Genomic DNA, 53,836 nt, shown 5'->3' with positions numbered 1-53,836 from the left:
TCTATCCGGTATTAGCCCCGGTTTCCCGGAGTTATCCCAGTCTTACAGGTAGGTTGCCCACGTGTTACTCACCCGTCCGCCGCTCGTTCCACAAATCTCATCCCGAAGGAATCGATTTGCTTCCCGCGCTCGACTTGCATGTATTAGGCACGCCGCCAGCGTTCGTCCTGAGCCAAGATCAAACTCTCAATAAAAGATTTGCACATAATGTGCGGATGCCGATGTTTCGACATCTGACCTTGCTCGCTTAAAAGCTAGCATATTGCTTATATTTCTTACTCGTTGTTTGATTCAGTTTTCAATGATCAAGTTGTTTTGCCTTTTTTTAAGACAGCTTTATTATATTATCATACTATCAACTTCTCTGTCAACATTAATTTTCAAATTGTTTCGTTTTGAAAAATGTTGTTGTCTTGAAGCGACGTTTAATAATATATCATGATTCTTTATCTTGCGTCAACAAGAATTAAGAAATAATTTATATCCTATTTTTACCTATCTACTGAAATGCTCACACTATCTATTACTATACCCTAATTTGATAGAATAGAAACGCCATCTCTTGAACATATTTGCTCAAGAGATAGCCTCTATTACTTCCTTATTTGTTTCTCATTTGAGGGAAAAGCAATACATCTCTTATCGATGGTGAATTGGTTAATAGCATCACTAGACGATCTATTCCAATTCCAAGACCTCCTGTAGGTGGCATTCCATATTCTAATGCTTCTAGGAAATCTTCATCCATTTCATGGGCTTCATCGTTCCCTTGCTCACGTTCCTTTACTTGCGCTTCGAAACGCTGACGTTGATCAATAGGATCATTTAGTTCAGAGAACGCATTGGCATGCTCACGTCCTACAATAAACAATTCAAATCGATCCGTAAAACGCTCATCATCTTTATTCTTCTTAGCTAAAGGTGAAATTTCTACTGGGTGTCCGTATACAAATGTTGGCTGAATGAGTTTTTCTTCCACTCTTTGCTCAAAGAATTCATTCATAATATGCCCAAATGACATAGTATCATTTATTTCAATTCCGTGCTCTTTGGCTAGTGCTTTGGCCTCTTCATCTGTGAGGTCCGCCCAAAAATCAACACCTGTATATTCTTTAATAGCATCCGCCATGTGTAGTCTCTTCCACTTAGGTGCTAAATTTATTTCTTCTTCACCGTACTTAATAGTAGTAGATCCATTCACGTCTTCAGCAATATGCGCAACCATATTTTCTACCAATTCCATAATATCATGATAATCAGCATATGCTTCATAAAGCTCAATCATTGTAAACTCTGGATTATGTCGGGTCGAAACACCTTCATTACGAAACACACGTCCGATTTCGTAAACTTTTTCTAATCCACCTACAATTAATCTCTTTAAATGTAACTCAATAGCAATTCTCATATATAATTCAATATCTAATGCGTTATGATGTGTAACAAACGGACGTGCCGCTGCACCACCTGGAATAGAGTGCATCATCGGTGTTTCTACTTCTAGGAATCCACGCTCATTTAGATAACTACGCATCGATTGAATGATTTTACTTCTCATTATAAATGTTTCTTTACTCTCTTGATTAGTGATTAAGTCTAAGTATCTTTGACGATAACGTTGCTCTATATCTTGAAGACCATGGTATTTCTCTGGTAAAGGACGTAGAGATTTAGTTAATAGGATAAACTCATCCGCTTTAACGGATAATTCCCCTACGTTTGTTTTAAAGACTATTCCTTTTACACCTACTATATCTCCTAAATCGGCAGTTTTAAAAACTTCATACGCTTCTTCGCCAACTTCATCTTTTCTTACATATAATTGTATCTGTCCACTTACGTCCTGTATATGAGAGAATCCTGCTTTTCCTTTCCCTCTCTTTGTCATAATACGACCAGCTACAACTGTCTCTATTTCTTTTTCCTCTAATTCCTCTTTTGATAATTCACCATATTGATTAATAAGTTCATTGGCTAAGTGAGTGCGAGGAAATTTATCTCCAAATGGGTCCAAGCCTTTTTGACGATGTGACTCCATTTTGTCTATCCGCACACGTACTTGCTCATTCAATTCTTCGCTCATTTTTTCACCTCTAGTATTTTTACTTGATAACGAACATGATAAGTTAAGAAAAGCGTAGGCGCCTTATTCCTCTTTTGCCAAAGAATAGCGTTACTCAAGACCTTGAGGGTGCAGGCGCCGGAGCTAGACAAATTTTCACTTTTAAATTTTATATTTCCTTATCCCTCAAAAAACCGCCAGCAACATTACTGGCAGCTGCCTTTATTCATTCATAGTATAGAAAACGTAAACCGGACTGTCAATGTTCACTATCTATCTCCTAGCTATTAAAATCAGTAACTTTCTGAATACCTTTTTTCTCAGCAGTAGGAATAAGAGAAAGTAACTCTTTGATAGTCTTACAAGCAATCGGATGGACAAACGATTCTGCAATTTCAGCTAGTGGTACGAGCACGAAGCCACGTTCATGCATTCTTGGATGAGGGACGGTCAGTTGTTTCGTCTCCACTATTTCATCATTATATAATAGTATGTCCAAATCAACAGTGCGTGGCCCCCATCTTATTTCCCGTTCTCTTCCCAAGGATCTTTCAATGCTTTGACAAACCTCTAGTAATTGAGATGGATTTAGTTCCGTATCGACCTCTACTACCATATTTAAAAATTGCGATTGATCTGTATAACCTACTGGATCTGTTTCATAAATGGATGATTCACGAACTAGTCTCACTGTATCTGCCGCTAATTGTCGAACCGCTTCTTTCAAATAGAAGTGACGTGGCTCTATATTGGATCCTAATGCAATATACGCTTTATTCATTGCTTCTCTCACGGTATATCTCCACAGCAACAGATTGATAATTCCCCGGAATAGGTGGATCTGGTTTAATGACCTTTACCCTACATGCTGTCAGTAAAGAAAAATTTTGAAATAGCTCCATCGCTATTTGATGTGCAACTGCCTCAATCAAATTCTTGGATGGGCCTTCTACAACATTCTTAACAAGTTGAAAAGCATGTCCATAGTCAATTGAATATTCCATTTGATCCGTTTCGCCCGCTTTTTTTAAGGAAGTATGTAAGTCTACGTCCACTAAAAATCTTTGCCCTAGTTTCTTTTCTTCGGGGAATAAACCATGATAACCGTAAAACTCCATCGTTTGTAGTGTGATTTTATCCACTTGTACTCAATCCTTTTCCTAACAACTTGTCCATCATCTTTACTGCCTGTGTATGCATTTCTACATTATGTACTCGAATAATTTCGGTTCCTTTTGTCATTCCGTAGCATACTGTTGCAACCGTCCCTACATCTCGTTGGTCAACAGGCAATTGGAGTGTGTTCGCGATGATAGATTTACGAGATGTACCTAATAACACTGGATAATCCAACTCTCTTAATCGTTCCATTTCTCTCATTACTTGTACATTCTCTTCATATGTCTTTGCAAAACCAATACCCGGATCGATAATAATATTTTCAGGTAATACTCCACTATCCAAGGCAATTTGGATACTCTCTGACAAGTCTTTGATGACGTCATCCATTAATGACGAATATACAGGTGTTTCTCGATTGTGCGTCAATATGATTGGAGCACTATATTGTGCTGCGACCTTAGCAATAGCCGGTTCTTTTTTAGCTCCCCAAATATCATTAATAATAGAAGCGCCGTTTTGCAACGATAATTCCGCGACGTTCGCCTTATATGTATCAACAGATATAGGTACATCTATTTGCTCAGAAACTGCCTTTACTATTGGTACCACACGATTGATTTCCTCTTCTTCGGATACAGGAGTATGACCTGGTCTTGTTGATTCACCACCAATATCAATGATGTCTGCTCCCTGTTGAACGAGTTGTTTGGCATGTTCAATAGCTCGGCCTACTTCGTTATAGTTGCCTCCATCCGAGAAAGAATCAGGTGTTACATTAAGGATACCCATTATTAACGTTTTATCTGCATATTTATATGTCTTTTTATTCGTCTTTAACATCGGGTACATGACATATACCTTCTTCCTTTGTATATTACCTACATATATAACAAAATATTATAGCATAAGTATTCTTATAGTTAAAATAAGAAAGAACGAGTCCGTACGTGTCGTCTCACCCTCATTTGCCACCATAAATAAAAAGGCCTCTTCATGAAAGAGACCTTTTCGCTATTTAATCTTCAAATTGAAAAAGTGGTGTGGATAGATAACGCTCTCCGTTACTTGGGATAACCACCAAGACCTTTTTACCTTTTCCAAGTTCTTTTGCAACTTGTTGAGCTGCATAAATAGCTGCACCAGAGGATATACCGCCTAATACACCGTCTTTTTTAGCTGCTTCACGAGCTGTTTCAAATGCCTGCTCATTTTCAACAGTGATCACTCCATCATACACGTCTGTATCTAGTACATCCGGTACAAAACCTGCACCAATTCCTTGAATTTTATGTGGACCAGGCTTTTCGCCAGATAAGATTGCTGAATCTTTTGGCTCTACCGCATAAAGTTTTATATTAGGATAGTTTTCCTTTAATACTTTACCTGCACCGGTGATTGTACCACCAGTTCCAATTCCAGATACGAATGCATCTAGCTGGTCACCCATTTGTTCTACGATTTCCTTACCTGTTGTTCTAGCGTGTACTTCTGGGTTCGCTTCATTTTTAAATTGTTGAGGCATAAAGTAACCATTTTGCTCCGCAAGTTCCCCTGCTTTAGCAATAGCCCCTTTCATTCCTTCGGCACCTGGCGTAAGAACTAATTCAGCACCATATGCACGAAGAAGATTACGTCGTTCCACACTCATTGTGTCAGGCATTACTAAAATAGCTCTGTATCCTTTAATTGCAGCTACTAAAGCAAGTCCAATTCCTGTATTACCACTTGTTGGCTCAATAATTGTCTCGCCTTCTTTTAGTTTACCTTCTTTTTCCGCAGCCTCTACCATTGCTAAAGCAATACGGTCTTTAACTGAGCTTCCAGGGTTCATAAACTCTAGTTTAAGGTAAATTTCTGCACCTTCTGGGTCTGCCGTACGGTTTAACTTCACAATCGGTGTGTTACCAATTAACTCTGCCATGTTATTTGCTACTTTCATCCTATATCCTCCTCTAATTCCCACTATCATAATGGGTATTGTATGGTTTTAGCTTACGCAAATCGTGGTTATCTGTCAACAATGCGAACTGAACGGTTACTCCTTTTCATAAATCATTTCGACATCTGATTCATTCCATAGATCTTTTGCATTCAAATCAGAAGGATACTCATCCAAGATTACATCTTGACGTACTTCCCGGTAAGCCTCTTCATACGTAAATTCTATAGCTGGTAATATTCTATGCAATTTAACAATCACATATCCTCCATTTAGCAAATACGGATCGCTATATTCTCCTTCATCCAACTCTTCTGCTATATCAAAATAAATTGCAGGTAAAAAATTAGTTGTATCCGAATAATAACCTAAGTAGCCATCGTTTTCATTGGTATCTTCGTCTATGCTGTATTGATTTGCAAGACTTCCGAATTTTTCCCCATCATCTAGTAACTCTTTAACTCGATTTGCTTCTTCTTGCGTAGCCACCGTAATATGGGAAAACTGTAGCATTTCAGAGAATTGATATTGATTTTTATACGTATCAAAATACTCTTCTAATTTCGAGTCCTCCACGGCAGAGTCTTCTATCAACAATTCTTGCAGGAAGAATCGATACTCAATTTGCTCCTGCCATTTCTCACGCAATTGTTCTTCTTTCTCCTTTGATAGTACCCCATGCATCATATACATGCGCGCTAGTTCTCTCTCCATAAACTTCTCAGGTACTTCTAAATTCTTTTCCTCTGCTAATTGTAATACAACCTCTTTGTTCACCATATCTGTTAATACTTTCTTTCCATATTCATCAAATAATTGTTGTTGCCAATCGTCATAGTGAATGTCATGATTCCCGATTTTAGCGACATGTTTTACAGACTGGTCTATTTCTTTATCCTCGATGATAATCTGATGCTCTGTTCCTTCTCTGTTGGTTGCTATCTGAAAAATGAGCAAAATTAATAAGATTAATATGATAATCCAAAGTACGACTCTCGGTATCCTCACCCTGTCTTCCCCCTAGTTTGTCTTCAGAGCTTCCAATTCCTCCACATTAAAACGGTAAATTTCGTTACAGAAGTTACATGTTGCTTCTGCGCCTTTATCTTCTTTAATCATTGAATCAATTTCATCGTTACCTAAACTAATAATCGCATTTGAAATCCTTTCTCTTGAACAAGGGCAATGGAACGTAACTGGCATTTTTTCGTGAATCGTTAAGTCATTGCCTAATACAACCTCCAACACTTCTTCGGGTGATTTCCCTTCTTGGATAAGTTTAGATATAGGAGGCATATTTTCGATGCTCTTTTCAATTTTCGATATCGTAAATTCACTTGCACCCGGAAGCAATTGAACAATGAAGCCGCCCGCAGCCAGTATCGTATAATCTGTATCCACTAGAACCCCTGCGCCAACTGCAGAAGGAACTTGTTCAGAATTAGCTAAATAATACGTAAAATCCTCGCTAATTTCGCCAGACACAATGGGAACTTGCCCTGTAAAATGCGTCTTTAATCCAAGATCTTTTACAATACTCAACGTTCCTTCCGTTCCAACTGCTCTTCTTACATCCAGCTTTCCTTGTGCATTCGATTCAAAATCAACGTGAGGGTTCGTACAATAACCTCGTACTTCACCTTTTGCATTAGCATCTGCAACAATCGCACCCATTGGACCATTTGCTTCAATTTTTACGGTTAATTTGTCTTCTCCCTTAAGCATAGCTCCAAGCATAGTAGAAATGGTAATCGTTCTTCCTAATGCAGCAGAAGCTGTCGCCCATGTATCTTGTCTTCTCCTAGCTTCTTCTACGGTTTCTGTTGAGCGAATCGCATATGCTCGTACTTCTCCATTAAAGGCGGTTGCTTTTAACAAATAATCTGTCATAGACCATAATCTTCCTTTCCTTCTTGCATCTACTTATTTTTTTTATAAATATAATATAGACCTTTCAGCGTCAGATAAGGATCAACCTTATCAATACTCTTCGCATCCTTCGCTATCAAATTTGCTAGACCTCCTGTGGCGATAACCGTTGGGTTTCCATTAACATTTGCCTTCATTCGTCTAACAATTTCCTCCACTTGACCGACATATCCATAATATACCCCTGACTGCATAGCTTCTACTGTAGATTGACCAATAATATTTTCTGTCCTTTTCAGTTCTATCTTTGGCAACTTTGCTGCATTTCGATATAGAGCATCTAACGATATATTAACTCCTGGAGTAATCAATCCACCTACATATGCTTCTTCTTCATTAATATAACAGTAGGTTGTAGCTGTACCAAAATCAACGATAACCAATGGAGCACCATATTCTTCGATTGCTCCGACTGCGTTCACAATTCGATCAGCACCTAATTCGTTTGGATTCGGATATGTTAGTTTTAGAAAATCCTTCACGTTGTCAGCACCAATTATCATTGGATTACAGCGAAAGTATTTCTTACTCATTCGCTCTAGAGCGAATAAAATAGGTGGTACAACGGAAGAGATTATTATATCTTTAATATCTCCAAGAGATAGACCCTCATGTTCTAATAATGATTTAATAAACATACCAAATTCATCTTCTGTTTTATACTTGTCTGTTTTCATTCGCCATTCGTATTTTAACTCACCTTGATCAAACACACCTAAAACGGTATTCGTATTTCCCACATCTAATACAAAAATCATAATTTTCCTCCGATTATGGAATCTTTGTTCATATTGTATAGTTTAAAGATACGGCTATTCAAGCATTAAGTCATTTAATTTATCTTCCCAGCACTATAAAAATTTATCCTCTTTTCTTTTAGATGTGGTTTGATTATCTATCTGTCTGTTCCCGGAGCAAAAAGTTCGAAACTAGAAAGAGGATGGACCTTGATAGATTGATTATCTATAATAAGTCAAAACAAGGCTAAATCCAGGGCACAATTCGCGACTGAGCAGAAAAAAACGACCCAAAATGCCTTTAAAAGCATTCTGAGTCGTTTCCTATTTGCGATCTACTATAAAAATAGATTAATCGTTTTTCTTTTCTTCTTCGTTCTCTGGCTCTTTCTCTGCCTCACTAGGATTTGGCTCTTCGGAAGAATCCGGCGCATTCGTCTGTACATCTTCCTGTTTTGACTGAATATTGACACGAACTTCATCATTCTCTCGTTCCACTTTAGCACTTTCAGCTTCTGCACGTGCTTTAGCTTCTTGTCTTTCTTTCTCAGCCTTTTCCTTTTCCAAACGTGCTTCTTCCTCTAATTCTTCAGGAGTAGGAAGTCTACCTTTTTCGAAAAGAGACTTAATTTGTTTCGCATCTAGCGTCTCAATCTCTAATAAGGTTTTAGCAATTAATTCTAACTTATCTCTATTTTCATTTAAGATATCTTTCGCTCGTTTATAACAATACTCAATGAAATTTTGCATTTCCTGGTCAATTTCATAAGCAATCGCATCACTATAGTTTTGCTCTGATTGCATATCTCTACCAAGGAACACTTGACCACCACTACTACCAAATTGGAGTGGTCCGATTTTATCACTCATACCGTATTCCATAATCATCTTTCTCGCAATACCAGTTGCTCGTTGGAAATCGTTATGAGCTCCTGTACTTACTTCTCCAAAGATAATTTCTTCTGCTACTCGACCACCGAGCAAGCCTGTAATCTTATCAAATAATTCTGGCTTTGTCATAAAATAACGATCTTCACGAGGAAGCATTACAGCATATCCACCCGCTTGGCCACGAGGAACAATTGTTACCTTATGTACCATATCCGCGTCATCCAGTACCATACCGATTACTGTATGACCACTTTCATGGTAAGCCACAATATTACGTTCTTTCTCGGAGATAACACGACTCTTCTTAGCTGGTCCAGCAATAACACGGTCTATTGCCTCATCTACATCAATCATCTCAATTTGCTTCTTATCTGCACGAGCAGCTACTAACGCCGCTTCGTTAAGAAGGTTTTCTAAATCTGCTCCTGAGAATCCTGGTGTACGCATTGCAATTGTTTTTAAAGACACATCGTTTGCTAATGGTTTGTTTCGAGCATGTACTTTTAATACATCCTCACGACCTCTAAGGTCTGGTCTATCTACTGTAATTTGACGGTCAAATCGACCTGGTCTTAATAGGGCTGGATCTAAGATGTCAGGACGGTTTGTCGCAGCGATAATAATGATTCCTTCATTTTCACCGAATCCATCCATTTCTACAAGTAACTGGTTTAATGTTTGCTCACGCTCATCATGTCCACCACCAACACCAGCTCCACGCTGACGTCCTACTGCATCAATCTCATCGATAAAGATGATACAAGGTGCATTTTTCTTTGCATTCTCGAATAAATCACGGACACGAGAAGCACCTACACCGACAAACATTTCCACAAAGTCAGAACCACTGATACTGAAGAAAGGTACACCTGCTTCACCTGCTACTGCACGAGCAAGCAATGTCTTACCTGTACCAGGAGGTCCTACTAATAGAACACCTTTTGGTATGGTAGCACCGATTGCTGCAAACTTACGAGGGTCTTTTAAGAAGTCAACAACCTCTACTAATTCCTGTTTCTCTTCATCTGCACCGGCTACATCTCTAAAACGAACCTTTTTCTTATCTTCACTGTACATTTTCGCTTTACTTTTACCGAAGTTCATAACACGGCTTCCGCCACCCTGAGCTTGGTTGAGTAAAAAGAAAAACAAAATAAATATTATAACAAATGGAATCATCGTCGTTAAGAACGTAACCCATCCATTTGGTCGCTCTTCTTCTAGTGTAGTTAGAATATCTTGTTCCATACCTTTATTCGTTACATCTTCTACAATTGCTGGACTGTTAGGAATATGTGTGATAAATGTTTTATCCTCTTCCTTCAGTTCACCAACAATACGCATTACACCATTTGATGGTCGCATCTCCATTGATTCAATTTGTTTATTGTCCAATGCGTGTACAAAGTCACTTACTTTATACTCTTCCGCTTGATTGTTTTGGTTACTAAAAACGGATATGATCCCAATTAACACAATAAATATGAACAAATAGAGGACCACGTTGCGTATTATCCGATTCATTGACTACCTCCTCCCGATAACGAAAAAACTATAGTAAATAGTAACATATTGGAAGCCAACATTACAACTAAAGACAATCGACTTCCTTATATTATATATCCAATGAGTTTGCTAATTATCCCCACCATAAACTTCAGGTTTTAATACACCTATATATGGTAAGTTTCGGAACTTTTCTTGGTAATCTAACCCATATCCGACAACAAACTCATTTGGAACAGAAAAACCTGTAATGTCCGCTTTAATATCAACTGTTCTACCTTCAGGCTTATCTAATAATGTAACAATTTTAATGGAATTAGCTTTACGATATTTAAATAGATCTACCAAATAACTTAGTGTAAGACCACTGTCAATAATGTCCTCAATAATGATGACGTCTCTTCCTTCTACCTTCGTGTCTAAGTCTTTCACTATTTTCACTTCTCCTGAAGAGCGCATTTCGTTTCCGTAACTTGACACATCCATAAAGTCCATTTCTACATGGATGTCCATTTTACGAAGAACGTCAGACATAAAAGGGAGTGCACCTTTAAGCACACCAACAGCAAGTGGGAATTTCCCCTCATATTCCTTACTCAATTGCTCTCCAATTTCTTGACATTTTTGTTGAATATCCTCTTCTGTAATTAATGTCTTCTCTATTTCGTTATGCATCATGATGCCTCCTGTTTCCCTATTCCTGATATGTAAGTAAGATATATTGCTCTGTTTGTTGCCCTGTACTGATATCCGCTTTCCTTAAGCCGATAACCCATAAGATTTGATCATTTTCATCAACCAATAATGGCCAATTGTCACGCTTGAAAGTGGGTATCTTCTCATTTATAAACAAATCTTTTAGCTTTTGGTGACCATTTAATCCTCTTATCGCCATACGATCTCCAGCTTTTCTTCCTCTAATCGAGAGCTCTCCTTCTATAAAAGGGATGAGCATTTGATGAGAAGCTTCGTCTATACAATCTGTCACAATCTCTGTTTTTATTTTTGCCCCATTATCTAACTCTGTAACCCCTGGTACCTGTATCTTCTTACTAGATAAAGCAAGTTTATCATCGTCTCTAAACGCAAAAGTAACACTTTCATAATGTTTTCTTACTTCTAAACCACTTGGGAAATGGAGCTTAGCATTACTCTTTGTTTGGTGGAGAAGTGAAAAGAAGTCGTCCTCATGCTGAACGGTAATAACATTAGGAGCTGTTGTGTATAGATAGTTTAATATTAGATGAAAGGCTCTCCTTTGTAAAGCAATCGCATACTCCTGAAAGGATGGGATATGTAATGTTACCGAACGAGGCTTTGTACTTTTATGTACACTGGCCTCTACTAGTTTATACGCTTCATTCTGTAAAAATTCCTCATCTTCCTGTAGTCTCTCTGTTAAGGATTGCACAAGATGGTGGGCAACCTGATTCCTCTCCTTAATAGATGGGAGTATTTGATGACGGAAAAAGTTCCTTTCATAATCGATCGAAAGATTAGAAGGATCCTCTCTCGGCACTATCTCTAATTCATGGCAAAATTGATATATTTCGTCTTTACTTAAACAAAGTAATGGCCGAATAATGGAACCGGATGAGAAGGGACGCTTTACTGGAATACCTTGAAAGGAGGATGGTCTACCGAAATGCGTTAATCGCATGAGCATCGTCTCCAACTGATCATCACCATGATGACCAAGCGCTAAATAATGATAGCCATCTTTTTGCATCATCTCCTGCCAAATTTCGTAACGAAGTTTCCTTGCTGCTATTTGTGTGCTTTCTTGTTCCTGTCGCATTCGATCCTTCACGTTTACTCGTTTAATTGTACATGGGATTTGAAGCTTTGCACAAAGGCTTTGCACAAAAAGAGCATCCCTTCTCGATTCTTCACCTCGCAACTGATGATCTACTGTTACAACATGGAGTTTAAGAGCTAACTTCTCTGACAAAAAAGCCATATAATGAAGTAAGAGAAGAGAATCGGCCCCGCCAGAGACAGCTACTAGTACTTTAGAATGGCTGCGTATTAACTGATGCCTCTCTATAAATGGCCAAACCTTTTCATTTAGACGGTGTACTATCATTCGCTGCACCTCAAGCTTTTTATTTACTTTTATTTTACCATATCTCCGCACACTTTCCTTCGATAAAGAATAGCTATAAACTTTGTTTTTATCTGTTATGAAATGAATGAAAAACGGTTGTCTAAATTATAATAGGAAAAGCCATACAAAGAACAATCCACTAGAAAAAAAGATAATACTAGCTTCCGTAATGGGATAAATTTCTCCTTGTTGAGAATTTTGACGTTGCCTCGATACTTGGCCAGTATGAGCTACCCCGCCTGAGTCATGACTTTTTTGATAAGCGTCTAGTAAATAAGTTCGGACTTCAGAAGCTGTGCTCATTTTTCCTTGGATGAGATACAAAACGAGCTTTCGTAATGCGTCGTTTTTTATCGCTGTATTTGCTTTTTGGTGTAACAATCGTGCAGGTGAACTAGTCTTTTCAAACCCTGAAGGATAAAAAATGCGTAACACAACCATCGCTAATGCAAATAAATCATAGCGCGGCTCCGCTTTCCGATCCCCACATTCCCAATAAGCACGGTCATAAAATTCCGTATATTCCTTAATCGCTCTTCCTTGAAGTGTAGTACCTCCCACGTCTACCCATCTTAGACGAATAGGGTTGCGTGTAACAAGTAGATTCTCCATCTTTAAATCGCCAAACACATACCCTTTTTGGTGTAACTCCTCCAAGTCTCTCGTTAACCCGACTAGTAGGGAAAACAACCACTCTTTACCGTTTCTTTGAATAAATTCATGTAGCGATACACCTTCCACATATTCCATAACATAAAAAGGATATGCATGCCCATCTTTTGAAACGAAGTCATCTACATCTATTAAAGAAGGTCCAAGGCGTTTACCTTGAACCGACTGAAATGATTTTAATACATTTACCTCAGAGGAAATGGAGCTCATTTGGCTGCTTACCTTTAGCGCTACCTTTCTACCATCTGACACACATAAATATACCGTCCCAACCGCTCCGCTACCTAATTCTCGGATTATTTGATAGGATTTTTTATGCCATTTCCCTTGAATTATTTGCCCCCTACGAAACTTAATTTCCAGCTTCTTCGATGCTTGGGTCATCATTCCGCCATAATCTCCTTTTTAGTGTTTTCTTTCCGAATTGATACATTGCTTCTTTTAGCGCTGGACCTGTCGGTGTCACTCCTCCAGTCGCAATTTTTGAGAAAACAGAGGAAATCGATGAAAGCTGTTCGGTCCAATCTACTAATAGATGAATCGGCTTCCGTTTCCCTGGAAATTGATAAATGCTGAACCGATTTCTACCGATACGTGCATTCATACTAATAGATAAATCTATTAATGCTTCCTGGACAGTTGGTAACTTATTGGTCATACTAGCACTTGTATCTACCAAAACTAGAACCTCTAAGTCACACGTTTCCCCTAACTCATCTACTACCTCCATTACTTCACCACGTTGATCTGGTGGCAATTCCTCAATGGATTGGGAATTACCAAGAATTTGCTTCAATTCCTTGTTGACTACTCCTTGAAGTGTTTGTGTCATTGCTTGCTTTGTTACGGTTTGTACCGTTTGAGAGAGTGCCTGCTGATAAACAATTTGACTCACGCCTTGCCCAGAACTTGCTATCTCTTCCACTTCCATTAAGCCTTCTGGTTGTTCACTCTGCGTATCTTCTAAAATACCAATAACATTTACAGTAATTCCTTGTTCTGCTAACATCGTGGCGACATGTGCAGGATGTTCTCCCTGATTGGAACACCCGTCTGTAATGAGTAAAACTTGCTTCAACGTTCCCGTTCTCATATTGATTCCTCCCATAAGACCTGAATTTGGTACCATTGTCGCCATAGGGAGGAAAAATTATACTTCTCTAATAAAAATACTAGTATTCAAACATCTCCTGAACGAAATAGAATCATAAAAAAACATCCTTCCATACTAGTAATTAACTGATCTCAGATTCTCCATAGGTTCGATAAGCAGGTATAGGCGCCCAATCCGGTTTATTCTCCTTTACTTGTGCGACGAGTACCGTCATATCATCTTCAATCTCTCCCGATTGGGAACGAATAACCTCCTCTAATAATAAATCCGCTATTTCTTGAGGATTCGTAGATTGTATCTCTACCATCTTACGTTTCAGCCACATATCGATATTGCCTATATGCTTTGGTCCTTCAAAGATTCCGTCACTCATCATTACAAGGATATCTCCTTCCTGTAGCTGCGCATTAACGACCTCCACATCGAATTCCTGAATGATCCCAATAGGTAAATTACTAGCTTCTACTTTTTCAACAAAGTTATTTCGCATAATAAAACTTGGAGTAGAGCCGACTTTCAAAAATTTAACGGATGCCTCATGTAAATCAATCATTGCCAAATCTAATGTTGCATAAATCTCTTCTTTCGTCCGTAAGGATAAAATAGAGTTAATGGATTTTATGGCAACGTGTTCATTTAAACCCGATTCAAGAATTTGTTGAAGCAAACGTAACGTTTCATTGCTTTCTTGGTAGGCACGTTTTCCATTCCCCATCCCATCGCTAATCGCAAGCGCAAATTTCCCTGCACCTAGCTCCATTGCTTTATAACTGTCACCAGATACAAGACCTCCGCCTTTTGCAGCATGAGCAACCCCTAAAGAAACGGTATATTTTCTAGCAGAACCAAAAGCAAAGTAACTACTACCTCTAGCAACTGGTGATATTTCTGTTGTTACCACTTCAATCGATTCACTTAATATATCTGATAAAATAGGAGCAATTAATTTTTCAGCTTCCCCATGATATTGAACAAAAGGAATGACCATTTCAATATCGATGTTGCCTTGCTCTAAACTATAAATATCAAGCTTTTCTAGCTCGATTCCGACATGCCTTAGCGCCGCAATTATTTCAATTTCCTGTTGCTCGTGGTTTTCCTTCTCCTTCACAATTTCTTTAGCAAAATTATTCATGACATCCGATACACCTTTTAATTGATCTGCAACAAATAACCTACTTTCCAACACTTGCTTCTTTAGTTGTTGATTAGCTTGGAAAAAGGATAGTTCTTGCTTCATCACATCGATAACCTTGCTCGATTGGATACAATGATTCTCAAATTTCCTTTGCAATATATGATTTAGTTTTCCATTCGCTTCTAACTCATCCTTCACTTCACCCATCAATTCATACGTAGTATCAAATTGCTTTACCCAGCAAGCTTCTTTAAGAAAGCATGTCTGACATGATTTCTCTGTCACATTGCTTAAATAATAATCCCTTTCTATATCTTGCTCATCTATAGCATTTGAGTCGATTTGAAAACTTTTAGATAGCGCCTGGAATACATTTGAGAAACGCTCTACCTGGTGAGCGGTTACATCACGCACCTTCTTTAAATACTGCTCCTGTTCACGCGAGTGCTCTACTGTACCAGGAATATATCTTGCTACATTCCGAATCCATTTATCTGGAGTTACCAAAAATAATAATATGGCAAGACCACTTTCGATTAATGCATGTGTCATTTGCATAATATCACTTGCATATAAACTAATAAGTAATGTCCCTATTACAAGACCAAGGCTAACGGTAAGCTTTTTTCCTTCCTTCAATAGGCCACCTAGCAAACCTGAAAATGCAAGTAAACTCATTTGATAAATATTGGTTAGATTCGCTAGACTCAAAATAAGACCTGCGACAACACCTACTGTTGAACCAATAGCTGCTCCACCGATATAAGACAGGATTAATACGAAGTATCTAGCAAAAACTTGTTCGGTTTGGGCATCGTAAAATTGTATTCCAACGAGCCCTGTTAAAATAGAGGCAATTAAAATGATGAAACAAATAATCTCTTCGTTTTTTAATGCGGGTTTGTATCTTTTTGGTGATAATAATGGAATGCTTTGCATAAAAATAAGAAACAAGATACTTGCTAGAATTCCTTCTACTCCCGCAATCAACCATTCTATGTACGTTATTTGTACCGTCATAGCGAATACAGCTAACTTTGCTACTGATGCTGAGATAGCAACTATAAATGGAAGTATTTTTTCTAACTGTGGCAATTGATGAACGAACATACAGATACATAGAAATAGCAATAACGCTAACATGATAGAACCACTGTGGCTGATAGGGAATGTTAAGGCGCCAGCAATAGAACTTATAATCACACCTAGTGTCTTGTCCTTACGGAGGAACCATATAGAAGCAACAAATGCCATAACAAATGGCGACAAGGTATCCATAATCACTGCGCGACCTAGCAAAAAGCCAATGACCCATAAAAGGACACCTTTCTCGATTAAATAGTAAGATATCTTTTGTTGAAGCTTCTTTTTCCATTCCTGCAACCAGCTGTTCTCCTGTGCTAGGATTGTCTTCGCTTTATTTTCCGTCATTGTATTCATCTCTACCATCTCCTCTTGCAACCTATTAAAACATAATAGAGTTTCATTTTTTGTCAAAACAAGAGGACAAGCGTTCCAAAAAGTTCGACTAATTCTGGCTAGGTTAGGATAAAATTTAAACCTAATCGTTTTGCTGGATAAAAAAGCGGTACAATTACCGATGTTTATTAGGAGAACTTGGCATAAATTGTTGGGAAATATTCGTATATAAAGATTTATCGCCAATTCACGCATGATAATAGAAATGTATTGACAGAATAGACGAGCTATTGTATGATATTCCTTGTGTCGTTTAAGTCACATAATAGTTTGGCGGTGTAGCTCAGCTGGCTAGAGCGTACGGTTCATACCCGTAAGGTCGTGGGTTCGATTCCCTCCGCCGCTATATAAAAAGCGTAAGCACCTTTTGCCACAGAGTAAGACCTCGAGTGGGTAGGCTGCTTGCGCCAGACAATGAGAAAAGGATTACCGTGTTCTAATGCGGTAATCCTTTTTTACATTTAGCTATTCTTATGTTATAGAAAAAAAGCTACCCAACTATTCAGTAAGTTACTGAAATTGGATAGCTCTTCAACCATGATCTATAAATAAATCCAAAAGCGAACATTTACTTTGCTTTCTTAATAGACAGCAAGTTAATTAGCCTCTTCTCGCTCCTCTTCCGCCGCGTTTAGACTCTGTATGCTTCTTTAATGAAGCCAAACGGTCTTCAGAATCTTTCAAGAAACGGTTCATTTTTTGTTCAAATGATTCCGGTCTTGGTGCGCGGTTATTTCTTTGTCCTTTTCGTGGAGAAGATGAAGATGAAGATGAAGCTGGTTGATCTTTGGCCTTCTTAATCGATAGACCTATCTTTCCATCATTCTCGACATTAAGAACTTTAACTGTTACCTCATCACCAACAGATAAATGATTATTAATGTCCTTTACATAATTATCGGCAACTTCACTAATATGAACCAAACCTGTTTTGCCACCTGGTAACTCGACAAACGCTCCAAAATTAGTGATTCCTGTTACCTTACCCTGCAACTTGCTGCCTACTTCAATTGACATAAAAAAAATGCTCCTCCTTAAAATTATAGAAAAAATATACTTCCTTATATATTATAGCCAAGCAGCTAAAATGGTGTCAATAAGATGCCTCTTCTTCTGCAGTCTTAAACACAATCTCGCCTTCTTCTGTGAAGAAGTAATCTGTTTTGGCAATTTGTAATAAATATTCCTCATCTTGAAGAAGTTCAATCTCATTTTCTAATAATTTTTCTTCTTTCTCCAATTTCGCTAACTCTGTTGTCTTTTGCTCATACTCTTGCTGCATATCCGTAAGTCTAGTACGTTGGTCCACATGAAAAGCAACCAACAAAAAGAGGGCAGTAAACGCAATGATGCCAAACAGAGTAAGTCTTCTATATAATTTTTTACGTCGTCGTTTTTGTCTCTTTACTTGTGCATCGTGTTGTTCGATATAAGCTTCATTAATTCGTGCTACATTGCGTCGCTTGGCCATCTCTACTGCCTCCTTAATATCCTTAAGTTTCGTCCTTCTTCCATATTCTTTGTATAAAGTGATAAAAGGACTGTACAAAATGCTTTACTTGCTTAGGTAATAACCGATAAAACAATGTAATAATCATCATGATCGGCCATAATAGTATTCTAATGACCAACATAATGAGTTGAACGATTTTTCGTACACAAAACCATACGAACAAGACTATCCCTATGATTGGCTTAATTACGATTAGTTGCACGGTCTTTAACAACAGACGAATAACTCGTGAACCAATATCAATGACTCTATCTAATACTCGTTTATACCACCATGCAAATAAGCTTTGGTACATAGCATAGCCTAAAAGTAGGGCTAACAATACATAAATACGAATAACACCTTCATTTACTAAGAATAACACAAGATAGGCTATAATAGCTTGTGTTAACCAAAATAAAATTTCGACCGTGTATCGAAAGAGACCAACAGATAACCATAGTCGCTCAAATCGACGTAATGTTTCATGGCTTGTCCCTAAAAACACTCCAGTGCCGACCATGGATAGGATGGTAAGAAATTGGGTCGATAATGTCATTTAAACAGCTTGCTAAATAAGCCTTTAGCCTTCTCCCCATGCTGTTCATCCAAATAGGAAAACTCATAAATCTTTCCCTTAATCGACACATGGCCGGCTTCCACATCCAAATTCTTCATCTGTAAATTTTCTCCGCGTATGACAAGGTATCCCATGACGGTTTGTAGCAAAAATTCCTCGCTATCAAAACTATCCACTTCTTTTACCCCATCAATCTCTAAAAGGCGCCTATTCGTCATTTTTACATGGTGGTCCATCTGCGGTGCAGCGATTGGTTTTTTATCGTAGTAATTCATTTCGTTCCCTCCTTTTATCCATCACTAATATATGAATAAAAGGACAAGTTTAGAACAATGGAACCCTATGCCTTCATAAATTCTTCTTTTTCAATGGAATACAAGCTTGCTGCCTCTTCCTTCTTCACTGTCTCTCTTAACGATTCAATTCGTATCGTCAAAAGCTTTTGACCAAATTGAATCTTTAACTGATCACCGACTGCAATATTTGTAGAGGCCTTCGCAATATTCCCATTTACTTCAATTCTACCTTGATCAGCTACTTCTTTTGCTAATGTTCTTCTTTTAATTAATCGGGAAACTTTCAAAAATTTATCAAGTCTCATATACTTTCCCTTCTTTATTCCTTTATTTCAAGTCCTTTTGCTTCTTCCCAGAATTGATCCAATTCAGAGAGTGTAAAACTCTCCCATGGTTGCTTAGATTGTTGAACACATTTCTCTACATAACGGAACCGATTCTTAAATTTATGAATGGTCCGAACGAGAGCGGTTTCTGGATTAATTTTATAATATCTTGCAACATTCATCATTGCAAATAGTATATCTCCAAATTCCTTTTCTTTTTCCTCATGATTTTCTTGATTTACAGCTTCTTTAAATTCTTGAAGCTCTTCCGCTACTTTTTCCATCATCGGTTCGATTTCCTTCCAATCAAACCCTACCTTCGCTGCTTTTTTCTGCACTTCCTCTGCTAACAAAGTCGCTGGCAATCCTTCTGTTAAGCTATCTAATATGGAAGTGGCCTTTTCTTCCGCGTTTTCTTGTCTCTTTATTTGTTCCCACGTTTTAGATAGCTCTTCTTCATCCCTCACTACAGCGTCTCCAAAAACATGTGGATGACGTCGGATCATTTTTTCTGAAAGGTGACGGATAACATCGTCAATCGAGAAATATCCATTATCCTCCCCAATTTGACTGTGTAGCATTACTTGTAATAATACATCTCCAAGTTCCTCTGCAATCGCATCGTCATCTTCTCTATCAATCGCTTCTAACACTTCATAGGTTTCCTCAATTAAATATTTTTTTAAGGAAGCATGTGTTTGTTTACGATCCCACGGACATCCATTTGGTCCTCTTAGTGTAGCAATGATTTCTTTTAGTTGATAAAATTGATGATTCAATAGCTCGGAAGGAACTTTCGGTATATATACACTAGTTAGATTACTAAGCGATGTCTGACGATCAAGTTCTTCTAGTGAAACTTCCAATATGTTTTCGTCTCTACTACCAGCTGCCTGTATAATAGATATTCGATAATCAGCTGGTAAATCCTCTAATAAAGCTAATTTTACTTCAGAAGCTATCATTTGATCGTATACTTGGCAGAAGATAATAGGCTGGCTGTATTCCAATTCATAGCGATCAAAGCTAGTAGCATCTACTAATTGAAAGCCTTCAATCGGATCGACCTGCACAGCTGTAAATAAATCATCTAAAAAACTCTGTCCACCTACAATCTCAATGTCTATCGCCTCTTCTTGTAACAGTAGCTGAACGGTTTTTTCAGCAATCATTGGATGGCCAGGTACAGCGTAGCGAATATGTTGGTGTAAGGCTGCCTCTTCTTTTAAAGTCTGTACGATTTCTTCATATACCTCTTCAAAGCGATCATGCTTCTCATAGATAGCGTCAAACGAACGATATTCTATGTCTTCTTGCTCAACAAGCTCATATAAAACAGGGTGCTCCATTGTTCGGACAAATAACGGTCTCTCTTTGTTTTGTAATTTCCGATAGATTCCAAGTGGCAGTTGTTCAATGTCTCCTCCACCTAGCCCGATGATTTCTATTAACGGTTTCTGCATATTATCTTTCCTTTCCCTTACCAATTACTTGTTTCATATCTTCCTTAGATAGGACGTTCCATTTATAAAGAGATAAGCCGTATAGGAAGGCTCCGATTCCTACATTTATCATTACATAGAGAAACAATAAGAAGCGATTATCAATATAAGCAGTGATATCCATCCACTTTAACAAAAGTAAAAAAGTGATCATAATGATAACAGAAAATAGTACGCTCACCCATTTTAAAGAGAAGCGTATAGGTCGCTCCCCGGGAAGAAGTCGATATACTAAATAAAACAACCACATGACAATAAGAAATAATGTTAGGACGGTTGCGAGTGCATTTCCCGTCGTAGCAAGATATGGGGTTAGCCAATAATTTAACATCACCTTTAACCAAAGACCTACAAAAAATATTATCGCTATCATTTTTCGATACCCGAATCCTTGCAACACTTGTGCCAAGACGATAATGACTGGGCTAAATAGTAAGGAAAGAGATAACATTCTTAGTGGAGTAACTCCTTGTCTGTCTTGGAATAATAATTCATTAATCTCTGGCATAAGGACAATTAGACCAGCGGTAGCTCCGATTGAAATATACAGACAATAATGAATGGCTCGCTTAATCGTTTGAATGGTTTTGGTTCGTTCTTTTAAGAGATGATGCGTCGTAAGAGATGGAACTAGTGCAATAACGATGGAGGAACCTGTGATTGTCACAAGCTGAAGCAATGGTTGCCCCCTATCTACTATTCCTTTTAATTCCATTGCTTCCGAAAGGCTTATCCCCATCTTCAGTAGTCCAGGAACTACTGTAAAAGCATCCGCCATTTGCAAAAGCAATAGTAACATATGATTCAAGCTAATAATTAGTCCACTACCAATTATCGAAGAAGTAATTTGTCTATATGTAATGGTGCTAGTAGTATCATTTCCTTTTGCTATTATTATTTCTCTTCGATTTAATAATAAGAAAAATGCCGCTAGCAATAATCCAATCATACTACCTAGAGCTGCTCCTAGTCCTATAGAGGATAAATTCAACGCACCATACCAAATAAGAGTAGCTGTAATAATAATAATTGTTGCTCTACCAATCTGTTCAATGACTTGTGATCCTGCAAAATATTTAAATCGTTCGTTTACTTGAAACAACCCTCGAAGTAATGCAGTAATCGGAACGAACAGAAAAACCCACACAGATTGCCTCATAACGGTCGTTAATGTCTCATCCTTCATCCAATTACTGAATACAGGACTCAACCAATAAAGTAACCCAAGGATAATAAAAGAGAACGTAACTAAAACAGTGAGAATTTTCCAATGTAGTAGTCTGTTTTGCTGCTCTCTCGGATGTTCTGCATAAAATTGGGTGATAGCGGAAGGAAAGCCATATAAAGCTAGTATCGTCGCTGTTCCTAATAACGGATATATTTGTTGATATATGTAAAAACCGGTATCACCCGTTAAATTTTGTAACGGTACGCGGTAAAATGCACTAATAACTTTGCCGAGTAGCCCGGCAATAAATAGTAACCATACTCCGTTCCATACTTTATTTGTACTCAATGTCTACGAAAGCCTCTTTTCTTTTGATTCGAAACCATTATAGCATAGACATATTAGAGAATACCTATCCGAATAGCATATGCGCAGAGCTAGACATTAGGAAATGCGCAGGAGCCGAACATGAAACCATCTAAACTTTATACTATCCTGTCTTATAAAAAGTAAAATCCCGGCAAACGCATCGCCAGGATAAAAGTTTTTTTCATATGATTTGTTAAAATATTTCACTCTACTCCATTTGCTTTGCTAAGAAGGTAGAAGCCGTTTGGCAAGCCTTTTGCTCTACTTCACCAAACGCTCGCTTCTCACGGGACAATAAAATAATCGAGCCTATTGGATCTCCCCCCGCGATAATTGGTTGTATGTGGAACGCCTCTAATTCTTCTTCTCGGTTATCTACCATCTCAATCGTCGTCGTTGATGTTTCAGTTACAGGCTGACGCTCATCCATTAGTTTATCAATATAACTAGAGATATTTTTCCCTAGGAACTCTTTTTTTGATTCTCCTGCTATAGCTATAAACTCATCTCGATCGCTAATAAGTACAGATACCCCTAAGGAATCATATAAAGCTTCTGCATACTCAGATGAAAAATCACTTAATTCAGTCATTGGTGAATACTTCTTGAGAATAACCTCACCATCTCGATCTACAAATATTTCTAATGGATCCCCTTCACGAATTCTAAGTGTTCTTCTAATTTCCTTTGGAATTACTACTCTTCCTAGGTCATCAATTCGTCTTACTATTCCTGTTGCTTTCATCTGTAAAAACCTCTCTTTCTAAATATAAAAACCATGATGTTCATTTCCTCTCAACTCTTGTGCTGTACAGTTAGTATGATAAATATGGCTGGAAACTATACCTCTTTTCCCAAAATAGCGTCCTAACTGTTAAGTTTTCCTCTCATGGCAAATTTACTTAACGATAAAGAACCGTATTGAAAAATGCCTAACTTGCTTTAAAATGGAGTTAAAGATTAGAAAATGGAGGAAATCACTTTGTTTTTTAAGGAAGATAAAAATCATGATAAAGAGAGTATTCATACTGCACTATTTACCGTTTTTTTCTTTTGGGGAATTGCTTTACTTAGCCTAAGTACATTGGAGTTATTCAACATTCAACTAAACATCAGTTATCTTACACTACTTTTAGCAGGATTATTGGTCTTTTTTTCAAGTGAGTTAATTGCCCGATATTTAAGAAAAAGTAAATCATAACAATAGAAAATACCGAACTAGAGATTAATCCAGTTCGGTATTGTGCATTTAAAAAGAGGTTATACCATTTCCATACGGCCCATTTTCTGTAATGACTCTAAAAATTCCTCCAAAATCTCGTAACGCCTTTTTTCTTGCTCTTTGTTTAATCGGAAGGATACTTTTAACTTATCTCCTTCTGCGCTCACTTGCAGCATGCGGCCATATTGGTTCGCTAAATCAAACAATTTAGCTCCATCTATTTCTTTCGTTCTTTCCTCTTCTATAACTAAATCGATTCTTGCCTTTCTTTCCGTCACTGTTTCAATACGTTCTCTCTTCGCAATCATTTTTAATACTGAAACTTGGAAAAGATTTTCTACCTCTGTTGGATATTCACCAAAGCGGTCGATTAACTCATCTCGTAAATCATGTACATCTTCTTGACTATCTAAGCCACGAAATCTCTTATATATTTCTATTTTTTGTTTCTCGTCTTTTAAATAATCATCTGGTATATAGGCATCTATCTTCAAATCTAAATTAACCTCGAATGGTTGAATGTCTTCTACCTTTTTACCCTGCTTTCTAGCATCTACTGCTTCTTTTAGCATCTGCGAATACATATCAAAACCAACAGAATCAATGAAGCCATGTTGTTCTGCACCTAACAGATTTCCCGCTCCTCTAATCGATAGGTCACGCATTGCAATTTTGAAGCCGGAGCCTAACTCTGTAAATTCTTTGATCGCTTGAAGCCTTTTCTCCGATACTTCAGATAGTATTTTATCTTTTTGATACGTGAAGTAAGCGTAGGCAACACGATTCGATCGTCCTACTCTTCCTCTCAACTGATAAAGCTGGCTTAATCCCATTCGATCCGCATCGTATACAATTAACGTATTTACATTAGGGATATCAACACCTGTTTCAATGATCGTCGTACTAACTAGCACATCGGCTTCTCCTTCTAAGAAGGCTATCATCACATTTTCTAGTTCTGCTTCGTTCATTTGGCCGTGTGCTACCATTACTCGTGCATCTTCCACCAACGCTTGAATGTCTTGAGCAATTCTTTCTATCGATTCTACTCGATTATAGAGGAAGAAAACCTGACCATTTCGAGACATTTCCCTTTGGATTGCTTCTCGCACTAAAGCAGGACTATACTCCATGACATATGTCTGAATAGGAAAACGATTCTCAGGCGGTGTTTCAATGACAGATAAATCCCGTACTCCTAACATCGACATGTGCAACGTTCGTGGAATAGGTGTTGCTGTTAATGTAAGTACGTCTACATTTGTTTTCAGCTTTTTAATTTTTTCTTTATGTTTCACCCCAAAACGTTGCTCTTCGTCTACTATTAATAAACCTAAGTCGCGATATTCCACGTCTTTTGATAATAATCGGTGTGTTCCGATTACAATATCAACCGTACCATTCTTTAATCCCTTTAATGTCTCTGTTTGCTGCTTTTTCGTGCGGAAACGACTTAACACTCCTACTTCAATCGGATAGTCTTGGAACCTCTCTATGACGGTTTCATAGTGTTGTTGTGCCAAAATAGTCGTTGGTACCAGAAATGCTACCTGTTTTCCATCCGCTATCGCTTTAAAAGCAGCTCGAATCGCTACTTCGGTCTTCCCGTAACCTACGTCACCACATAGCAATCGATCCATTGGCTTCGTACTTTCCATATCTTCCTTTATTTCTTGTAAGCATCTTAACTGGTCATCGGTTTCTTGATATGGAAACGCTGCTTCAAATTCACGCTGTATTTCTAAGTCTTCTGAAAAGGCATAGCCTCTCGACGCTTCTCTGTCTGCATATAACTTCATTAAGTCATCTGCAATATCCTCCACTTTAGACTGAACTTTACTCTTAACCTTTTTCCAATCACTACCGCCAAGTCGGTATAATTTAGGTTCCTTTCCTTCTGAACCTACATACTTTTGGACAAGGTCAATCTGATCAATCGGTACAAATAGCTTATCGTCCCCTGAATACTTAATCAGCATGAAATCCTTGTGTAAACCGTTAATAGCCACGGTTTCTATCCCAATATATCGGCCAATCCCGTGATTAGCATGTACAACATAGTCACCAACCTGTAACTCTTGATAGCTTTTTATTCGTTCAGCATTGGATATTTTCTGCTTTCGTTTGCGACGTGGTGTACGTTGTTTAAATAGTTCGCTTTCGGTAATAACAGCGATACGATGCAGGGGCATCTCAAAGCCACCGGACACATTACTTGTAATAATGGACGGTGTTTTAAATGGAAGAGCAGGTAATTGATCAGTAACCACTGCTTCCATATCGTAATCATTTAACACGGATTGAATCTTTTCACTTCTCTTTTTATCTGGTGCCATGATTAATACAGAATAATTTGCTTTTTTCCACCGTTTCATTTCGTTCTGAAGCAAATGCATTTGACCATGGAATTGTTGCATGGCACGGCAGGATACATTCACAATGTTCGCTGGGTTTGTGTTAGGTACATGGCGTAAAAAGACAGATAAATAAACTTTTGGAACGTTCATTTTTTGCCATACACTGTGCCAATCAAAAGATAGTGAAAGGTTATTTGTTGCGCTATTACGTTCCAACTGATCTTTCAGCCATTCCTGTTCCTCTTCATCTAAATGCTGTGCCGTTTCTTGTATTCTGCTTAATTCATCCATAATGATTAGACCATCTGGCGGGAGATAGTCCATCAAACTAGCTGGTTGGTCATATAAAAACTGTACATACTTCCTCATTTCCTGGAAGCGCTCGCATTGTTGTAATCTTTCGATATCTGGTTGTAGACTTTCTAACAATAATTGCTTATCTTCTTTTTTCTTAATCCTCTTTAAGCTTTCTTTAATCGAATTTTCTAGTCGCTGAGCAGCTGCAGCTAAATCACTTTCCTTTACTAACCATTCTGTAGCTGGTCTTATAGCCACTTTTTGTAATTCTTCTAAGGAACGCTGTGTCTCACCGTCAAAGTATCGAATAGAATCAACTTCATCATCAAATAATTCAATCCGGATTGGATTCGCTTCAGTTATCGGATAAATGTCAATAATTCCACCACGAATACTAAATTCACCTGGAGCAGTGGTCATCTCCATACGTTCATAACCCATCTCTACTAGCAAGGATATAAATTGATCGATTTCTATTATGTCACCATGTTGGATAAATTTTTCATACTCTTCCCAATAAGCTTGAGGTGGTAACATTCTTTTCAGTGCTGCTACAGGAGCAATAAGAATACCTGCTTCACTTTGTATCCAATTGAGCAATGCATCGATACGCTGACTCATTAGCTCTGGACTAGCAAACGCAAGCTCTGAGGAAAGAAGTTCATTTACTGGGTATAGAAAAACCTCATTTTCAAGATGAAATTCCACAAGGTCATCGTACAATAGTTGAGCTTGAGACAATTGATGCGTTACGATAATCGTCTTCTTCCTTACTGTTTCGTTTAAGAGTGAAGCAAGCATCGCTCTTGCTGATCCGGATAATCCAGCAACAAGCTGTTCGGTAATTCCGGAACCGATGCCTTCCATGACGGATTGAATATCGTCACTCTTACGCAAATATTCTTTTAATGCTTGCATTTCCTTCCCCCTATATTAAGAAAAGCGCAGGCGCCTTGTTCACCCCCGACAAGCGTAAGTAAGGCTTGATGCGGCAATCTTAGCCACAGAACCGCATGACTTAAGACCTTGAGGCGGTAGGCGCTAGAGCTAGATAATTTTCAAATTTTATCATCTTTTATCTTCTAATTAATTTAGCTACGTTCTTAGGGAATCACCTAAATCGTTCCCTAAACTTTCACTTCATCGAATTGGTAATCTACTACTAGCTTGATAAACTCCCAATCACATTAAACGATACAAGTTTTATGATAGCTTATACCTTTTTATCCACGTAGAAAAATGCTTTGGATTGATAACCCAAAGCTCTACCTTCTATAACAACTTAGTATTAATGAATAATATGATTACTAGCAAAGTAATCTGGATGTTCTTCTAGTAAAGTTTGACATGTCTCACAAATAGACGTAATTTTCACCGGCTCATTTGAACCTGCTAATAGTATATTCTGCCGTTCATCTTCTGTCATATAATGCCAGCCTAACTTATCTAAGTCAATTGAATCGGATTGAATTCTTCCCAGCTCTGTTTTACAATGTTTGCATTCATAAAATAGGTTCATTCTTCTCTTCCTCCAGTGTATTCCTTCATTTGAAAAGTATTCCCGTTCCAACACGGATTTATACACTTTTAGAGAGAAGCCCTACATCAATTGTATTTGTTCATAACATGGTCAAAAGAATTACTTGCCCATTCTTCGATCGCATCTGCAGCTTTTTGGATGGCTGGATCTATCAGCTTTCTTTCCTCTTTAGAGAATTTCCCTAGCACATAATCAATAACGGGCATCTGTGTATCTGGTCTACCTATACCTATTCTAATTCGATTAAACTGCTTCGTATCCAGATGGCTAATTAATGAACGAATACCATTATGGCCACCATGACCACCTGTTTGTCGTAATTTTACTTTACCAAGGGGAAGATCGAGGTCATCATATACAATAGCTATATCTGAAGGCTCTAATTGATAGAAGTCCATAAGTGGTCGAATACATTCACCAGATAGGTTCATAAACGTTTGTGGTTGAACAATAATCATTTTTTCATAATGAACTAATTCTTCTGTGTAAAGACCATTAAATTTTCGCTTAGATAATGACCAACCATTTCTACTTAGTAATTCATCTATCACTAGGAATCCTATATTATGTCTTGTGTTCGCATATTTCTTCCCTGGATTTCCAAGCCCAGCAATAACTTTCATAAGTCCGCAACTTCCTTTACATTTCATTTTCGTTCCATATTCATGACAGAAGACGCAACATAACCTGTTGCGTCTTGTTTAGTATATTCAACTATAATAGATCATTTATCGAGCGGCTTACGCTTCTTCTTTTTTCTCATTAATTACTTCTGGCTCTGCAGTTTCACTATCTTCTGCTGGCTCGTCAGATACTTCGTCTGGAACTAGTATCGTAGCGATAGCTGTCGTTTCTTCTTCTACTATTTCATAGTTACTAGCTGCTTTTATATCAGAAACTAGGATACTTTCACCGATATTTAGGTTAGAAACATCCACATTAATTTGTTCAGGAATTTCATTTGGCTTTGCACGAACGAGTAGTTCATAAAGTGGTTGCTGTAATACTCCACCTTCTTTTACGCCAATAGCGTCTCCTTCTAGAACAATAGAAACATTTACTTCTAATTCTTCCGACATGTCAACTGCTAAAAAGTCTGCATGAATCAAATCTCCTCTAATAGGATCTATTTGGTATTCGTGCAACATGACATTGTAAGATTCACCATCTATATTTAAAGATATAATCGCATTTCGGCCTTCGTCACGAACGGTTTTTATAAGTTCTATTTCGTTCACCGCTATAGTAATGGGCTCTATATTATAGCCGTATAAAACAGCAGGAATTTCCCCTTTACTTCTTAATAATTTCGTTTGTGATTTTTGTAAGTCCTCTCTTGCCTGAACCTCTAATGCTATAGACACAATCCATCATCCTCCGATAAAAAATATTTTATATACTATATTTCCCTCTTGAACATGATGCTAAACGTGATGTACTTACTTAATCAAATAAAACACTAACAGACTGGCGTTCATGAACGCGGATAATCGCCTCGCTAATTAATGGCGCGACAGATAGCTGAACAACTTTGTCGATTTTCTTTTCTTCTTGCAACGGGATGCTATTTGTAACAACCAATTCTTTAATTTTAGAATTCTGAATTCTTTCCATTGCTGGGCCTGACAACACGGGGTGTGTACAACAAGCATAAACTTCTTTCGCTCCATTTTCAATTAAAGCATTCGCACCGAGTGTAATCGTTCCAGCAGTATCAATAATATCGTCTATTAAAATCGCAGTTCTTCCTTCAATATTACCTACGATATTCATTACCTCAGCAACATTCGGACGTGGTCTACGCTTATCTATTATTGCAATAGGTGCTTTTAGACGATCCGCTAAATTTCTTGCTCTTGTTACCCCTCCATGATCTGGAGAAACTACTACCACATCGTCCAAGTTCTTCTCCTTCCAATACTTGGAGAGAATTGGAACACCAACCAATTGATCAACAGGTATATCGAAGAAACCTTGAATTTGTGGAGCATGTAAGTCTAATGTGATCACTCTTGTAGAACCAGCAGTTTGTAGCAAATCAGATATTAATTTTGCGGTGATTGGTTCACGCGCTCGAGCTTTTCGATCTTGTCTCGCATAACCATAGTATGGCATGACTACATTGATGGATCGAGCTGAAGCCCGCTTTAACGCATCAATCATGATAAGTAATTCCATTAAATGTTGGTTTCCTGGTTCACAGGTTGACTGGATAACATATACGTCACAGCCACGGATACTTTCCTCAATATTAATTTGTATTTCCCCATCACTAAATTTGGTAACCGAGCTTTTTCCTAATTCAACTCCAATGTTGGCCGCAATCTCCTTAGCTAGCTCCGGATTCGAATTAAGTGTAAAGACTTTTAATTTGGAATCCTTGTAGGACATGTTCTGAATACCTCCATTTGATTACTTCTTGTATTTTTCTGCATAGTTTTCTTTGTTGACTTGCTTTGCTCGGCCAATAGACAGGGCATTACTAGGAACGTCCTCATGAATCGTTGATCCTGCCGCAACAAATGATCCTTTACCTACTACTACAGGGGCAATAAGATTGGAGTTACAGCCGATAAAAGCATCATCCTCAATTACTGTTTTAAATTTATTCTTCCCGTCATAGTTAACAGTAATTGTTCCACAACCGACATTCACTCCGCTACCAATTTCCGCGTCTCCAATATAACTTAAATGAGACACCTTACTCTTATTATCTATCTTAGACTTTTTAATTTCAACAAAGTTACCTATTTTAACATCATTACCGATCTCTGCGGATGGGCGAATATGTGCAAATGGACCAATTTGGACTCGTTCGCCAATATGACTTTCAGAAGCAACACTTTGACGTACCACAGAGTCTTTTCCTATGTGGCAATGAGTAATCTCAGAATTCGGTCCTATATGCGCTCCTTCTTCGATTGTCGTGTTACCATTGATGATACAACCCGGCTCTATGACTACGTCTGTACCTATTGTAACATCAACACCAATATACGTGTTCTGTGGATCGATAATCGTTACTCCATTTCGCATATGCTCTATATTGATACGCTTTTTCATTAGGGCTTCTGCCTCTGATAAAGCAACACGGTCATTTACGCCAATAGTTTCAGAAAAGTCATCTGTTTGAAAAGCAGTAACTTTTTTATTCTCTTGTTTCGTAATTTCAATCACATCTGGTAAATAATATTCACCTTGTGCGTTGTCATTTGATACATTTTTTAATGCTTGAAATAGCCATTCGTTATCAAAACAATATGTACCAGTATTGATTTCTTGAATTCTCAACTCATCTTCATTTGCATCTTTATGCTCGACAATTTTTTCTACTTCTTTATTTGCATTTCGAACAATTCTACCATATCCTGTTGCATCAGCTGCCAATGCAGTTAAGATCGTTACCGCCGCATTTTCTTTCTCATGATGTGAAATAAGTGCTTGTAGTGTTTCAGCCTTAAGCAGTGGCGTATCCCCACAAACAACAATTGTCGTACCCTTTTTTCCTTCCAGAAATTCCGCAGCTTGTTGCACTGCATGGCCAGTACCTAGCTGTTCTTTCTGTAAAACAAATTGTGATTGCTCACCTAATTCCTGTTGTACTTGCTCTGCTCCGAAACCGACAACAGTAATAATTTGACTAAGTTCAAGCTGCTTTATTTGATCGACAACATGCTGTACCATTGATTTTCCTAGCACAGGATGAAGCATTTTATGTATTTTAGATCGCATTCTTGTTCCTTTTCCTGCTGCAAGTACGACCGCAAATCGATTGGACATAGTAGAACCCTCCGCTTCCTTTATTATCATGATTTACGTACCTATAAAATATACGCGAATCGTTTTAATTGTAAGATAATTTTGCTAAACATTATACTTATTGTTGTGTCCAACAATATCCCATTATTGAATATATATGAAAATGCCATGTTTTTCAATTCATAGATATAGTCTATTCTACATTGAAAATGCTTTAACATGCTAGTTATGGACGAATATATCTAGGGAAGGATTACTATGTAGGGGGAAGTTACACAAACTTTCAACATTCAATCAAAAGAAAAAACCTAATCTTTTCGATTAGGTTTTTAAGAAGCACCAGCTTCTTCATATTCGGTTTCTTCACTTCCAACACGTTCGTACTCAGCAAGTACTGCGTCTTGGATTTTAGATCTTGTACCAGAATTAATCGGGTGTGCAATATCTCTAAATTCCCCATCCGGTGTACGTTTAGATGGCATTGCTACAAACATGCCATTATTCCCATCAATCACACGAATATCGTGTACAACAAATTCATCATCCAAAGTGATGGACGCGATTGCTCGCATTCTACCATCGGTGTTCACGCGGCGTAATCTCACATCAGTAACTTCCATTTATGTTTCACCACCTTTTTTGTAATAAAAATAACTCTTTATACTTAATAAGTTCTACATCCATTTAAAATATCCTGCTTATTTTTAGAAATTTTTATCTTTTTTTAAATTTTTCTGTTTAATCGTTGAAATAATTCCCTTTTACTACTTCTATTTTCCCATTTGCGGCGTCCACATTTTTTATTTGTAATAAAGAAACATATTGGTCTACAACTCGATCTTCTTCTTCATCCTCCGCTTCTGCAAGGACTCCGATAGCTTTTACATTGGCTTGGAATTCCTCTAACAGACTCTTCATTCCATTTATCGTTCCACCAGCCTTCATAAAATCATCAATAATGCAGACATTTTCTCCTTCTTTTATACTACGCTTTGACAATACCATAGTTTGAATTTTCTTAGAGGAACCTGACACATAATTGATACTTACTGTGGAGCCTTCTGTTACCTTTGGATCACGTCGAACGATAATAACAGGGACATTTAAGAATGATGCAACCCCGTAGGCCAATGGAATACCCTTTGTTGCTACTGTAATAATAGAGTCTATTTCAAGATCTGCGAATTTCGATGCAAATAATCGTCCAATATTACGTACTGTTGCTGGATTTCCTAATACATCACTCATAAACAAATAGCCACCTGGAAGAATGCGACTAGGGTCTTCTAATTCTTTACACAAGTGGTCTATAAATTTGCTACTATATGTGTCATTGGTCTGCGGGATAAATTTAACTCCACCTGCAGCCCCTGATATAGATTGTAGGTAGCCTGTTCCATTCTGCTCGAACATTCTATGAATTATAGCTAAATCTTCGCTAATGGATGACTTTGCAGCTCCATACTTGTCAGAGAAATGGGGTAAGGAGATTAACTCCATCGGGTGTTCTATTAAAAAGCTTGTCATTGCAACTAACCGGTCACTTCTTTTCATTACTACACCTCAAAATCCGAATATTTTTGTGTAAATATATCATTTTATACGGATTTAATCAAGGGATTCTGTACCTAGCATACGTACAACATAAACATCCTCACAAAAACCACGCAAGCTATTATAAATTCTTATGGCTCGGGTTTCTTGTTGAACCAAGCCAAAGATTGTTGGGCCACTACCGCTCATAAGGACCGCATCTGCTCCTGAATGTATCATCTGTTCTTTGATTTGATTCGCTTCTGGTTGTTTTGGCAACGTTACAGCTTCTAATACATTTTTAACTCGTTTACAGATCCCCCAATAATCTCCTGAGTGGAGCGCCTCTATCATTCCATTCGTATCAGGATGTACAATATTGTCTAATGATAATGATTCATAAACGGACTGTGTGGAAACACCTTGTTGTGGTTTAGCTAAAACTACCCAACAAGAAGGTGGAGCAGGTAGTTTCTCTATCTTTTCCCCTCTACCTCTAGCAACTGCAGTGGAGCTATATACACAAAAGGATACATCTGATCCTATTTCTGAACCTAGATTGGCTAATTCCTCTAGAGACAAATTGAGATTCCATAAGCGATTTAATCCCCTCAATGTAGCAGCCGCATCACTACTACCTCCTGCAAGCCCTGCAGCTACAGGGATATGCTTTTCTATTTTTATTCTTGCTCCGTGTTGTACATGAAAACGATCTTTTAACAACTTAGCAGCTCGAAAAGCTAAATTTCTTTCATCGTTGGGTACGAAGCGATTCTCTGAATCCACTCGAATTTTATTATCATTCGTAAGGGTGAATTCTAAACGGTCCGCTAAATCAACGGTGGTCATCACCATTTCGATTTCATGATAGTTATCCTGGCGCTTATAGAGTACGTCTAACGTTAAATTTATTTTTGCGGGTGCTTTTTCCGAAACATGCATTTATTCTACTCACCTACTCTGTTATCTTGTCCGTGTGTTCTTTTTCTCTATGTAAAGATACCATAAAAGTAAGAAAGGGACAAAGCCCTTATTAGGACTTGTCCCTCGCTAAACTCTCTTGAGCCATTTCTACTGCCCGTTTTACCATACTCCCAGCTTCCCTGGCTGTTATTTCACCCCAGCCATTTTGCTGTACCTTATCATAAAATCCCAATTCTTTAGCAAGTTCTTCTTTGAAACGTTCTGACATGATTCCACGTCTTCTGCCCACCTGAAGATACTTCCTTTCCGTCGCATTGGGTGCGACAAGAATAGTATATGTTATTTTATCTCCTTCATACTGCGAATAGAAAAATTCTGTTCGGTTAATTTTGTAAATCGCCCAGAACCGAATTGTTTAGCGCAGGTAATCGCCTTAGTAGGCTTCTACGCTTTAACATATAAGAAAAGCGCAGAGTTAGACAAATGTAAGCAGGATTTTATACTTTCTTTTCTCTCAAAAAAAACAGTAACAGTAAGAGCATTTATTGCTCTGTTACTGTTACTGCTTCTCCGTCCTCAAGTAAACTAAGTTCGACTGTTTCCGTAAGAACATCTGCGTAACTGTAGGAAACTCGTTCGAATGCATTTTCTTCCTGATCTAATTCTACAATGAATACTGATGGATACGTTTCTGATAACGTGCCATACCGTTCGATTGTCTTTTTACGTCCACCGTTCGCTTTCACTCGAATTCTTTTTCCAAGGTACTCTTCTAGACCTTGTTTGATTTCAACAAGAGTTTTTGCCAATGGATTCCACCTCACTATATGTATCATACTACACCCTTGTCCAAAAGTCAAATAAAAATATTATATTATATCAGTATTGGTGAATATCTGTCAATAATATAATTTAAGAAAAAATGACTTTTCCATAAAATGTGGTATGTGCCACCTTAGTATGCAACAAAGGAAAATAATTATGTACATATTTTGTAAAGTTACAGAAAACTTGGCTAGCGCAGGCAGTTGCCTTAGTAGTACCTATACGGTTCTATAATCCAACGTATTGCTCCATAACACATTGGATAGAGTAGCGAATTCCTCCATAGTTAAAGACTCTGCTCGACGTGTCCCATCTATCTCCGTTTCCTTGAAAATACGTTCGATCTCTTCTTTTGCTAATTCCCCTTGAAAGTGCCGTACTAAGTTATTTCGTAATGTTTTGCGTCGTTGTGCAAAGCTCGCCTGGACAACAGTAAAGAAAAATTCCTCATTTTCTAAATCCACTGGTGGCTTCTCTCGCATTACTAGATGTAAAACGGCAGAATCCACACGTGGTTGAGGACGAAAGACCGTGCTCGGTACAATCATTGGAACAGCAGCCTCTGTATAATACTGAATGGCAATAGATAATGATCCATATTCTTTCGTGCTTTTGTGTGCAGCCATTCTTTCTGCCACTTCTTTTTGTATCATCACCGTTATACTTTGTACGGGAAGACGCGCAATTAGAAGCTCCATCAGTATAGGAGTTGTAATATAGTAAGGGAGATTTGCGATTACTTTCACATCACGCTCATCATCTCCAAAGGTCTCTTCCATCATCTTTGGTAGATCAGCTTTTAAAATATCCTGATGAACTACTTTTACATTAGAATAATCACTCAACGTATCGTGTAAAATTGGAATTAACCGCTGATCTATTTCAAAAGCTAGTACTTGATTAGAGTGAATCGCTAATTGCTCTGTTAATGCTCCAATCCCTGGACCAATTTCAATCGTATTTACGTCTTTTGATATAGCAGCAGTCTCTAACATTTTAACTAAAATATTAGCATCCACTAAAAAATTTTGACCAAGACTCTTTTTGAAAGAGAATTGATATTTATCTAAAATTTCTTTTGTCCTACCTGGTGTCGCAATTGCTTTTTTATTTGTCATTCTTCATCCTCCTGCCATGCCATTGCCTTCTCAAATTCCGCCTTCGATATATGGAACATCTCCAAGCGCTTTAATAATTGCTTACCATTTACATACCCAATCTTTAAAATGTCTCCTAACCTTTCTCTCTTATGTTTCGCATGTTGGCCACCAATTAGTCCAAATCGGATTAAATCACTTTTCGTTATATCACAAGCTATATCCGTCCGCAGCTCATAAACCGCCTCTAACGCTTCTTTAATCGCTTGTGAGGAGGCATGTTCAATCCCGATACCTTTCTTTCCTTTTGCTAGTGCTTGTTTTTTCGGCAAAAAAGCATGTTTACAACCCGGTACATGTCGGTCTATTATTTGGCGAATCCTTTGTCCTGGATAATCAGGATCCGTAAAAATGATAACGCCTCTTTTTTCCTTTGCATGTGCAATTTGTTCGATTATTTTATGATTTATCGCAGAACCATTTGTCTCAATCGTATCCGCATCTAATGTTTGTTTAATTTTAGCTGTGTCGTCTTTTCCTTCTACTACAATAACTTCTTTTACTTTCAAAATTCTTCCTCCATTTCAGTTCTATTTTAACATGGGTAAGCGCATATGTCTGTTCCTCGTCTCAATCAAGGATAGTGGCAATTCTCAATATTTTGGCTTCTTCTACAATTGCATAAAAAAATACCCTGATAGGACAGTAGGACTGCCTTATACAGGGTACTTGCTCTATTGATTGTCGTATATATTATATCATTAACTATTAATCCAAGATAGTGACCTTTACTCTTTTTCCACCAAAATTAATCGCCTGCTTTTTCGTAGGCATATGAATATCAATTTTATTTCCTTTTACAGCTCCGCCCGTATCTCTGGCTACATAATGACCATAGCCTTCAATATAGACTCGGGTACCTAACGGGATAACATTTGGATCTACCGCAATAACTCCGTGTGGGTTATTCTTTAAATTATACCCAGTCGATGTTAGACCTCTACCGTCACACGAGTTACAATCCCAATTATATGCTGTTGCTTGCATATAGAGAGTTTTGCCACCACTTTCTTTTCCGCTCCTTGATACAAGGTTTGGAGAAGATGACTTCGGTGGAGCACTAGCTACCGTTGCTTGAGGTGTTTCAACCTTTGTCCCTACTGCAACAACTTTGTCTTTAGCTTCTCTTTTTACAGCCTCTTTTACTAGCTCACGATTGACTTCCTCACCGTTTTCTAGTGTTACTTCATAATGCTTTTCTACAATACCTGGTTCGCCTTCTTCTACTACTTTCTCAGTACCCTTTTTCAAAGTACCATCACTTTTTTTAACCGTAGAGAAGCTTTGCTCTTGCTCTACTACATCCGTCACTTTTTCGACACGTGTAATTTCCACAGTGTCAGAAGCGGTTAATGCTGTATCTAAGCTAGGCTGAACACGATCTAAATCTTTAAGTTCAATCTCATATTTATTTAATAGCTCTTTTACTGTTCCGCCTGTTATCCAAACCTCTTGGTCCTTTTTTGCATCCATAACAGTGATTGGAAAGGCCTTTTGAATGGTAATGGCTAATTGTTCATAAATTTCTTGCTCCATTGCTTCAGAAACGAGATCATGCTTTGTTAACTGAAAACCCTCCGAGTCAAGAAAATCTCCAACCGTAGTTTCTGTAGTGTAATACGTATCCATTTCTCCATCCACAGATACAGCTACTGCTTTTGCTTCGGTATATTCGATAATCATTCCGTTTTGAACGATCTCATTCAGTTCATACGATAAATCGTCATGTTCATTTGGTTGAATCGCTAGTTCCTTTAATACATCTCCGACGGTATTTGCATGTGTCTGCAACGTCCGTTCCTCGCCATTCTGGACAAAAGTAACTTCTTGCTTAGATAATTCATAAAATAAAAAACAGATAAGACCGATTACGACAAAGAGTGTGAGAGCGTAAATGAAGTCTTTTTTGCCCATTAGCGAGTATATCTTCGGAAATTTCATAAAAAGGATACCTCCTTCTTCTCGCCGTTGTATTATATAAAGAAGCTATTTACCTGTCAAACAAACCTTTGTCCATAAATAAAAGGAGAAACCCTCACATATCAAGGTTTCTCCTACGCTTTAATTCGTTATATTTCAAATTCTTTACATTGTTGTAACATTAGCAACAATCACCTCGTAAAGCTTGGAAGCAAAGCGGTCTAGCTATCTTTAATTTGAAAAAGACGCTTCGCATTAGTTGTGGTTATTTCTCCCAGCTCTTCCACGCTTATCCCACGTAATTCAGCGATTTTGTCTGCTACTAAACGCACATATGCAGGCTCATTTCGCTTACCTCTTTTTGGATGAGGTGCTAAAAATGGACAATCTGTTTCAATTAATAGTCGATTTTCCGGAACATATGTCGCTACTTGTTTTGGTAAAGGTGCGTTTTTAAACGTAACAGGTCCGCCTAATGAGATATAAAAGTTCATCTCTAGACATTTATCTACATATTCAACAGAATCATTATAACAATGCATAATTCCACCAACCTCTTGAGCATCTTCTTCCTCAAGAACTGTTATAATATCCTCTGTTGCTTCACGATTATGGATGATAATAGGTAGCTTTACTTCTTTTGCTAGCTTTATTTGTTTACGAAATACTTCTTTCTGTACGTGCTTCGGTGACTTGTTCCAATGGTAATCCAGCCCCATTTCTCCTAATGCAACGACTTTAGGATGGCTAGCTAGCTGCTTAATCCATTCGAGGTCCTGTTCTGTCATATCAATCGCATCAACAGGATGCCAGCCTATTGCAGCATACATCCACTCGTATTGTTCTGAAAGTTCGATTGCCTTTTTGATGGTTTCTTGATCAAAACCTACAATCGTCATATATTCCACACCAGCGTCTTTGGCACGTTGAATTACTTCTTCCCGATCGTCTTCAAAATGCGAAACATTTAAGTGCACATGGGTATCAAAAAGCATTGTACTACCTCCTCGTATATTATATTTAGGCATTAATTTACTGCCTATAATACCTTACCAATTCGCATACATGGAAAAACCGCCTATGAAATTTTTTATCATTCACAGACGGTCATGTTTACCTTATTATTTCACAATAGAACCGTTTGGTAAATCTGCCTCCACTGTTGCAAGGGATAGATTACCTTCCTTGTCTTCACCAGATAAAATCATTCCTTCTGATAGTTGCCCACGTAATTTTACAGGCTTCAGATTCGCCACACAAATAACCTTTTTACCGATAAGCTCTTCAGGTTGATAGAATTGCGCAATTCCTGAAATAACTTGTCGCTTTTCTGTACCTAAATCGAGCTGAATTTGTAATAGCTTATCTGCATTTTTCATTTTTTGAGCATGTAACACTTCGGCAACTCGAAGGTCTAGCTTCATGAAATCATCAAACACCACTTCTTCTTTCTTATCTTCACTCTCGTCATCTGCTTTTTCTTCGACTGGTGCTTTCATCATATCTTTAATAATACCTACTTCTTTCTCTACCTCTAAACGCGGGAAGATAGGGTCTTTCTTCGTTACTTTCGCACCTTCCGCACGAACACCAAATGAACGAAGGCTATCCCATGTTTTATCGTTATCGTCTGCTACTCCGATTTGTTCAAAGATACGCTCTGGTGTCACTGTTAGGAATGGTTGAAGAAGTATCGCAATACGGCGAAGACTATCTACTAAATGAGCCATAACATTTCCTAGTCGCTCACGCTTCTCTTCATCCTTCGCAAGTACCCACGGTTCTGTTTGATCAATGTATTTATTCGTTCTACTCACATATTTCCAAATTTGAGTTAACGCAACAGAGAAGCCCATCTCATCTAATGCTGCTTCAACCTCTTGAACCGTTTCTTCACCTAATTGTTCAATTTCTACATCGAATTGTTCCTCACCTTTAACGAATGTAGGAATCTCACCATCAAAGTACTTTTCAATCATAGCAACCGTTCGATTCACAAGGTTTCCTAAGTCGTTAGCTAAATCATAATTGGTTCTATCCACAAATCCTTCTGGCGTAAATACACCATCCGACCCAAATGGTACCTCTCGTAATAAATAGTAGCGCAGCGCATCTAACCCATATCGCTCCGTTAAATCAAGAGGGTTTACTACGTTACCTTTTGATTTAGACATTTTTCCATCCTTCATGAGGATCCAACCATGCGCAAAAACCTTTTTTGGCAATGGTAAATCGAGAGCCATTAACATAATTGGCCAATAAATGGTATGGAAACGAACGATTTCTTTACTCATCAAATGAACATCTGCAGGCCAATATTTCTGGTATAGAGAGTCATCATCTGATCCATAGCCTAAAGCGGTAATATAGTTAGATAATGCATCAATCCACACATAAATAACGTGCTTAGGATTTCCAGGTACTTTAATACCCCAATCAAACGTAGTTCTAGATACTGCTAAATCTTCAAGACCGGGCTTTATAAAGTTGTTAATCATCTCATTTTTTCGACTTTCTGGTTGGATAAATTGTGGATTTTCCTCATAAAAGGCCAGTAAGCGATCTACATATTTGCTCATGCGGAAGAAATAAGATTCTTCTTTTACAAAATCTACTGGCCCTCCACAATCCGGACAGTGACCCTTCTCTAATTGACGTTCTGTGAAAAAGGATTCACAAGACGTACAATAATGACCTTCATACTCATCAAGGTAAATATCACCCTGCTCTAACAATCTCGCGAATATTTTCTCCACTGACTGCTTATGTCGATCCTCCGTTGTCCGAATGAAGTCATTATAGGAAATATCTAATTCTTTCCATAATTGCTTAATACCACTTACTATTTCATCCACATATTGTTGAGGGGTTACCCCTTTTTCGTTAGCTTTCTTTTGAATTTTTAATCCGTGCTCATCTGTACCAGTTAAATAATATACATCATAGCCACGAAGACGCTTATATCTTGCCATTGCGTCACCAGCTACGGTACTATATGCATGACCGATATGTAGATTCCCACTTGGATAATAAATTGGTGTCGTTATATAAAAAGTTTTATTGGTCATTTTTTTGCCTCCTTATGCTATACAAAATCCATTCCTATTTTACCGATATATTTTACCAATTTCTATTATAGAATAACATACTTATACATGGGAAGCGTGTTTTCGAAATTATGCGAAGCCCTATAAAATAATTGCTTAGTCTCGCCATATCTAAAAACCCATCACATTAACCATGTAAACCCATTCATTTAATCGGAATTAATTACTCTAAAATTGTCAAAGTTCGTTCAAAATAATCCATTTTTTTAGTAAAAATTACGCTAATTAAGTTTGACAGTAATGGCAAGTAATGGTATTATGTTATTGTCGATTCATGACGACAAAATTAAATTGGGGGGAGAAATATCATGAAATCAACAGGTATAGTAAGAAAGGTTGACGAACTTGGTCGTGTCGTCATTCCGATTGAACTACGTCGTAACCTGGGCATCGATGAGAAAGATGCTTTAGAAATCTACGTAGACAATCAACGCATTATACTTCAAAAGTACAAGCCTAATATGACTTGTCACATTACAGGGGATATTTCAGATGACAACGAAGTCCTTGCAGACGGCAAACTTGTTCTGAGCAAGGAAGGGGCTAAAGAGCTTGTACAAGAGATTTCAAAAAGATTTGGCGAAGTAGACTAATGTTAGAACTACTGATAACGTTTCGTAATGAAACCAAATGTTATCAGTAGTTTTTTTTCGGTTCTAAGGTAATTTAATATCCAAGCTAGTCTAAACGCCCCATTTTGTCGATCAATCTCTGTGAAAGCTTCGATACACCTCTTGTTTCGGAATTTTCCGATCTTTCGCCACCTTTTTAATCGCCTCTTTACTACTAAGCCCCTCTTGTGTAATCAACATTTCCACATGCTCTTTTACTGAAAGATGTTCCCATTCGTTAGATTCTTCTTCTATTATTCCCTCAACAATAATACAACATTCACCTTTTATTACGAGATCGTTTAGATTCTCTTGTAATTCTTCTAGTGTCCCTCGTATGTATTCTTCAAATTTCTTCGTTAACTCACGCGCAATCGTTACTCTTCTGTTTCCAAACGTAGTATATAAGTCGTTGATGGTTTTTTCCAATCGATGTGGGGATTCATATAATACAAACGTAGAAGCTAGCTTTTTTAAATAGTGCATTGCTTCTTCACGGTCTTTATTTTTGCGAGGTAAAAATCCATAGAAATAAAAATGATTTGTCGGTAATCCTGATCCTACTAATCCGCAAATGGCAGCATTTGCCCCTGGTAAGACTACAACAGGTAAGTCTTCTGAAATGGCAACTTGGATCATTTCATAACCAGGATCCGAAATTCCTGGCATTCCCGCGTCACTAACAAGCGCTAAGTTTTTTCCTTCTTTTAATAAAGTTAACATCTCTTCTTCTCTTGATTTGTGATTATGTTCATGATAGCTTATCATTCTTTTTTTTATTGAAAAATGGTGCAGCAACAGCCCTGTATTTCTTGTATCTTCCGCTAATATGTAGTCTACTTCTTTCAATATATTAATAGCTCGAAATGTCATATCCTCTAAGTTTCCAATAGGTGTCGGAACAATATACAAGGTACCTTCTTGGCGATTTTCTTGATAACTTTTTTGTATTTGCATACTATGTATCTCCTCCAGCATATTCGTAAATGAGCTGCATTTTCCTCTTGCGGCTCAGTTTCTTTATTCTCGCCTCAAGTTGCATCGCTTCCGATTTGGAGGGGCAACTCGCTTGATAAACAAGTTCGAAGGGAGAGCGACCACGCGTATATTTTGCTCCTTTTCCTTCCTCATGCGCACGTATTCTCCTACTTACATCTGTCGTATAACCTGTATAGAGTGTATCATCTTTACACTTTAATATGTAGACAAAATGACTACTCTGTTCCATATATAATTCCTCTCATTTCCTCTGTATATTCGCCATTTTCTTCATAGGTAATAAGTGGAGGTAGATGTTTTAAATCTGGTTTCCCATCTCGAATGCCCTCTATTAATAACATATTCGCTTCTTTTCCTAACTTTGGATAGACAAGTCTTAATCGTTTTGGCTCGATTTTGTATTGGCGAAATAAAATAAGGATATCTACTAATTTTGCAGGGCGATGTACCATTGCTACTTTGCCACCTGATTTCGCCAACTTACTGCAAGCCTTGACCACATCTTCTAATGTACATAATATTTCATGTCGAGCAAATGTTACATATTCACTAATGTTCTGATGTTGGCTACTTGGGGTAGAGAAATAAGGAGGATTTACAGTTACTAACTCAAACTTATTGTTCTTAAAGTAACTCGGCATTTCCTTTAAATCGCCATGAATCATATCCAATTGGTTTTCGAGCCTGTTCAATGTTATCGTCCGATTCGCCATGTCATATAACCGCTCCTGAATTTCCACACCGGTGATAGGAACGCTCGATCGTTGTGTTAAAAGTAAAGGGATGATACCATTACCCGTGCATAAATCGAGGATTTTCCCTCTTTGTTTCGGTACGCTTGCAAAATCGGCTAGTAATACACTATCCAAGGAGTAAGAAAAGACAGTCGGGCTCTGGATAATCCTTTTAGAGGAATCCTTTAATAAATGATCTATTCGCTCATCTTCTTTTAGCATTCATTTCGCTCCTCATAAGCTATGTTTATCTATTTTTGCAGGAAAGAAAAACTGTCTAAAAGTTAACTAAATAACTATCAGACAGCCTACTTTAATCGATTATTTGGTTTTATTAAAAAACATTAGGCAAAACAAACAATCGCCTTCTTGACGAGGACTACCGAAGTGAACATTACAAATATGAAAGCCTTCCTCGTAGAGTCGAGCTAAATTATCATATCCTTCTCCAATTTCTTCATGGATATCATGTTCGTTCCGTTCTTCTGCTGCTACTTCCTCATCAAGTCGCTTTCTCAAATGATGATTTTCCATTTCTAAACGGTGATTCTCTTCTAAAACCTCAACTAGTTGCTTTTTTAAATCTCCAAGTTGCTGGTAAAGCTGCCCAATTTGTTCTTCCATACCAGACACTTGTTCAAATAAATTTTTTTTGTCCACGTATTTACCACCCCATTATTCAGCACCTTGGGTATTAATGACTCCTTCATTCATTAATTCATCTAACGTATACTCAATCACACGTTCTTTCTCTGGGATTTCGATTTGAATGATACGCTCTAGTATGTTTAACCCTACTACTTTACCTTTTCCATATGCAGTAGTAATTGCTTCCCCTAAGTCCGGTAGCTCTCTCTTAGCCGTTTCATACGTATCGTTTTCATATTTCAAACAACACATTAATCGACCGCATAAGCCAGAGATCTTGGATGGATTAAGAGACAAGTTTTGATCTTTTGCCATTTTTATAGAAACTGGCTCAAAATCACCTAGAAATGTAGAACAGCACAGCATTCTACCACATGGACCGATACCACCTAATAATTTAGCTTCATCTCGAACTCCAATTTGACGAAGCTCTATTCTCGTTTTAAATATCGCTGCTAAGTCTTTCACAAGGTGGCGGAAATCTACTCGTCCATCCGCAGTAAAGTAAAAGATTACTTTATTTCGATCAAAGGTATACTCCACATCTACTAAATTCATCTCTAGTTGATGTTCTTTGATCTTTTCATTGCAGACCTTTTGAGCTTCTGCAGCAATTTCTTTATTCTCCAGAACCTCAACCTTGTCCTTCTCGTTCGCAACTCGAATTACTTTCTTTAACGGTAGGACAACATCTTCTTCATCCACTTTCTTATTGACGAGAACGACCTTACCAAATTCTACACCTCTAACGGTTTCCACAATGACATAATCTTCGTTTGTCACCGTGTATTCACCGGGGTCAAAATAATATATTTTACCCGCCTTTTTAAAGCGGACACCAATCACTTCAATCAAACCTATCACCTCTGTATATGAAGTGTTAACTGTTCCATAACAAGCTGTGGTTGAACATTTTGTTCAAGCTTGCGTTTTGCTGCCATAATCTTTTCTAAAACCTTTGTAGTTTGTGCGAGAGACCAATGCGTACTGGCAGCTTCTAATTTATCTATGTGAGGAGTATGTACAATTTTCTCCTTTACATCTAGATGAATATGCATGATATCTCTAAACCATATGAGGAGTAAATCCAACCCTTCTTGCAGGTTTTTCCTCTCTTTAAAATGTGGCATCCATAGAGTATGAATGAATACGGGTACATCTCCTGGATTTTGCCTTAACATTTCATTTAATTGTACCACTAATTTTCTCGTCTGTGCAAACTCTTCATTCTTACTCTTCTCTATCGCCTCTGTTATATTACTAGTTAACATGGCTAATAGTTTTGCAGAGGATTCCTGAACACCTTGATTTAAAAGTTCTTTTTCTATTCCCTTTTCAATTAACGGCTTAAAAGACATTACCTGGCAACGAGAACGAATCGTATCTAAAATCGCCTGGCTATTCTCTGTTAATAGGATCGCGACAGTGTCTCTACTTGGTTCTTCGAGGAACTTTAACAGTCGATTTGATGCATTGGTTGTCATTCTTTCTGCGTCTTTAATAATATATACTTTTCGATTGGATTCTACCCCTGAATAAGTGAATTCTTTTTGTAGATGAAGGATTTGGTCTTTTTTTATACTTGCTCCTTCTGGTTCGATTCGATGTAAGTCAGGATGGTTACCACTATCAATACGTTTACAATCACTGCATACTTGGCACGGGTTCATATCCTGACGTTGTTTACAGAATACCGTTTTGGCTAATAAGATAGCCATTTCTTGTTTCCCTGTCCCCTTACCACCTTGAAAAAGGTAAGCATGGGAAATTCGATTGTTTTGAATACTATTCGTTATTATCTTTGTTAAAATTGGTTGTTTCTCCAATATGTCGTCCCAAATCATATTTTCCATGCCTTCCTTATCTATTTAATAGAAAAGAAAGAGGATGGATTTGACGCTACCGCCCATCTACCCTCTTCTTTGCTCTGCTCTTTCATTATTTACTACGTATATAAGTTAATTAGAAGTCCTTTGATTTCCCCTATCATTGCTAATAGGTCGACAGAGCCCTTTTCTTGATCCATTACTGCTTCTGTTAGCTCCATCAATTTCTCGTCAATTTCTTCTACTATGACTAGCTTCCGTGTGTCTCCAGTAACCATGGAACCATGGAAATGTTTTAATTCCACTCCGTGGTCAACTGCTTCCTTGATAAACTTTTTCACTAGTCGTTTATAAACCGCTAAGTCTTTTAAGGATCGGTATCTCGTAATACGTTTTCCTTGATTCGTCAACTCACTCATCAATCGATGTAGCTCTGTCTGACTTAGTTGTGCGGCTTTACTCTGTACCATTTGGTCGAATTTTAAATTCCCTGATGGTCGATTTATATCTTCTTTTATATTAGCATCTATTGATGAACGAATTCGCTGTTCAATTTTCAACGTAACTCCATCCTTTTTTAAAAATGATGAAAGGCATCAACCGGCAGAACAAATACTGTTGCCCCGCCTACTTCAACATTAATTGGGCGCGGTATATAAGAGTCTGCATTTCCTCCCATTGGTGACACGGGTGAAACTAGTTGTTCTCGTTGGCTGCAATTATCCTTAATAATTTCTAGGGCTTGATTCACATATTTATCTTCGCAACCAATCATTAAGGTAGTATTTCCTTCTTTAAGAAAACCGCCAGTAGAAGATAGCTTTGTCGTTCGAAACTTACTCTCTCCAAGAGCGTCGACCAACCGGTTACTATCTTTGTCTTGAACAACTGCTAAAATTAGTTTCACTTATTCCGCCTCCTTCATTCATTGTTATACTTTTAATTATTATATGTTATCTATACCCCATTTGTTCTATTATATCAGAAGATACGTTCTACAGCCTTATGAATTGAAAAAAAATCTATTTTTATATAATAGATTCCATTCGTTCAACATTGGACTAAATAAGATGTTGGGACATAACTCCATTTTAAATCACCAAAGACGAACTATAAAATGCTGTTATATTAATTACGTAGTCAAAACACGAGACTCCTGCAGGAAAAGCAACAGCCGAAAATCCATTACAAAAGTTTTTATATAACTTTTGTAATTAGTTGAGGCGTTGCCGAGGTATAGGAAACACTGTGCAAGTATTTTTTGCACAGATGTTAACTTATACCCTATGGGTGAAAGCGAAGTATTTTGACTAGGCGTTAGTATAACATTCGGATTTTGTATTATGAAATTTACTTCTGTCCCAGTTTCTCCTCCAGCTTATAGCCTAGCTAATATATCGTTTCTTACATCTAATAATACTTGCTCTTCGGTTTGATTCGCATTAATCTTTTTCACTCGTTGTGGGAACTTCTTTAGCACTTCCTTGTAACCCTCTCGAACCTGAATGTGGAAGTCTAACGCTTCTAAATCCAATCGATTGATTTCTCTATCTTTCGTTTGATTAATCCTCTGCAATCCTATCTCAGGGTCAACGTCCAAATAGAGAGTAAGTTCTGGCATAAAGTCCGCGATTGCAAATTGGTTGATCGACAAAATTTCATCCATACCTAACCCACGTGCATAGCCTTGATAAGCTAAACTGCTATCGATAAATCGATCACAGAGAACGATATCTCCTCTGTCTAGGGCAGGGATAACCTTCTCTACAAGGTGTTGACGCCTTGCAGCTGCATATAATAATGCCTCTGTTCGTGGATCCATTTCCGTATGCTCTGTATCTAAAATAATGTGACGAATCTTTTCTGCAATTGGGATACCACCTGGCTCCCGTGTTGTTGTTACTTGATAGTTATGTTCCCGGAGAAAGTTTGCTGTTCGTTCCAAAATAGTTGATTTTCCAGCACCTTCTCCTCCTTCAAACGTAATAAATATACCTGACAATTTAATTCCTCTTTTCCAATTATCTACGCCTACCATTTTCGAAAACATATAGTCCCTTTTCACGGCTAGTCGGTTGCAGTTTATGTCCTTCTTTCAGCAATTTGAGTACTTGTTCACGTTTCTTTTTAGTTATTTTTTCACCTTTCATTATGAGTGGGATACCTGGTGGATAAGGGATAATTGCTTCAGCAGCTATTTGTCCGATAGAATCTTCCCAGTCTATCCATACAGTCTTCCGTTTTTTCATCTCGTCATAAGATAATGCAAGTACCTCTTTTTCCTCATAAAATAGGAGAGGCTCCTCCATTATTTTATCACTATTTTTGCTATTATTTAATTCCTCATTTATATGAGTGATAGCTTGCTCTAATTGTTCTAGTGAAAAAGATGGTTGTAGTCCGAAAACAAACAATAGATGATTCTCTGTAACCAGCTCTGGGAAAATTTCGTTTTTTTCAAATGCTTGTTGTATTTGTTTTGTTGTTCTATTTGTCGCTTGCAACGTACATTTAAAAGGATCCCCGTCTTCGTGTGATTCAACGATCCAATAAGGGCTCTCCTTGAAGAGTTTTCGAGCCTGTTCTATAAATAAACGTGCTTCTTCTGCCATTTTGTCGCTGTAGGTTGCTAAGTAATATCGAGCTAAATCAAGACTGGCCAATAATAAATAGGAGGGGCTGCTTGATTGTACGATTTGTAAATATTGTGTTAGGCGAGTTAGATCTATTCTTTCCGTCCTTATATGTAAGTAAGCGGTCATCGTGAGCGCAGGAGTCATTTTATGTGCAGATTGAACGACAATGTCTGCGTCTAATTCAACGGCTGATTGGATGGGAATAGACGGTAATGAAAAATGGCATCCGTGCGCTTCATCTATTAACACAATCATATTGTACCGATGTGCCAAATCAATAATAGGAGTTAAGTCGATTATCTCCCCAAAATAATCCGGATATGTAAGCAGAATGGCCTTGGCATCTTGGTTATGGACTATTGTGTCTTTTATCGTTTCTTCCAGTGGATATGTATATCGCTTTTTCTCCGCGTTCCAGTTAGGAGTGAGAAAAATAGGTAGTGCACCAGCTAGCTCAATTCCATGCATGATCGACTTATGACAATTTCTTTGAACAATGATTTTTTCTCCTGCTCCTACAGTTGCTAAAATCATTGCTAAATTACCACTTGTACTTCCATTTACTAAAAAAAAAGTCTTAGCCGTGTCAAACCATTCTGATGCAAGCTTTTCCGCCTCCATAATAATGCCTTCAGGAGCATGTAAATCATCCATACCGGTTATTTCTGTCATATCTAACGGTAAAACAGACTGAAACAGCTCTATGCCTTTTTCAGGAAAAAGCTGCCCATTTTTATGACCTGGAACATGGAGCGATACCGTTTCTCTTCTAGCAAATGAAAGTAGGGCATCATATAAAGGGGTAGACAATTGCATGTTCATTGAATCAAACCTTTCTAGCATAGCATCTTATGTAAACGATAATTGTAAGATACAACGTATCATTTATCAATAATTTCTATGAAATAAGGAGATAGTAGAAACTCACAACTCTATGAAGGCATAAAAAAAGGAACCATTCTCATGATTCCATTATATCGTATATGTTTGATTAATACCTTTTAGCTTCTCTACAAATAGCTGATATTCTTTATTATCTACGTCCGTCGTAACAATCTTTTTCTCGCATGCTTCACAAATGTACATGTGGTAAATAAAGATTCCATTATCTTTTTCCTCATCACAAATGCCACATTTTTTTAGATTCATACGCCACACCTCCATTAAGAAGTATGGCCAATCTATGAAAATATATTCATCTTTTTGCTAGATTTTTATGACAAAAATCTACTTTTTTCACGTGAAACAGTCCTATTAATTCTTATGTTCACCTTTTACTTTTTCTCCAGTAAACCAAATATAAGGTGGTGGTGTTTGATTCACCACATAATCTCCTACAATACGTTCTTTATAGATAAGCGGATTATGAGAAGCTACTGTTCTTGCATTCCTCCAATGTCGATCTAAGCGTTTATCAATCGATGTTGCAGAAGCTCCTAATGCATCAAATATAAGAGTAGCTGCCTCAGGTGCTAATCTCGAAATAATCGCCTGAGCCGCCGAAATCTCAATTTCTGCTTGATCGTTTACGTCCTGTTCCTTTTCAGCGTTTCCTTGGAATCTAGCTTCTCCAGCAGCTTGAATGCTTTTGGCTGCTTTTTCAGTAATAGCACCAACGGCATAAGCAAGACTATGCACTCTACCAACTACTTGTAAAACTTGTGCATCTTCCTTTGAAGAAGTAGCAGTCGAATGACTATAATTCCTTGTCCGATTCGCCACTTCTCTTGCTACATCATGTAGGGCAGCTCTAGCTATTCCTGATAGCGTTGCTAAATGAACTAATTGAAAGTAACCAGCTAAAAATTTTGCTTCAAAGCTTTTATCTAAAACTTTTCCTTGCTCAAGCGGTGTATTGGAAAAATGTGTTGTACCAGTTCCAGTAAGGATTTGCCCAAACCCATTCCAATCGTCTATCACTTCTACTCCTTCTCCGTTCTTGTCTACGACAGCAAATACATGGTTATCCTCTTCATCTGCAGCAAGTACTAAAATCCAATCCGCATAAATGGTACCTGTCGAATAATATTTCGTACCGAATAAACGAAAACCATCTTTTGTCTTCTTTACTCGTGTTTCGAAGCCGCCAACTTTAGCTGCACCTGTTTCTGTCCACGCGTTACCGACAATATCACCATTTGCAATGCGTTGAAGCCAAACGTCTCTAACTGGGCTCGGATCAGCATGTAACACCATTTCCGTAAAGGCGAAATGGGCACGTAAGGCTTGTGTCACATTAGAATCAGCTGCCGCCAACTCAGTTAGTAATTCAGCTAAATCTACATTCGATGCACCTAATCCACCCTTCTCAACTGGTAAGCGAACAGCTCCAAACTTCTCTTTCTTCAACCAGCTAATCACTTCAAATAAAAGCTCACGGTTATTCTCACGTTCTTCTGTTTTTTCTCTAATTTGCTGAAATATAGGTCGGAAGCGAAATGCAATCTTTTCATATTGTTCTGTCGGTGGTACTCCCCACGTTTTCGTATTGTTACTAGTAATAGTTGTCATAATTAAATCTTCTCCTTTTTTATAATGATTTTTGTAAAGAACGATGATATTGCTTACCTGGGTGACTTAACGGTAATTGACTAGAACCAGTTAAGTTACCCCTTAAAGTTTCTTCTTGATACTCTTTCTGGACGAGGCCACGTTCCTGTAACACTGGTATAACTAGGTCTACGAAGTCTTCAAAAGTTCCAGGTGTAATTGCATAAGCAATATTAAACCCATCTACACCTGTATCTTCAATCCATTCCTCCATTATATCCGCCACTCTTTCTGGGGATCCGACCGCTACAGGACCTATCCCTCCAACACCTACGAATTCGGCAACTTCTTTAACAGTCCATTTCTTATCAGGATCAATTTTTGTGAAAATCTCCACCGCGGAATGAATCGCTTCATTTTTTATATAGCGTAGTTCTTCATCTGGTTCATAACTAGATAAATCTATCCCAGTCCATCCTCCCAATAAAGCTAGACCACCTTCATAGCTTGAATAGCTTTTGTACTCCTCGTATTTAGCCTCTGCCTCTTCCTGTGTTGTTGCGACAATCGGAGTAAAAAGACTAAATACTTTAATTTCGTTTTCATCTCGACCGACCTTTTTAGTTTCCTCTCTCAGTTGCTTTACATATTTCTCGGCAATTCGCTTTGTTGGTGAAGAAATAAATACGCATTCCGCATGTTTAGCTGCAAAATTTCTCCCTCGTTTCGAAGCGCCTGCTTGATAGATAACAGGCGTTCTCTGTGGAGAGGGTTCCGTTAAATGCGGACCTATTACGTTAAAATACTCACCTTTGTGGTCGATATTGTGCACCTTGGTTGGATCTGTATAAAGGCGGTTTTTCTTATCTAGAGTAACAGCATCATCCTCCCAGCTTCCTTCCCAAAGCTTATAACAAACATCTAAGAATTCCTCTGCTATTTCGTATCGTGTGTCATGACTAATTTGTTTATCAAGTCCTAAATTGATAGCTGCACTGTTGAGATAGGAAGTGACGATGTTCCAACCAACTCGACCTTTTGTTAAATGATCCAACGTGGACATGCTTCTTGCAAATGCATATGGTTGGTCATAGGATGTGCTGACTGTAACACCAAACCCTAAATGTTTTGTAACTTGAGCCATTAATGGAACAACCAACATAGGATCGTTAACTGGAACCTGTGCCCCTTGTTTTACAGCTGCGTCTCTTGAATCTTCATAGACATCATAAATTCCTAATACATCTGCTAAAAATATTGCGTCGAATCTCCCCCTTTCTAATATTTTTGCAAGTTCTATCCAATATTCACTATCCTTATAGCGATGAGACTGGTCCTCTGGATGTGACCATAAACCAGGAGATTGATGACCGGCACAATTCATATCAAATGCATTCAAGTAAATACGCTTTTTGCTCATCGGGGTTCACCTTCTTCTTTCTTAATATACGTTTTCTTTTAGAGTGACCGTTAATTCGTAAATTGCCTTTTTTAGTCGTTGATCTAAGTCGATATCTTCGATTACTTGAGTCGTAGATGCCTTATTTACACATTTATCTAGAATGAACACCCCCTGTAGACTTTGCCCTTTTAATGCTGAAATTAATGGTTTTAAAGAATAGTCAATTGCAAGGCAATGAGTGATAGTTCCCCCCGTCATTACTGGTAAAACAGGCTTTCCTTTAAGAATGTCTTGAGGCAAAATATCAAGCACTGCTTTTAAAACGCCAGAATAAGCAGATTTATATACAGGTGAACCGATAACAACAGCTTGTGCTTTCGCTATCTGTTTACCAATCTCTTGAATTTCTAGACTATCAAAACGTCCTTGAACGATATCCTCTGCATTTACATCCCTCACAGATAAATGGGAAATATGAATGCCCTCTTTCTCTAATAAATTACCAATATAACGTAATACCGCTTCTGTTCTAGACTCTTCTGATGGGCTTCCTGATAATAAAATAATGTCTGTCATTTTATATTTCTCCTCTCTAAGTTTTAAATATAGAAAAAAGGCATCCCTACTATCAGTCTCCAAACAGGAGAACTTGATAATAAAGATGCCTTTAGTCGTCTAATCGGCATGCTATGTTTTTTTTACCTCTGCTTTCTTATTTAAAGAAAATCGCTTCTTTTCTGTTTTATCAATTTGAGTAATCTCATCATTGTGTACAGTTATTACTAAACTACCATAATCCATTTCTCTTAACGATTGTAATATATGACTTACTTTCTTTTCATCTAAATACGCCATGTAATCTTCGCCACCCTTCTATGATTGTTCAGGAATTATTGGCGGGGGCCGGACTGTTACTAGCTCGAGTATACCTCGTCACATAGAAGATAATAAAAAAAGACCCCCTTCTGATAAGAAGAGAGTCTTTGGTTTGAATTTATACATACCACTCTTCTTATCTTCCAAGCATTACGCTTGCTGGATTTGGCACAGTACATATAGTCTGTTGCCGAGGCTTCCTGGGGCCAGATCCCTCCACCTCTCTTGATAAGAATTGCTATTCAATTTTTTGGTTATTTTCAAGTATACAGACGCTTTTCAGTGTTGTCAACAACATTTTTAGAAAAAATGGAAATAATTGTGGAGTTCGCAAAAAAACGAATGATATTGTTTTTACTTTTGTCCATTTAGTATATGCACAATAAATGGAATCATGACAATTTTTAAATACCTGGAAAACAAAAAAACTAAGCTAGTGAAAACTTAGTTTTTTTCAGTTGCCTGGCGACGTCCTACTCTCGCAGGGGTAAAACCCCAACTACCATGGGCGCTGAAGAGCTTAACTTCTGTGTTCGGTATGGGA

55 protein-coding genes, 1 tRNA gene, 2 rRNA genes and 1 riboswitch are annotated in these 53,836 nt (G+C 37.8%); of the genes, 3 read left to right on the top strand and 55 right to left on the bottom strand.

The window, feature by feature from the left end; genetic code table 11:
- From GGQ92_RS13850 to spoIIE, 15 genes are all read right to left on the bottom strand, one after another.
- Window positions 1-194 (bottom strand): 16S ribosomal RNA (locus tag GGQ92_RS13850); the annotation flags it as partial.
- Window positions 195-601: 407 nt separating this feature from the next.
- Window positions 602-2,083, bottom strand: a complete 1,482-nt coding sequence (lysS, locus tag GGQ92_RS13845; protein ID WP_184250182.1) for a lysine--tRNA ligase — start codon at window positions 2,081-2,083, stop codon at window positions 602-604.
- 259 nt (window positions 2,084-2,342) lie between these two features.
- The gene (gene folK / locus GGQ92_RS13840) at window positions 2,343-2,843 is read right to left on the bottom strand and encodes a 2-amino-4-hydroxy-6-hydroxymethyldihydropteridine diphosphokinase (protein ID WP_184250187.1); all 501 of its coding nucleotides are present in this window, start codon (window positions 2,841-2,843) and stop codon (window positions 2,343-2,345) included.
- Entirely contained in the window at window positions 2,836-3,204 is a 369-nt protein-coding gene (gene folB, locus GGQ92_RS13835; RefSeq protein ID WP_184250179.1) for a dihydroneopterin aldolase, read from the bottom strand. The genes folK and folB overlap by 8 nt, the downstream gene beginning before the upstream one ends.
- Window positions 3,197-4,033 carry a dihydropteroate synthase gene (gene folP / locus GGQ92_RS13830; RefSeq protein ID WP_184250176.1) on the bottom strand — a complete coding sequence of 279 codons (837 nt, stop codon included), beginning with the start codon at window positions 4,031-4,033 and terminating at the stop codon, window positions 3,197-3,199. Before folP ends, folB begins: the two co-directional genes overlap by 8 nt.
- A 166-nt stretch (window positions 4,034-4,199) precedes the next feature.
- A complete protein-coding gene (gene cysK / locus GGQ92_RS13825) occupies window positions 4,200-5,123 on the bottom strand; it encodes a cysteine synthase A (protein WP_184250173.1) in 924 nt (307 codons plus the stop codon).
- Window positions 5,124-5,219: 96 nt separating this feature from the next.
- On the bottom strand, window positions 5,220-6,131 hold the full coding sequence (locus GGQ92_RS16615) for a peptidyl-prolyl cis-trans isomerase (RefSeq protein ID WP_184250170.1): 912 nt from the start codon (window positions 6,129-6,131) through the stop codon (window positions 5,220-5,222).
- A gap of 12 nt (window positions 6,132-6,143) precedes the next feature.
- Complete coding sequence (hslO, locus tag GGQ92_RS13815) at window positions 6,144-7,013, bottom strand: Hsp33 family molecular chaperone HslO (protein ID WP_184250167.1); 870 nt, start codon at window positions 7,011-7,013, stop codon at window positions 6,144-6,146.
- A 29-nt stretch (window positions 7,014-7,042) separates the two neighbouring features.
- Window positions 7,043-7,810, bottom strand: coding sequence for a type III pantothenate kinase (locus tag GGQ92_RS13810; protein WP_184250164.1), 768 nt, complete (start codon window positions 7,808-7,810; stop codon window positions 7,043-7,045).
- A gap of 330 nt (window positions 7,811-8,140) precedes the next feature.
- Window positions 8,141-10,204 (bottom strand): ATP-dependent zinc metalloprotease FtsH, encoded by a 2,064-nt coding sequence (gene ftsH, locus GGQ92_RS13805; RefSeq protein WP_184250161.1) that lies wholly within the window; start codon window positions 10,202-10,204, stop codon window positions 8,141-8,143.
- 111 nt (window positions 10,205-10,315) lie between these two features.
- Window positions 10,316-10,861 carry a hypoxanthine phosphoribosyltransferase gene (gene hpt / locus GGQ92_RS13800; RefSeq protein ID WP_184250159.1) on the bottom strand — a complete coding sequence of 182 codons (546 nt, stop codon included), beginning with the start codon at window positions 10,859-10,861 and terminating at the stop codon, window positions 10,316-10,318.
- A 19-nt stretch (window positions 10,862-10,880) separates the two neighbouring features.
- Window positions 10,881-12,272, bottom strand: coding sequence for a tRNA lysidine(34) synthetase TilS (gene tilS, locus GGQ92_RS13795; protein ID WP_184250156.1), 1,392 nt, complete (start codon window positions 12,270-12,272; stop codon window positions 10,881-10,883).
- A 126-nt stretch (window positions 12,273-12,398) separates the two neighbouring features.
- The gene (locus GGQ92_RS13790; RefSeq protein WP_184250153.1) at window positions 12,399-13,352 is read right to left on the bottom strand and encodes a serine/threonine protein kinase; all 954 of its coding nucleotides are present in this window, start codon (window positions 13,350-13,352) and stop codon (window positions 12,399-12,401) included.
- Window positions 13,318-14,058: a VWA domain-containing protein gene (locus tag GGQ92_RS13785; RefSeq protein WP_184250150.1), complete on the bottom strand. Its 741-nt coding sequence runs from the start codon at window positions 14,056-14,058 to the stop codon at window positions 13,318-13,320. Before GGQ92_RS13785 ends, GGQ92_RS13790 begins: the two co-directional genes overlap by 35 nt.
- A gap of 142 nt (window positions 14,059-14,200) precedes the next feature.
- The gene (gene spoIIE, locus GGQ92_RS13780; RefSeq protein WP_184250147.1) at window positions 14,201-16,657 is read right to left on the bottom strand and encodes a stage II sporulation protein E; all 2,457 of its coding nucleotides are present in this window, start codon (window positions 16,655-16,657) and stop codon (window positions 14,201-14,203) included.
- A 311-nt stretch (window positions 16,658-16,968) separates the two neighbouring features.
- Between spoIIE and GGQ92_RS13775 the strand changes: the two genes are divergently transcribed.
- Window positions 16,969-17,042: transfer RNA gene (locus GGQ92_RS13775), tRNA-Met, on the top strand.
- Between the two features lie 254 nt (window positions 17,043-17,296).
- Here GGQ92_RS13775 and GGQ92_RS13770 read toward each other — a convergent pair.
- The 8 genes from GGQ92_RS13770 to spoVT form a co-directional block, all read right to left on the bottom strand.
- Window positions 17,297-17,713 carry a S1 domain-containing RNA-binding protein gene (locus GGQ92_RS13770; RefSeq protein ID WP_184250144.1) on the bottom strand — a complete coding sequence of 139 codons (417 nt, stop codon included), beginning with the start codon at window positions 17,711-17,713 and terminating at the stop codon, window positions 17,297-17,299.
- Between the two features lie 76 nt (window positions 17,714-17,789).
- Window positions 17,790-18,167: a septum formation initiator family protein gene (locus GGQ92_RS13765; protein WP_184250141.1), complete on the bottom strand. Its 378-nt coding sequence runs from the start codon at window positions 18,165-18,167 to the stop codon at window positions 17,790-17,792.
- 22 nt (window positions 18,168-18,189) lie between these two features.
- Complete coding sequence (gene yabQ, locus GGQ92_RS13760) at window positions 18,190-18,747, bottom strand: spore cortex biosynthesis protein YabQ (protein ID WP_184250138.1); 558 nt, start codon at window positions 18,745-18,747, stop codon at window positions 18,190-18,192.
- Window positions 18,744-19,043 (bottom strand): sporulation protein YabP, encoded by a 300-nt coding sequence (gene yabP, locus GGQ92_RS13755; RefSeq protein WP_184250135.1) that lies wholly within the window; start codon window positions 19,041-19,043, stop codon window positions 18,744-18,746. Before yabP ends, yabQ begins: the two co-directional genes overlap by 4 nt.
- A gap of 65 nt (window positions 19,044-19,108) precedes the next feature.
- Window positions 19,109-19,369, bottom strand: a complete 261-nt coding sequence (locus tag GGQ92_RS13750) for an RNA-binding S4 domain-containing protein (protein ID WP_184250132.1) — start codon at window positions 19,367-19,369, stop codon at window positions 19,109-19,111.
- A 14-nt stretch (window positions 19,370-19,383) separates the two neighbouring features.
- The gene (yabN, locus tag GGQ92_RS13745) at window positions 19,384-20,853 is read right to left on the bottom strand and encodes a bifunctional methyltransferase/pyrophosphohydrolase YabN (RefSeq protein WP_184250130.1); all 1,470 of its coding nucleotides are present in this window, start codon (window positions 20,851-20,853) and stop codon (window positions 19,384-19,386) included.
- 1 nt (window position 20,854) lies between these two features.
- Complete coding sequence (locus GGQ92_RS13740; RefSeq protein ID WP_184250128.1) at window positions 20,855-22,408, bottom strand: polysaccharide biosynthesis protein; 1,554 nt, start codon at window positions 22,406-22,408, stop codon at window positions 20,855-20,857.
- Between the two features lie 229 nt (window positions 22,409-22,637).
- Window positions 22,638-23,174, bottom strand: coding sequence for a stage V sporulation protein T (gene spoVT, locus GGQ92_RS13735; RefSeq protein ID WP_184250125.1), 537 nt, complete (start codon window positions 23,172-23,174; stop codon window positions 22,638-22,640).
- A gap of 237 nt (window positions 23,175-23,411) precedes the next feature.
- Between spoVT and GGQ92_RS13730 the strand changes: the two genes are divergently transcribed.
- On the top strand, window positions 23,412-23,630 hold the full coding sequence (locus GGQ92_RS13730; protein WP_184250122.1) for a hypothetical protein: 219 nt from the start codon (window positions 23,412-23,414) through the stop codon (window positions 23,628-23,630).
- A 59-nt stretch (window positions 23,631-23,689) separates the two neighbouring features.
- On the opposite strand, the gene mfd is transcribed toward GGQ92_RS13730, so the two are convergent.
- From mfd to metG, 16 genes are all read right to left on the bottom strand, one after another.
- Window positions 23,690-27,223, bottom strand: a complete 3,534-nt coding sequence (gene mfd, locus GGQ92_RS13725) for a transcription-repair coupling factor (RefSeq protein WP_184250119.1) — start codon at window positions 27,221-27,223, stop codon at window positions 23,690-23,692.
- A 370-nt stretch (window positions 27,224-27,593) separates the two neighbouring features.
- Complete coding sequence (locus GGQ92_RS13720; RefSeq protein WP_184250116.1) at window positions 27,594-27,824, bottom strand: anti-sigma-F factor Fin; 231 nt, start codon at window positions 27,822-27,824, stop codon at window positions 27,594-27,596.
- A gap of 86 nt (window positions 27,825-27,910) precedes the next feature.
- Entirely contained in the window at window positions 27,911-28,468 is a 558-nt protein-coding gene (gene pth, locus GGQ92_RS13715) for an aminoacyl-tRNA hydrolase (RefSeq protein WP_184250113.1), read from the bottom strand.
- A 117-nt stretch (window positions 28,469-28,585) separates the two neighbouring features.
- Window positions 28,586-29,209 (bottom strand): 50S ribosomal protein L25/general stress protein Ctc, encoded by a 624-nt coding sequence (locus GGQ92_RS13710; RefSeq protein WP_184250110.1) that lies wholly within the window; start codon window positions 29,207-29,209, stop codon window positions 28,586-28,588.
- 79 nt (window positions 29,210-29,288) lie between these two features.
- Complete coding sequence (locus GGQ92_RS13705) at window positions 29,289-30,236, bottom strand: ribose-phosphate diphosphokinase (RefSeq protein ID WP_184250107.1); 948 nt, start codon at window positions 30,234-30,236, stop codon at window positions 29,289-29,291.
- Window positions 30,237-30,257: 21 nt separating this feature from the next.
- Window positions 30,258-31,625 (bottom strand): bifunctional UDP-N-acetylglucosamine diphosphorylase/glucosamine-1-phosphate N-acetyltransferase GlmU, encoded by a 1,368-nt coding sequence (gene glmU / locus GGQ92_RS13700; RefSeq protein WP_184250105.1) that lies wholly within the window; start codon window positions 31,623-31,625, stop codon window positions 30,258-30,260.
- Window positions 31,626-31,933: 308 nt separating this feature from the next.
- Complete coding sequence (spoVG, locus tag GGQ92_RS13695) at window positions 31,934-32,224, bottom strand: septation regulator SpoVG (protein WP_184250102.1); 291 nt, start codon at window positions 32,222-32,224, stop codon at window positions 31,934-31,936.
- A 118-nt stretch (window positions 32,225-32,342) separates the two neighbouring features.
- Window positions 32,343-33,158, bottom strand: coding sequence for a pur operon repressor (gene purR, locus GGQ92_RS13690; RefSeq protein WP_184250099.1), 816 nt, complete (start codon window positions 33,156-33,158; stop codon window positions 32,343-32,345).
- Window positions 33,159-33,212: 54 nt separating this feature from the next.
- On the bottom strand, window positions 33,213-34,079 hold the full coding sequence (ispE, locus tag GGQ92_RS13685; protein WP_184250096.1) for a 4-(cytidine 5'-diphospho)-2-C-methyl-D-erythritol kinase: 867 nt from the start codon (window positions 34,077-34,079) through the stop codon (window positions 33,213-33,215).
- 91 nt (window positions 34,080-34,170) lie between these two features.
- Window positions 34,171-34,350, bottom strand: a complete 180-nt coding sequence (locus tag GGQ92_RS13680; RefSeq protein WP_184250093.1) for a small, acid-soluble spore protein, alpha/beta type — start codon at window positions 34,348-34,350, stop codon at window positions 34,171-34,173.
- A 253-nt stretch (window positions 34,351-34,603) separates the two neighbouring features.
- Entirely contained in the window at window positions 34,604-34,870 is a 267-nt protein-coding gene (gene veg, locus GGQ92_RS13675; protein WP_184250090.1) for a biofilm formation stimulator Veg, read from the bottom strand.
- Window positions 34,871-35,104: 234 nt separating this feature from the next.
- Complete coding sequence (gene rsmA / locus GGQ92_RS13670) at window positions 35,105-36,004, bottom strand: 16S rRNA (adenine(1518)-N(6)/adenine(1519)-N(6))-dimethyltransferase RsmA (protein ID WP_184250087.1); 900 nt, start codon at window positions 36,002-36,004, stop codon at window positions 35,105-35,107.
- Window positions 36,001-36,552 (bottom strand): ribonuclease M5, encoded by a 552-nt coding sequence (rnmV, locus tag GGQ92_RS13665; RefSeq protein ID WP_184250084.1) that lies wholly within the window; start codon window positions 36,550-36,552, stop codon window positions 36,001-36,003. The genes rsmA and rnmV overlap by 4 nt, the downstream gene beginning before the upstream one ends.
- 199 nt (window positions 36,553-36,751) lie before the next feature.
- Window positions 36,752-37,984: a G5 and 3D domain-containing protein gene (locus tag GGQ92_RS13660; protein ID WP_184250081.1), complete on the bottom strand. Its 1,233-nt coding sequence runs from the start codon at window positions 37,982-37,984 to the stop codon at window positions 36,752-36,754.
- Between the two features lie 200 nt (window positions 37,985-38,184).
- Window positions 38,185-38,958, bottom strand: a complete 774-nt coding sequence (locus GGQ92_RS13655) for a TatD family hydrolase (protein ID WP_184250078.1) — start codon at window positions 38,956-38,958, stop codon at window positions 38,185-38,187.
- 126 nt (window positions 38,959-39,084) lie between these two features.
- Complete coding sequence (metG, locus tag GGQ92_RS13650; protein ID WP_184250075.1) at window positions 39,085-41,031, bottom strand: methionine--tRNA ligase; 1,947 nt, start codon at window positions 41,029-41,031, stop codon at window positions 39,085-39,087.
- Window positions 41,032-41,378: 347 nt separating this feature from the next.
- Here metG and abrB point away from each other — a divergent pair, with 347 nt between their 5' ends.
- Window positions 41,379-41,663 (top strand): transition state genes transcriptional regulator AbrB, encoded by a 285-nt coding sequence (abrB, locus tag GGQ92_RS13645; RefSeq protein WP_184250073.1) that lies wholly within the window; start codon window positions 41,379-41,381, stop codon window positions 41,661-41,663.
- A gap of 111 nt (window positions 41,664-41,774) precedes the next feature.
- Here abrB and rsmI read toward each other — a convergent pair whose 3' ends face one another.
- From rsmI to rrf, 16 genes are all read right to left on the bottom strand, one after another.
- Window positions 41,775-42,638, bottom strand: a complete 864-nt coding sequence (gene rsmI / locus GGQ92_RS13640) for a 16S rRNA (cytidine(1402)-2'-O)-methyltransferase (RefSeq protein ID WP_184250070.1) — start codon at window positions 42,636-42,638, stop codon at window positions 41,775-41,777.
- 1 nt (window position 42,639) lies between these two features.
- Window positions 42,640-42,909, bottom strand: coding sequence for a GIY-YIG nuclease family protein (locus tag GGQ92_RS13635; RefSeq protein ID WP_184250067.1), 270 nt, complete (start codon window positions 42,907-42,909; stop codon window positions 42,640-42,642).
- Complete coding sequence (locus GGQ92_RS13630; RefSeq protein ID WP_184250064.1) at window positions 42,896-43,636, bottom strand: tRNA1(Val) (adenine(37)-N6)-methyltransferase; 741 nt, start codon at window positions 43,634-43,636, stop codon at window positions 42,896-42,898. The genes GGQ92_RS13635 and GGQ92_RS13630 overlap by 14 nt, the downstream gene beginning before the upstream one ends.
- Window positions 43,637-43,735: 99 nt before the next feature.
- On the bottom strand, window positions 43,736-44,074 hold the full coding sequence (yabA, locus tag GGQ92_RS13625; RefSeq protein ID WP_184250060.1) for a DNA replication initiation control protein YabA: 339 nt from the start codon (window positions 44,072-44,074) through the stop codon (window positions 43,736-43,738).
- 15 nt (window positions 44,075-44,089) lie between these two features.
- Window positions 44,090-44,917 carry a PSP1 domain-containing protein gene (locus tag GGQ92_RS13620; RefSeq protein ID WP_184250057.1) on the bottom strand — a complete coding sequence of 276 codons (828 nt, stop codon included), beginning with the start codon at window positions 44,915-44,917 and terminating at the stop codon, window positions 44,090-44,092.
- A gap of 5 nt (window positions 44,918-44,922) precedes the next feature.
- Window positions 44,923-45,915, bottom strand: a complete 993-nt coding sequence (gene holB, locus GGQ92_RS13615) for a DNA polymerase III subunit delta' (protein WP_184250054.1) — start codon at window positions 45,913-45,915, stop codon at window positions 44,923-44,925.
- Between the two features lie 92 nt (window positions 45,916-46,007).
- Window positions 46,008-46,448 (bottom strand): YaaR family protein, encoded by a 441-nt coding sequence (locus GGQ92_RS13610; protein WP_184250051.1) that lies wholly within the window; start codon window positions 46,446-46,448, stop codon window positions 46,008-46,010.
- Window positions 46,449-46,465: 17 nt separating this feature from the next.
- Window positions 46,466-46,795: a cyclic-di-AMP receptor gene (locus GGQ92_RS13605; protein WP_184250048.1), complete on the bottom strand. Its 330-nt coding sequence runs from the start codon at window positions 46,793-46,795 to the stop codon at window positions 46,466-46,468.
- 471 nt (window positions 46,796-47,266) lie between these two features.
- Complete coding sequence (gene tmk, locus GGQ92_RS13600; RefSeq protein WP_184250185.1) at window positions 47,267-47,926, bottom strand: dTMP kinase; 660 nt, start codon at window positions 47,924-47,926, stop codon at window positions 47,267-47,269.
- On the bottom strand, window positions 47,910-49,346 hold the full coding sequence (locus tag GGQ92_RS13595) for an aminotransferase class I/II-fold pyridoxal phosphate-dependent enzyme (protein WP_184250045.1): 1,437 nt from the start codon (window positions 49,344-49,346) through the stop codon (window positions 47,910-47,912). The genes tmk and GGQ92_RS13595 overlap by 17 nt, the downstream gene beginning before the upstream one ends.
- A 150-nt stretch (window positions 49,347-49,496) precedes the next feature.
- The gene (locus GGQ92_RS13590) at window positions 49,497-49,673 is read right to left on the bottom strand and encodes a sigma factor G inhibitor Gin (RefSeq protein ID WP_184250042.1); all 177 of its coding nucleotides are present in this window, start codon (window positions 49,671-49,673) and stop codon (window positions 49,497-49,499) included.
- Window positions 49,674-49,778: 105 nt separating this feature from the next.
- Window positions 49,779-51,035 (bottom strand): acyl-CoA dehydrogenase family protein, encoded by a 1,257-nt coding sequence (locus tag GGQ92_RS13585; RefSeq protein ID WP_184250040.1) that lies wholly within the window; start codon window positions 51,033-51,035, stop codon window positions 49,779-49,781.
- A gap of 19 nt (window positions 51,036-51,054) precedes the next feature.
- Entirely contained in the window at window positions 51,055-52,434 is a 1,380-nt protein-coding gene (locus GGQ92_RS13580; protein ID WP_184250037.1) for an LLM class flavin-dependent oxidoreductase, read from the bottom strand.
- Window positions 52,435-52,455: 21 nt separating this feature from the next.
- A complete protein-coding gene (gene ssuE, locus GGQ92_RS13575) occupies window positions 52,456-52,992 on the bottom strand; it encodes an NADPH-dependent FMN reductase (protein ID WP_184250034.1) in 537 nt (178 codons plus the stop codon).
- A 111-nt stretch (window positions 52,993-53,103) separates the two neighbouring features.
- A complete protein-coding gene (locus GGQ92_RS13570) occupies window positions 53,104-53,271 on the bottom strand; it encodes a YezD family protein (RefSeq protein ID WP_184250030.1) in 168 nt (55 codons plus the stop codon).
- 154 nt (window positions 53,272-53,425) lie between these two features.
- Window positions 53,426-53,527: riboswitch (SAM riboswitch) on the bottom strand.
- Window positions 53,528-53,752: 225 nt separating this feature from the next.
- Window positions 53,753-53,836 (bottom strand): 5S ribosomal RNA (gene rrf, locus GGQ92_RS16725); the annotation flags it as partial.

The organism is Gracilibacillus halotolerans (assembly GCF_014206945.1).
In the GTDB taxonomy this organism is placed as follows: Bacteria; Bacillota; Bacilli; order Bacillales; family Amphibacillaceae; genus Gracilibacillus; species Gracilibacillus halotolerans.
This window is presented reverse-complemented; position numbering and strand designations above follow the sequence as displayed.

Coding starts and splice junctions, on each gene's coding strand:
- lysS (WP_184250182.1), bottom strand. CDS start 2,083: ATGAGCGAAGAATTGAATGAGCAAGTACGTGTGCGGATAGACAAAATG.
- folK (WP_184250187.1), bottom strand. CDS start 2,843: ATGAATAAAGCGTATATTGCATTAGGATCCAATATAGAGCCACGTCAC.
- folP (WP_184250176.1), bottom strand. CDS start 4,033: ATGTACCCGATGTTAAAGACGAATAAAAAGACATATAAATATGCAGAT.
- cysK (WP_184250173.1), bottom strand. CDS start 5,123: ATGAAAGTAGCAAATAACATGGCAGAGTTAATTGGTAACACACCGATT.
- hslO (WP_184250167.1), bottom strand. CDS start 7,013: ATGACAGATTATTTGTTAAAAGCAACCGCCTTTAATGGAGAAGTACGA.
- GGQ92_RS13810 (WP_184250164.1), bottom strand. CDS start 7,810: ATGATTTTTGTATTAGATGTGGGAAATACGAATACCGTTTTAGGTGTG.
- ftsH (WP_184250161.1), bottom strand. CDS start 10,204: ATGAATCGGATAATACGCAACGTGGTCCTCTATTTGTTCATATTTATT.
- hpt (WP_184250159.1), bottom strand. CDS start 10,861: ATGCATAACGAAATAGAGAAGACATTAATTACAGAAGAGGATATTCAA.
- tilS (WP_184250156.1), bottom strand. CDS start 12,272: ATGATAGTACACCGTCTAAATGAAAAGGTTTGGCCATTTATAGAGAGG.
- GGQ92_RS13790 (WP_184250153.1), bottom strand. CDS start 13,352: ATGATGACCCAAGCATCGAAGAAGCTGGAAATTAAGTTTCGTAGGGGG.
- GGQ92_RS13785 (WP_184250150.1), bottom strand. CDS start 14,058: ATGAGAACGGGAACGTTGAAGCAAGTTTTACTCATTACAGACGGGTGT.
- spoIIE (WP_184250147.1), bottom strand. CDS start 16,657: ATGAATACAATGACGGAAAATAAAGCGAAGACAATCCTAGCACAGGAG.
- GGQ92_RS13770 (WP_184250144.1), bottom strand. CDS start 17,713: ATGTCAATTGAAGTAGGCAGCAAGTTGCAGGGTAAGGTAACAGGAATC.
- GGQ92_RS13765 (WP_184250141.1), bottom strand. CDS start 18,167: ATGGCCAAGCGACGCAATGTAGCACGAATTAATGAAGCTTATATCGAA.
- yabQ (WP_184250138.1), bottom strand. CDS start 18,747: ATGACATTATCGACCCAATTTCTTACCATCCTATCCATGGTCGGCACT.
- yabP (WP_184250135.1), bottom strand. CDS start 19,043: ATGAATTACTACGATAAAAAACCAATCGCTGCACCGCAGATGGACCAC.
- GGQ92_RS13750 (WP_184250132.1), bottom strand. CDS start 19,369: ATGAGACTTGATAAATTTTTGAAAGTTTCCCGATTAATTAAAAGAAGA.
- yabN (WP_184250130.1), bottom strand. CDS start 20,853: ATGCAGAAACCGTTAATAGAAATCATCGGGCTAGGTGGAGGAGACATT.
- spoVT (WP_184250125.1), bottom strand. CDS start 23,174: ATGAAAGCAACAGGAATAGTAAGACGAATTGATGACCTAGGAAGAGTA.
- mfd (WP_184250119.1), bottom strand. CDS start 27,223: ATGCAAGCATTAAAAGAATATTTGCGTAAGAGTGACGATATTCAATCC.
- GGQ92_RS13720 (WP_184250116.1), bottom strand. CDS start 27,824: ATGAACCTATTTTATGAATGCAAACATTGTAAAACAGAGCTGGGAAGA.
- pth (WP_184250113.1), bottom strand. CDS start 28,468: ATGAAAGTTATTGCTGGGCTTGGAAATCCAGGGAAGAAATATGCGAAC.
- GGQ92_RS13705 (WP_184250107.1), bottom strand. CDS start 30,236: ATGTCCTACAAGGATTCCAAATTAAAAGTCTTTACACTTAATTCGAAT.
- glmU (WP_184250105.1), bottom strand. CDS start 31,625: ATGTCCAATCGATTTGCGGTCGTACTTGCAGCAGGAAAAGGAACAAGA.
- spoVG (WP_184250102.1), bottom strand. CDS start 32,224: ATGGAAGTTACTGATGTGAGATTACGCCGCGTGAACACCGATGGTAGA.
- purR (WP_184250099.1), bottom strand. CDS start 33,158: ATGAAAAGAAGTGACCGGTTAGTTGCAATGACAAGCTTTTTAATAGAA.
- ispE (WP_184250096.1), bottom strand. CDS start 34,079: ATGCATGTTTCGGAAAAAGCACCCGCAAAAATAAATTTAACGTTAGAC.
- rsmA (WP_184250087.1), bottom strand. CDS start 36,004: ATGACAAATAAAAAAGCAATTGCGACACCAGGTAGGACAAAAGAAATT.
- GGQ92_RS13660 (WP_184250081.1), bottom strand. CDS start 37,984: ATGAAATTTCCGAAGATATACTCGCTAATGGGCAAAAAAGACTTCATT.
- GGQ92_RS13655 (WP_184250078.1), bottom strand. CDS start 38,958: ATGCTTTTTGATACCCATGTGCACTTAAATGTTTCGCATTTTGAAGAC.
- metG (WP_184250075.1), bottom strand. CDS start 41,031: ATGACCAATAAAACTTTTTATATAACGACACCAATTTATTATCCAAGT.
- abrB (WP_184250073.1), top strand. CDS start 41,379: ATGAAATCAACAGGTATAGTAAGAAAGGTTGACGAACTTGGTCGTGTC.
- rsmI (WP_184250070.1), bottom strand. CDS start 42,638: ATGCAAATACAAAAAAGTTATCAAGAAAATCGCCAAGAAGGTACCTTG.
- GGQ92_RS13635 (WP_184250067.1), bottom strand. CDS start 42,909: ATGGAACAGAGTAGTCATTTTGTCTACATATTAAAGTGTAAAGATGAT.
- GGQ92_RS13630 (WP_184250064.1), bottom strand. CDS start 43,636: ATGCTAAAAGAAGATGAGCGAATAGATCATTTATTAAAGGATTCCTCT.
- holB (WP_184250054.1), bottom strand. CDS start 45,915: ATGGAAAATATGATTTGGGACGACATATTGGAGAAACAACCAATTTTA.
- tmk (WP_184250185.1), bottom strand. CDS start 47,926: ATGGTAGGCGTAGATAATTGGAAAAGAGGAATTAAATTGTCAGGTATA.
- GGQ92_RS13595 (WP_184250045.1), bottom strand. CDS start 49,346: ATGAACATGCAATTGTCTACCCCTTTATATGATGCCCTACTTTCATTT.
- GGQ92_RS13590 (WP_184250042.1), bottom strand. CDS start 49,673: ATGAATCTAAAAAAATGTGGCATTTGTGATGAGGAAAAAGATAATGGA.
- GGQ92_RS13585 (WP_184250040.1), bottom strand. CDS start 51,035: ATGACAACTATTACTAGTAACAATACGAAAACGTGGGGAGTACCACCG.
- GGQ92_RS13580 (WP_184250037.1), bottom strand. CDS start 52,434: ATGAGCAAAAAGCGTATTTACTTGAATGCATTTGATATGAATTGTGCC.
- ssuE (WP_184250034.1), bottom strand. CDS start 52,992: ATGACAGACATTATTTTATTATCAGGAAGCCCATCAGAAGAGTCTAGA.
- GGQ92_RS13570 (WP_184250030.1), bottom strand. CDS start 53,271: ATGGCGTATTTAGATGAAAAGAAAGTAAGTCATATATTACAATCGTTA.